The following is a 57,671-nucleotide window of genomic DNA, read 5'->3' on the forward strand; positions in this document are numbered from 1 at the left end:
CGAATGCGGTCGCACATCTGACCGGCCAGCGCATTCGCAGCATGCCGCTTTCGCACTACAAATTTGACGCGTAGAAAAGACGCCATTATCGGATACCAACACGACATGAAATCAAGGTTCAGAAGAGTCGTCGTGATGCTGCTGGCCAGCCTCGCCGTGGCCGGCTGCGTGACGTGGTTTGTGACCCGAACTCCCCCATCCCCCTTCGATGGGGAACTCAGCCCGGAGGCGCCGTCTGCCGAACTGGTCCGTCGAGGCGAGTATGTGGCGCGGCTCAGTGACTGCGTTGCGTGCCACAGCACGCCGAGCGGAAAGCCATTTGCCGGCGGTCACGAGATGGGAACGCCGCTGGGATCGATTTTCGCCACGAACATCACTCCCGACAAGGAGACTGGCATCGGGGGCTATAGCCTGGCTGATTTCGACCGGGCTGTGCGGCATGGTGTCACGCCCGATGGCCGTCGTCTCTATCCGGCGATGCCTTATCCATCGTACGCCAAGCTCAGCAACGACGATGTGCGTGCGCTGTACGCGTATTTCCTGCACGACGTTCGCCCCGCCAAGCAGGAAAACAAGCCTGGCGAGATACCCTGGCCGATGAACACGCGCTGGCCGCTGGCAATTTGGAACAGTCTCTTCACGGAGACTGCGGCTTACGAGGACAAGGCACCGGCCGGTGTCGATGCCAAACTCTGGAATCGCGGTGCGTACATCGTCCAAGGCGCTGGTCACTGCGGCAGCTGCCATACGCCACGCGGCTTCGCGATGAACGAAAAGGCACTCGATGAAAGTCATCCGCTCTTTCTCTCCGGCGCGCTTCTGGATGGTTGGTATGCCCCGAGTCTGCGCGCCGGTGGCAGTACCGGGATTGGCCGCTGGAGTGAAGAAGAGGTCGTTCAGTTTCTTAAGTCAGGTCGAAACAAGCATGCTGTTGTCTTCGGCACCATGACTGAAGTGGTCAATAACTCGACACAGTTCATGACGGACCATGATCTGAAGGCGGTTGCACACTACCTCAAATCGTTGCCAGGAGATCCCAAACGTGACGGAGATCCGTGGCAGTATCAGGCAAGCTCCAACGAGCACCTCGGACTTGAGCAGCGATTGGGAGTGCCTGGCGCGCAAACCTTTGTGGCCAAGTGCAGCGCCTGTCATGCGCTGGATGGTCGTGGGCAAGGTCAATGGATTCCCCCGCTGGCAGGCGCTACCTCTTCCACGGTGAAGGAAGCGGCTTCCTCGATCAACGTGACACTGAATGGGTCGGGGCGGGTCGTTGCCGGCGGCGTGCCCGATGCTTACCGCATGCCGCCGTTCCGCAATCAGCTCTCTGATAAGGAGATTGCAGACGTGCTGACTTTTGTCCGGACCTCCTGGGGGAACAAAGGTGGCGCGGTCAGGGAAGAAGACGTCAGGGAACTACGCGATCGAACCAACCCGGCAAGCAGCAACGTTATCATTCTCCAGATGCGTTGAGGGCGCCGACCAAAACACCACTGATGGCGCCATGCTCGGCGTATTCCTCTCGTCTGCACGGCAGCCGTCAGTGGCTTGGCCGCCCTCGGTACAAGAGTCAGGGCACATTAACGCGAACGGACAAGACTTATGAGCTGGTCTGACGGCTACTTTACTGGCCTGGCCTACACGTACGGCTACTATTCCCAGCTGAACCCGCTCCAGATACGGATGGCCTGTCTATCGGGAGGGTTCGAGCCGCCCGTGGTCGGCGAGGGGTTTCACTATCTCGAACTTGGATATGGTCAGGGCCTATCGATCAATCTCCACGCGTCAGCAAGCGAAGGTAGCTTCTGGGGTACCGATTTCAATCCAGCGCATGCCGCGGGTGCGCGTGCGATGGCTGACGCTTCGGGTGCGAAAGTGAGTCTGCACGATGACTCTTTCCAAGATTTCCTGGCTCGCCCGGAGCTTCCCGAGTTTGATGTGGTCTCGCTGCATGGAATTTGGAGCTGGGTCTCGGAAGAAAACCGGGAGATCATCCTCAAGCTGCTGCGCACCAAGCTGAAAGTCGGTGGAGCCGTGCTCGTTAGCTACAATTGCCTCCCTGGCTGGGCGCCCCTATTACCCATACGCGAATTGCTCTCCCTCTGCGCAGAGCGTCATGAGCGCGGGGCGGGCCAGGAGCAAGCGATCGTTCGCTGTATCGAGTTTGCCCGCAACATTCTCGAGGCGCAGCCTGTCTATCTGGCCGACAACCCTGTGGCCTCGCAGTACCTCGATAAGCTCAAGAACGGTGAGTTCAGTCCGAACTACATTGCCCATGAGTTCCTGAATCAAGATTGGAAGCTTGCAGGCTTTGCGGACGTCGCTACAGCGATGGGACGGGCGAAGCTCGAATTTGCCGCCTCCGCACGCTTGCTTAGCAATATTGACGCATTTCGGTTCACGGACACTGGCTTGAGGACGCTGGAAGCTATTGGCGACCCTATCCTCAGAGAGTCAGCGCGGGACCACATGGTCAACGAGCGGTTCAGAAGTGACATCTTCGTCAAGGGCCCCCGACGTATTCCGATGCCCGAACTCCGTGAACGGTGGCGCAATGAAAGATTCGTCATGACCACGCCGCGCGAGGACCTGCCCAAGGAAGTAAAGATTCCACTCGGGCATGTGTCGCTTCAGGACACCGTCCCGAGCACCATCGCCGATCTCCTCTGCCAGGACGATTATCGACCAAAGATGGTTTCGGAAATGCTCGCGAGCCCGATATTGGCGGGCGTTGCATTCGACGACGTTGTCAGAGCCATCATTGTTCTGGTTGGCGCGGGGTTTGTGAGCCCTGCTCAAATGCCAACAGCGCAAACGGTGGAGCAGTCAAGGCATCTCAATCGGTATGTGCTTCGTCGCGCCCTCGTCACCACGGAGCTGGAATACTTGGCCTCGCCGGTCACCGGAGGCGGCATTCACGTACCTCACATCTGCCAGCTTTTCATTCTGGCACTGGAGAAGGGCCTGCGATCAGCCAGCGACATCGCTGCATTCGTATGGGAGACGCTTGAAAGGATCGGGGAAAAACTCAAGAAAGATGGGCGCCGTCTCGACACACGGGACGAAAGTATCGCTTGCATTGAGCCGCTGGCTGAAGTCTTCACGCGTAAGCATCTGCCGGTTTTTATGGCACTGATCGCGCTATGACCTTCAATGGCACCGCTACTTGTTGGGAAAGCGTATCGCCGTGCGAAGCGCGTTATTCCCGATTCCGGGGCGGGCATCACAAAACCTGAAGAACTACGCACGTGGATGACCTCAACGAGGATCGCCCTGCGGCCATTGCGCTCGCCGCGTTGCTGCCATTTTGAACGCACCAGCCGGAGCTAGATACAACTTCATGGACAGCGGCATGAGGCTTACCGATGGCAGCATGTCTGTCCGCATGAGCTATTCGGCAATGCGCCGCCTCGGCGCGTTGATGCGCCGAATGCTGCTGCAGGATGCATCGGTCCAACTCGGCGTTCCCGTCGATACGCTCACCACCGCGCCGGGTAGGGTAATCCATGAAGCTTCCGGACGGTCGCTGAGTCGCGAGCAGCTCGCGCCGCAGGTCACGGGCCTGCCGGTACCCGAGCCCGCCATCGTGAAATTCAGGGACCGCCGGAGCGGCAAGCCGACTCGGCGCCTGGATGTGTACGAGAATTCGACGCGAAAGGTCATCTATGGGGCCAACAGCCGCGTCGAGGGTATGCTACAGGCTGCGGTTCAGTATGCGCCGCGGCTAGGCATGACACTCGGTGCCATCCGCAATGAAGACCAGGTCAGGAAGATGAGGAGCGTGCACTCGGTCCATCGCCTGCCTGGCGCGGTTGCGGTTGTCGCTGAAGGCTGGCGGGACGCCAAGGGCGGAGCCGAAGCCGTCCAGATTGATTGGATGGATCCGGGCTCCGACGCCAACGCGCGCTACATGCCCGCCGATGTCTTCGCAACGGCGTTGGGCGCCCAGCTTCCTAACGCGGACGGGGATATCCATGCGAAGTCGTTGGCAGCGTGATAGATGCGTTGCCGAAGGCCCATGTGGTTGCCAGTGCAACCGACCTGAATCAGGGGCAGTCCTTCTCCTACGCACAGCTGGAGCCGCCTTCGGTGCTTGCCCGATTCAATCCGGACGGCACGCTTGAGCTATGGGTACCGAACCAGGCGCCGGAAAGGTGCCAGGCCGCTATTGCTAAGCAGGCCGGCATGCCCCCCGATAAGATTCTCATTCACTCGCCCTTGTTGGGTGGCTTCTACGGACGGCACTTTCTTTGTGAGACCGCTGTGGTCTCTCTACAAGCGATCCAATTGGCTAAGGAGATTGGGCGTCCCGTCAAGGTAGTCTGGAGTCGTAAGGACGAGTTCCTGCGCGATGCCTGGCGGTCCATGGCCGCCGTTCGATTTCGCGGAGGGCTCGACGACAAGGGGATTCCTATCGCTCTGGAGGCAGCCAGCGCAACGGAAGAGCCTACCGGCAATCAAGGATAAGCGGAGTGGATGGCACCATCGCTGGATCGCCAGCGATGGTGCATATCGTGAATCTATCTGACACGCTCCACACGTACCGTGACCGGACCAGGGCGGTCAAACATCGAAATGTCGCCTTCGACCTGACCAAGCACCACAATCCCGGGTTGCGGGACGCGGCCGCTTCGGTAATAGATAACGAAGTGGTCGGATCCCCAGAGTCCGAGCGTTCCCTTCGAAAAATCGCGCTGGCGAGGTACCTCTGGCAGGGGCGACGGCAAGTTTCCGGTTTTCTCTTGACGGAGGTGATCTCGCATTTCGATCGTGATCGGCAACATCTGCAGCAGCGAGCGGGTTGCCTCATTGCTGGCGAGGGTGGCGGTTGCATTCCCCCATGCAGAGGAAATCAGGATTCGTTCTTGAGCCATGGAATTTCCTGCCGGCATCAATATGAGGCTGGCAGAGAGCAGGGAAAGCAACCTCCGCATTTGATGTTCTCCTTGAATTCAACTAATGGCAAGAGCTGACGATGCGTGACGATCTTCACTGCTGGTTCCAATCGCGTATTCGTGCCGTTGCTTGGCCACCGCGACCTTCATCTCCCTGGGCAGCGCCACGCTATTCTTCACCGCGAGTATTTCGGCCATGACACTCACTGCGATCTCGGCAGGTGTCTTACTGCCGATGTAGAGACCAACGGGGCCGCGCAGCCGCTCCAGAGACTTTTCCGTTTCGCCAAAGTGAGCGATCAGCCGGTCGCGGCGGATTTGGTTGTTGCGCCGGGAGCCAATCGCTCCGACATAAAATGCCGGACTGCGCAACGCCTCGAGCAGGGCCAGGTCGTCGAGCTTCGGATCATGGCTGAGCGCGACAATGCAGCTGCGGCGGTCCGGACGAAAGGCCACCACAGCGTCGTCGGGCATTTGCGTCACTTTGCATACACCAGGCAATGACCAGGTTCCCATGTATTCGACTCGAGGGTCGCAGACCGTCACCGAAAAGCCGTTGAACACGGCCATCGTGGAGACGTATTCGGCGAGGGCACCTGCGCCAATCAACAGCATGCGATACTCGGGGCCGAGGGTATTGACCAGGCGCTCGCCATTGAACTGCGGCGCTTCAGGCTCGGCAGAACGCTCCAGGCGCACGATACCGTCGGCCAAGTTCAGCGTACGCCGGACAAGCTCCCCGTTTTCCAGTCTGCTGACGAGCTCGTCCAATGTGTCATGGGATGGCATGAACTCCAGCGTGAGTTCCAGCGTTCCTCCGCAAGGCAGGCCGAAGCGATGTGCTTCGTCCGCGGTCACGCCATAGCGCACGATCCCGGTTGGAACTTGCGGCATGCCGGGGCCGCCATAGGCGGTCGTGTAGCGGTGGATCAGGTCATCCTCGATACAGCCGCCGGAGACGCTGCCGACCGCCCGTCCGTCTTCTCGCAGCGCCATCATGGCGCCTACGGGTCGTGGGGACGATCCCCATGTCCTAACGACAGTCGTCAGCATCACGCGCTGCCCTGCCGCGAGCCACTCCCGCGCTGCACGCAGGACCATGACGTCGATGTTTTCCATGTCAATTCTTCCAAACAGGCATATTGCGTTTGCCGGATTCTCACTCTTTCGCCGCAGGCAGCGAATACGCGACCAGCTTTGTTCCTGGTTTCGTACCGTAGTGCGGCCGGCCCCCTTCGGCGACCACCACAAACTGGCGCCCGCTGGCTGGACTGCGATAAGTCATCGGTGTTGCATTAGCACTAGTCGCAAGACGGCTGCTCCACAGCTCCCTGCCAGAGGCGATGTCCAGGGCCCGAAAGGTGTGCTCGGCAGCGCCGCCGATGAACACCAGACCGCCCCGCGTTGTCACCGCGCCACCGGCCGTCGGTGTGCCGATGGTGATCGGTATCATGGTTGGCAATCCCAATGGTCCGATGTCACGCGGCTTGCCAAGTGGCTTCGACCAGAGAAGCTTCCCGCTATTGAGATCGACCGCGCCGATCAGGCCCCACGGTGGCGCAGTACACGGAACCCCGAGCGGCGACAGAAAGTTCGTCCGGTATGCGCCATACGGCGTGCCCAGCATCGGCTGCTCGGCCTGGCCGCCGGCGTCCAGGCCGGGGGCGATCTTGAAGTTGCGGCGTGTTGCCTCATTTCGCGTGACCAGTTCGATCCGATCGGATACCTGCGTCCAGTTGACGATCATGATGCCCCGATCGACGTCGAGGGACACGCCGTTCCAGTTGACTCCGCCCATGGAGCCGGGGTCGATCAGGATGGTCTTGCCAAGGGTGACCGGCGTGAACATGCCTTCATAGCGGGAGCGCCTGAACATGATCCGGCAGAGCATCTGGTCGATGGGCGTCATGCCCCACATGTCCTTCTCGCGCAACTGGGGGCCGCGGAACGCCGGAAGATCGACGGATGCCGGCTGGGTCGGGGCCAGCCGCTCGCCCGGGGCAATGCCTTGTTGGGGCGCTGGCAGTTCCTGCACCGTCCTGATCGGCTCGCCGGTCTCGCGGTCGAGCACGAAGACCTCGCCGCGCTTGGTCGGCAGGATCAACGCGCGCCGCACGCCCTGTGGGGTTGGAAGGTCGGCCAGGGTAGGCTGCGAGGCGACATCGTAGTCCCAGATGTCGTGGTGCGTGGTCTGGAATCGCCAGCGCAGCCGGCCGGTTTCGGCGTCGAGCGCAATGACGGCACTGGAGATCTCTTCGTCGAACGGGCGTCGCTGCCCACCGAAGGCGTCCGGCGTCGAGTTACCCATCGGCAGGTAGACCAGGCCTAGTGTCTCGTCGGCGCTGATCGGTGCCCAACTGTTGGGCGAGGAGGGCGTGTAGACCTGCCCCGGCGGCGGCGCACCGGTCCGCTCCGGCACACCGGCGTCGTAGGCCCAGGCCAGTTCGCCGGTCACTGCGTCGAAAGCGCGGATGACGCCAGAAGGGCCGCCCCAGTACTGACCGTCCGGGATGCCACCGCCGACCACGATTTTGCCGCGGATCACCTGCGGGGCGGAGCTGACGTAAAACAGTCCGTGCGGATAGGGTGCGATTCCCGCCTGCAGGTTCACCAGGCCATTCTTGCCGAAGCCCGGACAAGGCTCGCCGGTCTTTGCGTCCAGCGCGGCCAGCGTCGGGTTGTGGCTTGGCGCGAAGATACGCTCGGCGCAGAGACCACTGGCGTCGGGAACCTTGTAGTACGCCACGCCGCGACAGGGTTTGCCGGAGGGCGGCTGGCCGTCGGAGACGTTACGCCGCCAGCGTACGCGCCCGGTCTCGGCGTCGAATGCGTGAACGCCGTTGTTGCCATCGCAGGCGTACAGCGTGTCGACGATCATGATGGGCGTTACCTGCAGGGCGTTCATGGGGCCGGGCACGGTTGGCACCATCTCGGCTTCCCAGACCTTGGTCAAGCGAGAGACGTTGGACGTGTTGATCTGGGTGAGGGGGCTGAATCGCGTGCCACCCTGGTCGTTGCCGTATGCCTGCCAGTCGTCGCGATCTATCCGCGCCAGCGGTTGGGGCAGGCGGGTCGGTAGCTGTGCCTGCAAGCCGCGCCGCATCGCCGGAATTTCGGGGACGCCAGGGCCAAGGGCATGGCTGGCGACTCCGAGCGCGACCGCCAGGGCCAGGCCGCCGCTGAAGACCAGCCAGCCCCGCGCGCGCCATGGTGCAGGCGTGCGCGGCGCGAGCCGTCTGACGGAAGGCAGGCATAGCAATGCGGCGAGGACAGAGGGCGCGATCAGCCGCGGCGCGAGTTGCCAGCCGATAAGGCCGACTTCCCATAGGCTCCAGGCCACCGTGCAAACCAGCATCGCGCCATAGATCCACACGCCGCGCCCATCGCCGCGCCAGAGCAGTAGTCCGCTGGCGACGAAAGCCAGGCCTGTCAGCACGTAGTAGACGGATCCTCCGCTTGCCACCAGTACTGCGCCGCCACCAGCGAGCGCAAGGCCAAAGGTAAGCAGGATCGCCGCAACGATCCGCCGTGGCCACGCACGCGGCGCTGTTGGCGGAGGGTTCAGCATCCGATGTCCGCCGGCCGACGCGCCGTCTCGCTGGTTGACGTCATAGGAGCTTGTCTGGCGTGATCGGCAAGTCGCGGATGCGCCGGCCGGTTGCGTGGTATACAGCGTTGGCGATGGCCGCCGGGATGCCTACCATGCCTAGCTCGCCCATGCCTTTCACACCCAGCGGATTGACGATGGTGTCGTCCTCCTCGACGAAAATGGTCTCGATGGTGTGGATATCGGCATTTACCGGCACGTGGTAGTGCTGCAGGCTCGCGTTCATAATGCGGCCGTAGCGGTGGTCGATCTCGGTCGCTTCCTCCAGCGCCATGCCGATGCCCCAAACCACGCCGCCGATTTCCTGACTATGCGAGGCCAGCGGGTTGAGGATCTTGCCGCAGGCGGTGATCTCTATCACGCGAGTGACTTTGACAGTGCCAAGGTCCGGATCGACCTTCACCTCGACAAACTGGGCTCCGTGGGCGAGCGAAGCGAACTTCTCGCGCTCGGGCGAGGGCTTCGAGTCATAGACCGCGGTGATTTCGTTCGTGGCGGCGCGTCGCATGAGACCGGCGATATCAACCGAGCGCGACGGATCGCTCTTCAGGCGCAACCGGCCATCGAGCATCTCGACATCCGCAGCTTGCACGTTTCGCATTGGCGAGCCCGCATCCTGCTGCGCCAGGTCCAGAAGTCGTGCGGCGATGGTCAACGCCGCACCGCGCACCGCGGAGCCCACGCTGGAGGTCGTCCACGAGCCTCCCTGTGCCGGCGCCCGGGGGTGCCGGGTGTCGCCGAGTTCGAATTTCACCTGGTTCATGTCAAGGCCCAGGAACTCTGCCGCGATCATGGTCATTACGGTATAGGTGCCTGGTCCGATGTCGCTGGTCGCGCTGGCCACGCTGGCGGTGCCATCGGCACGATAGGTGACGCGCGCGCTCGCGGGCTGCTGGAACGCGCCCCAGACGCTCGACGCCATACCCCAACCGACCAGCAGGCGTCCGTCGCGCATCGAGCGCGGCTCAGGATTGCGGTGCTTCCAGCCGAATTTCTCGGCACCGAGGCGGTAGCATTCGCGCAGGGCCTTGCTGGAGAACGGCTTGCTGCTTTCCGGGTCCACCTCGGCGTAGTTGATCAGGCGCAGTTCAAGCGGGTCGATTTTCAGCGCATAGGCCAGTTCGTCCATTGCGCTCTCCAGGGCGAACATGCCGCTGACCGCACCGGGCGCGCGCATCCACGTGGGCGTGGCGAGATCGGTCGCTGCAACCTTCAGCGGCGCATGGAGATTGGGGCAGGCATACACCTGCCTGATAAAGCCTGTGGTGTTGTCGGAGAACGATTCGAACGAAGATGTACTGTGGACGGCCTCATGGATCATGGCGGACAGTTTGCCGCGCCGGTCAGCGCCCAGGGCCACTTTTTGGAACGTGTAGGGCCGGTAGCCGTGCCCGGTGAACATCTGGGCGCGCGTGTAGACTACCTTGACCGGGCGCCTGAGCTCGCGCGCCGCCAGGGCCGTCAGCGACGGATAATAGTTGGGCTTTAGCGATGCGCCAAAGGCGCCACCGACAAATGGGGAGACCACGCGGATATGGTCGGCCGGGATGCCCAGGCCATCGGCCAGGTGCTGCCGGACACCGTAGACGTTCTGGGTCTTGTCGAATATCGTGAGCTGGTCGCCCTCCCAGAAGGCGATGGCCGCATGCGGCTCGATCGGGTTGTGGTGTTCGATCGGGATGCGGTACTCCGCCTCGACCTTGACCGCCGCGGTCTTCATCGCGGCGGTCGGGTTGCCCCGCGGGGGCTTCCCGCCGTCCTTGGGTTCGATACGCGCATGGTTCAGCACCGCTTCCAGGTCGGTGACGTGCCGCTCTGCCTGGTAGGAGACTTTGACCAGTCGTGCGGCATGGCGGGCTTGCTCGTAGGTCTCGGCGACGACCAGTGCAATCGGCTGGCCGTTGAAGAAGACCCGATCCGATTGCAGCGGCCAGGACCATTGCGGCGGCTCGCCGGCCGCAGGCGCTTTGCCCAGCCGGCCGGCGTTGAGATGGGTGAGGACGCGGATGACCCCCGCGGCCTGCTCGGCTGCGCGGGTATCGATCGCGGTGATCCGGCCCTTGGCCACCGTGCTCAGCACGAGAAAGCCGTAGGCGACATGCGGGACCTGGAATTCGGCCGTGTACTTGGCCTTGCCGGTGACCTTAGCGACCCCGTCGACGCGAGGCGTTTCTTTACCCAGATAGCGTGCCATGCGATTTTCCTTGTGTTCAGGCCATCCGTGCGGCACGCATCAGCGCACGCACGATGGAGCGCTGGCCCAGTTCCACCTTGTAGGCGTTGTGCGCCAGCGGGCGCGCGTCGCGCAGCGCGGCTTCAGCGGCCCGCCTGAAGGTGTCCTCGCCGGTGCGCCGCCCGACCAGCGCGGCTTCGCCCTCGGCGCTGCGCCAGGGCTTGTGCGCGACGCTGCCCAGCACGACGCGTGCCTGCCGGATGGTGTTGCCGTCGAGCTGGAGGGCGGCAGCGACCGCGACCATCGCGAAGGCGTAGGAGGTCCGGTCCCGCACCTTCAGGTAGTGCGAGTTGCGCGCGAAGTCTGCCGCCGATACCGGAAGCTCGATGGCGAGGATTAGCTCGCCATGTTCGAGATTGCTATCCCGCTGTGGCGTATTGCCCGGCAGCCGATGAAATTCGGCGATGGGGATCAGCCGCTCGCGGCCGTCCGGCGTACGTATGCGAACGCTGGCGTCGAGCGCGTACAACGCGTTGGCCATGTCGCCGGGATAGGTGGCCACACAGGCGTCGCTCCAGCCCAGAATGGCGTGGATCTTGTTCAGGCCCTCGCGCGCGCCGCAGCCGCTGCCGGCCTCGCGCTTGTTGCACGGCGTCGCCGTGTCGTAGAAGTAGTTGCAGCGGGTGCGCTGCAGCAAATTGCCGCCATTGGTGGCCATATTGCGCAACTGCCCGGAGGCACCGGCGACGATGGCTTGTGTCAGCAGGGGGTAGTTCTCACGGATCAGGGGGTGGTTGGCGGTGTCGGTATTGGTCGCCAGGGCGCCGACGGACAAGCCTGAGCGCGTGCGCTGGATCTGCCGCAGCGGCAGTTGCGTGATGTCGACCAGGCGCGTGGGCCGCTCGACATCTTCCTTCATCAGATCAACCAGATTGGTGCCGCCGGCGAGGAACTTCGCTTCCGCGACGGCCGCGACGGCAGCGACGCTGGAGGCGGCATCGGCCGCCCGCACATACTCAAACGGTCTCATGGCCGCGCTCCTTTCTGACCGACGCGAGTTGCGTCTCGGTCGCGAATTCCCAGGTCTGGGCAGTCTGACGCCCCGAGTGCGCCTCCTGGACGGCGGCGACGATGCCGGGATAAGCACCGCAACGGCAGATGTTGCCGCTCATGCGTTCTCGGATCTCGTCGTCCGTCAGCCGGGTCGTGGTCTTGCCGACGTCCGCGGTGACATGGCTGACATGCCCGCGCCGGGCTTCGTCCAGCAGGCCGACCGCCGAGCAGATCTGTCCAGGCGTGCAGTAGCCGCACTGGAAGGCGTCATGCCTGATGAAGGCCGACTGGACCGGGTGCAGTTGGTCGCCCCGCGCCAGCCCCTCGATGGTGGTGACCTCGCGCCCTTCGAGGGTCGCAGTGAGGGTCAGGCAGGACAGGACGCGCTTGCCATCCACCAGCACGGTACAGGCGCCGCACTGGCCCTGGTCGCAGCCTTTCTTGGAACCGGTCAGCCCCAGGCGTTCGCGCAAGGCGTCGAGCAGCACGACGCGCGAGTCGAGTTCGAGCGTCTGTGGCGCGCCGTTGACCTGCAGCGTCACCTTGACGACGTTCTGCGCCTTGATCGGGGCCGTCGCCGCGTCCGTGGCGAGCGGCATCTGTGCCAGCGCCGACTCTTGGGCGAGGAGGTTGGCCGCGAACAAGCCGATGCCGCCGGCGGCGGAGTGGATCATGAACTCGCGCCGCGACTGGCCGACGCCGACGAGTGCGGGCATTTCGTTCAGGAGCGCTGCTTCGTCGGCGTTCATCTCCTCCGACGGGTCGATCTCGAATGGATGTGACATGGCAAGGTCCTTTCTGGAACGCCGGGGGCTTTTGACGGATGTGCTCTCCCAAAACCGGCAGGCTGCTGCTTGCAATGGGAGATCTCAGAATCTTCGGCTTTGCGAACGAAGTACTGAACGCTCAAGCACTGCAGCGAGGGTGGGACTGTCGAAGATTATTGTCCGAATCTTTCATTAGTACCTCTTATAGGCGTAATCAGCCTGGGTTAACGAATGAGACCGGGCTCTTACCCGCGCACGCAGATAAAATGGCTGGCGGTGGCAAGGACCAGGCTGTTTGCTGGCACTGCCTGCGCTGCTCCTACTGCAAGCGATCCGCTTGTCAGAAGTGGTGGTGCTGGTCCCCGACATAGCGCCGGTGCACCGGGGGCCGTTCGTCGATGTGAAACGCCAGTCGGCGCTCGCGCAGTTCGGCGTCCGCGGCGGTATATCGCTCAAGTCTGCGCTGGTGCTCGAGCCAGTTCTCATGCAGGAAATACTCGAGATAGCATCCGTGGCTCGCGGTGTCCCGGAAAAGCCCCCAGGAGAGCGCGCCGCGGCGCAGCCGAGCTGCGCGGGTGAGTTGCATCACTTCAACGAATGCGGCGGCATGGGCTGGGTTGATCCGGTATTCGACCGTCACCATCACCGGGCCCTCGTCAGGGTGGACGCCGGACACCGGCTCGAGCACCTCATTGGTCGGGACGGGGTCAAGGTTGACATCCTTGCCGCCCACCGACCAGCGCCGCACAAACGGGATCAGCAGCGTACCGGCGGCCGACGCGGAGACGATAGCGGCCTGCACCCCAAAGCTGGCGGCGATATTGCCGAACAGCATCGCGCCAAGGGCGGTGCCGCCCATCAGCGCCATCTGATAGACCGACATGCCACGCGCGCGTACCCAGTTCGGCAGCGCCAACTGTGCCGCTGTCGACAGCGTGTTCGCCGTAGAAATCCATGCCATGCCGACCGTAAAGATGGCCGGAAGGGCGATCCACGCTGAAGGTGCAAGCGCTACACCGGCACTCGCCGCGGCGTGTATTAGGGAACCCCACACGACGATCTGATCCCGGTCGAGCCTTGCCCGCCATCGGGGCAGCAGCATTGCGGCGACGATGGCGCCCGTCCCCATTGCCGCCAGCAGCAGCGTGAACATGCCCGGGCCCGCGCCGCTCAGCCGGCGCGCCACCAGGGGCAGCAGCGCAACGAGGGCGCTCATCTGCAACGAGAAGAGGAAAACTCTCAAGGTGACCGCCCGCATCCGCGGCGATTCCCGCACATGCTGCAATCCGATGCGGACCGCACCGAGAAATCTCTCTCCCGGCAGCGTTGTCGGACGCTTGACGGAACGCCAGCGCAGGATCACGACGAGCGCCCCAGCGGCAACAAAGGCGTTGAGCACGAACACCCAGGCGGTGCCGGCGCCGGCCAGCAACGCGCCGGCGACGGTCGGACCGACGACGCGGGACAGATTCATCGAGATCCCGTTCAAGGCCAGTGCAGCCGGAAGCTGTTCCCTGTTTACCACCTCCGGCACGATCGCGGCAAAGACCGGCCAGCGCATGGCCAGTCCGATGCCATTAAGGAAGGTCAGGATCAGCAACAGTTCTGCGGTCAGCGCGCCGGCAAACGCAAGCGCAGCAGTGATCAGGGCCATCACCGCGACCCATAGCTGGGTCGAAGCCAGATACAGGCGCCGGTCTGTGATGTCAGCCAACGCTCCGCTGGGAAGGCCGAGCAGGAATACCGGCAGGGTGCTCGCGCTCTGGACCAGCGCGACCATTACCGCGCTGTCGGTCAGCGTTGTCATCAGCCAGGCCGAGGCAACGTCGTTCATCCACATTGTCATGTTTGCCGCCAGCCAGGCAAACCAGAGGCTCCGGAATACGGGGCCTTCGAGCGGCATCAATGCGGCAGGTAGTCTCATCTGTGTTGCCCTGGCAAGCAGTCGGTGCGGATATGGGCGAATACCCTATGACCCGGCGATACGGCCTATGGTACCATGGTTCCAAATAGCAAACCACGTTCCAATTACTGGAACTGTGAAAAAACAGGAGACCCGCCCCCGGGGGGCGGCAGTTCGTCAAGAACTTCTACGCCGGAGAGGTCGCGATTGTGACCTGTACATCATGGAGAGTGTTCGCGGTATCAATACCTTCATCCGGATCGTGCAGACTGGCAACTTCAGCCGTGCGGCCCGGGAACTGGGGATTACGCCGCAGGCCGCCAGCATTCATGTCAAGCTGATCGAGGACTGGGTCGGGCTTCGGCTTCTCAACCGGAGTACCAGGAAGATCAGCCTGACCGAAGAGGGCGCCAGCTTCTACCGCACCTGTGTCGACGCCTTTCGCTCGATCGACGATGAGGTGGAGCGCATGCGTGACGCTTCTGAAGAAGTCTTCGGCACGGTCAAGCTTGCTGCACCGGTCGGCATGGCTTCGCGCTTCATCGCGCCCGCGCTGGGGCGGTTTCTGGAGAAGTACCCGCGCGTGTCGGTTGACCTGATCGTCCAGAACAGGATTCCCGATGTTGTCGCCGAAGGCATCGACGTCGGCGTCTTGCCTCACCCGCTGCCCGATACCACGCTGATCGCGCGCCGTGTGGTGACATCACCATTTGTCCTCTGTGCTTCCCCGGCGTACCTGCAGCGCCACGGAAGGCCCATGACAATCGAGGATCTGGCGCGCCATCGCCGGATCGACCTCCGCAGCTGGGTGACGAACGCGGTACGGCCATGGCGGCTGCGGCGCGGAGACGAGATCGTTACCAGCCAGGCACGGGCGTGCCTGGTCACCAACGATGGCGACAGCCTCATCGAGGCCATGCTAAGTGGCGCTGGCATCGGGTTGCTCACGCGCTACCGCGTCATGCCATACCTGCGCTCCGGGCGGCTCGAAACGGTGCTGGATGGACAGGTCGACGGAGAACTCAGCTATTCCATCTACATGCAGCAGCGTAACCAGATACCCAGGAAAATCCGCGTGATGGCGGATTTCCTGTATCAGGTGCTTAGCCTGCATCCCGACCTGAGGCAAGAATGAGCTGTCTCGGCGCAACGGTGATCGAGCACTGCAGCAGCGGTGCGTGGCCTTTTTCCGGATTTCTTCGCGAAGCCCTATGCGCATAGCCCGGAGCTTGCGCGGAGCGATTTCGGCACTCAGCTCCAGGAAAATCTGACCTCTACTATCAACCTGCAGTTGAAGGTACTTAAAGACTGGGTCGCGATTCTGATGGGACCACAACCCTAGAATGGGCTCGTCACCTGCTGCTGCCTGACGACAGGCCGGCCAGTGTGGGCACCACCTTCAACTGGGGAGTTTGCATGAATTCCATCCATACCGATGTCGCCGTAGTCGGCGCCGGGATCGCGGGCCTGACGACGGCGCTGCGCTTGTCGGAACAGGGGGTCAGCACGCTGGTGCTGGAACGAGGGGAGTCGGACAAGTACATGTGCAACACGCGCATGGCTGGTGGCGCGTTCCATGTTGCCCACCAAGACGTGGCCGACGATGCGCAGGTCATCCTGGGCGCCATCACAAGCCGCACCGGCGACTCCGCAAGCACCGAACTGGTCGAAGCGCTGGCGAACGATATCGGAGAGGCCACGCAATGGCTTAAACGGCAAGGCGTTCGCTTTATCAAGGTAGGGCACGAGTCATATCGCAAACATACGCTGGCACCGCCCATTGCTACGCGTGGCCGTGAGTACTGGGTCGGCCGCGGTGGCGATGTACTGCTTCGCACCCTGGCCGGCGGTGTCGCCAGGCACGGCGGCAAGATTCTGCAAGGCGTTCGCGCCACCGCATTGACCATGCGTGACGGCGCCTGTGTGGGTCTGCATGCGCAGAGCACCACGGGCCCTGTCGCCATCGAGGCAAGGGCGGTCGTGATTTGCGACGGCGGATTCCATTCGGACATGGACTTGCTGCGCGAATTTATCAGTCCCGCGCCAGAGAAGCTCAAGCAGCGGAACGCGCAGACCGGCCGCGGCGACGGGCTGCGCATGGCGCGGGACGCCGGAGCCAAGCTAGTGGGACTAAGCCGCTTCTATGGCCATGTGCTGGCGCAGGATGCCATGCACAACGATGACCTGTGGCCCTTCCCGATGATGGATTTCGTCTGTTCGGCGGGGATCGTCGTCGACATGACCGGCCGGCGGTTCATGAACGAGGGTCTGGGCGGCGTGACCATGGCTAATACGATCGCGGCGCAGGCGGATCCGCTGGGCGCAACCGTGATCTTCGATGCGGACATCTGGAACGGGCCGGGACGTGAGTATCTGATTCCAGCCAATCCGACACTGGTGTCGAGCGGTGGCACGCTTTACTCCGCTACCGACCTCGGCAGCCTCGCAAGCCAGGTCGGGTTGCCCACAGACGCCCTGCAGCAGACGGTGGCGCAGTACAACGCCGCCGTAAACAGCGGCGCGACCGACAGCCTGGTGCCGACGCGCAGCACCGGAAGTTACGAGGCCTGGCCGATCCGCAAGGCCCCGTTCTACGCGGTGAAGCTCTGTGCCGGCATCACCTACACCATGGGCGGGATCGCGATAGATGCTGACGGGCGAGTGCTCGACACTGTCAACCGGCCGATTGCGAATTTGTATGCGGCCGGCTGTGCCACAGGCGGCATCGAAGGTGGCGGCGAGCGCGAGCAAGTCGCGTACATCGGCGGGCTCAGCCGTTCCACGGTCTTTGCCTTGCGTGCGGCGAATGCGATCGCGTCGACGCTGGTGCCGGCGTGAATCGCCGCCGCACCTTATCTGATGTCATCAAATGCCGTGACAAATTCTCGTCACAGCGCCGAACTTCCTCTCGATAGCGGAGTACCACATATGCAGGCTCACACCGACCAAGCGGCCCCGACATTCCCGGCGCTGCATTTCCTCGTCAACCACGGCAACGTACTCGCTCTACTACTTGCCTTGTGCCCACCGTGCGGTGCCTTGCTGTTCTGGGCCAACGGTGGCTCGTCTGCCTTCCTCATTGCCGGCGCACTAGGCGGAATGTTCCTCTACCTGATCATGCGCAGCTATGTCGATCTGGTGCGGGTCATCGTTGACATGCTGCTGCCAAAGTGAGTCGTGTGGCGCAACGCATGGCGCCAAGTCAACTGACACGCAAGACTTTTCATTGGGGTGGCCACGAATGATGGGATGCTTCTCTTCGGCCAGCGCCAGCGGTGCGCGGCTTCGTGTAGTGGTTCGGCGGCTGATGACGGCGGCCTTCGCCTGCATCCTGGCGATGACGGCGACGGCCGGTGCGGCGCAGTCCTATCCGGACCGGCCCATCCGCTGGATCGTCCCGTGGCCGCCGGGTGGGGGCGCTGACCTGCTCGCGCGGATACTGCATGCTCGCCTGGCCGAGATCCTCGGCCAGCCCGTCGTGATCGACAACCGAGGGGGTGCCGCGGGCAACATTGGAGCTGCAGCGGGGGCTAAAGCGGCTCCGGACGGGTACACGCTGACGTTCGCATACTCGGCGACGCATTCGATCAATCCGCTTGTGTTCCCGAAAATGCCTTTTAAGGAAGATGACTTCGCGCCGGTAATCTTCCTGACGCTGGTCCCGCAGGTGCTGGTGGTCAACGCCAACCTGCCGGTTCGCAATGTGCAGGAACTCGTTGAACTTTCGAAGAGGCGACAGGTGACCTACGCCTCCTCAGCGCCAGGATCCATTGGCCACCTTGGTGGTGAGCTGCTTGCTTCGATGACCGGCGCCAACATGCTGCACGTGCCCTATCGAGGCGGCGGGCCCGCCTTGACCGCGCTGCTCTCGGGGGAAATCGATGCCCTGATCGGCGTACCGGTCGTCCTCGGGCCGCAAATCAAGTCCGGGAAGTTGCGTGCGATCGGCATCACGACGTCAAAGCGGACCAGTGTTCTGCCAGATGTACCGACGATAGCCGAATCTGGTGTGCCGAACTTCGACGTGAGCTCATGGAATGGCGTTCTGGTCCCCACGGGAACCCCGCCCGAGATGATCGCCCGGCTCAATGCGGCATTCAACAAGACGTTGGCGGATCCGAAGGTGCGTGCGCAGCTTGCCGAAGCCGGCTACGAGATCGTCGGGGGCGATCCCGGGAAGCTGTCCCGCTTTATCACGAGCGAACTGGCGAAATGGAGGCCAGTGGTGAAGAAGGTAAACCTCCAAGTGGAATGAGGCGATGTGCGCGGTCAACCCTTACGTCCGCTCGCCCCCTCTCAACATCGATACTCGACTCAATACCATGACCGAAACGCTGCTGGATACCGACAACGACGACACCATTCGAATGAGCGTAGGCGAAGCAAGCGCGCTCGGCATGAACGCGCTGGTCAGGCTCGGTTACACGCCGGAAGAGGCTGCGGTGATCGCAGCGCATTTGGTTGACGCTGCCACGTGGGGTTATGAATTCGCGGGTTTGCCCCGGATTCTCGTGATTGCTGAAAGGCCTGAGTTGAAGAAGCCGCGTACGCCGGTATCGGTCGTACGGGAGACGCCGGTATCGGCCTTGCTCGATGGCGGAAACAATGTGGGTTACATCTCCCTCAATCGTGCCGTCGAGGTCGTTATCGAGAAGGTACGGCAATCCGGCATTGCCATCGTCGGCCTGCGCAATAGCTGGTTTGCCGGGCGCAATGCCTATTATCTGGAGAAGATCGCCAGGGAGGGGTTTGCCACGCTTTACTTTGGCAGCAGTAGTCCCACCGTGGTGCCACCCGGGGCCGTTCGCAAGGCGCTGGGCACTAATCCGCTCGCGATTGCACTGCCAGGCAAGGTCGATCCGTTCATCTTTGATATGGGTACCGCCTCGGTCATGTCGGGCGAGCTCCTCATGAAGGCATTTCTCGGCGAGGCGTTTCATGAGGTCGTCGGTATCGACAAGCACGGCGAACCGACGCGCGTAGCGAGCGAATTGCTGGAGGGCGGTGTGCTGCCCTTCGGCGGGCACAAGGGGTATGGCCTGTCCATCGCCGTCCAGGCGCTCGGACTGATGGCGGGAGCCCGGATGCGAAACGGCGACGTCAGCGATTTTGGCTACCTCTTCGTGGCATTCAATCCGGAACTCCTGATGCCCGCTGAACAGTTCAGGTCGGAAATGGAGGAACTCCTTGCCAGGATCAGGGGACTTCCGCGGCAAGCCGGTGTAGCGGAAATCCGCATTCCGTCCGAGCGAGGCTTTCGCGAGCGGGAGCTCCGGCGCAGACAAGGCATTCTCGTCAACAAGCGCGTCGTAGAACGCTTGCAGCAGTTGACTTTGACCAACTGACATCCGGCAGGAGACAGGCATGAGCCAGCATTTTTCACGCAGAAGGTGGTTGAACACGGCACTGGCATTGACGCTCGCTTCGGCAGCCGGCGGCGTCTGGGCGCAACGCCCGTATCCCAACCGGCCTGTGAAGATCCTGGTCGGATTCGCGCCGGGAGGTTTTACCGACGTCGCGGCACGTCTGATTGCACAAAAATTGTCCGCTGCACTGGGCCAGCCCGTGGTGGTGGAAAACCGACCTGGCGCTAACGGATTGATCGCGAGCGATGCCATCGCGAGTTCGCCACCAGACGGCTATACATTGATGCTGTCTTCGATCGGGCTCACGACAAATCCACTGCTGACGAAGCGGGTGCACTACGACCCGGTCAAGGGCTTCACCCCGATCTCCCTGCTTGCCATTGTCCCCAATGTTCTGGTCACCTATCCTGGTGTGCCGGCGAAGAACCTTGGCGAACTGCTGGCACTGGCGCGCACACGCTCTTCCCCGTTGACGCAGGCTTCCGCGGGCAATGGGTCTCCGGGACACCTTTCTGGCGCGTTGTTGCAGGTGATGGCCGGCATCCGATTGGATCACGTTCCATACAAGGGCTCGGGGCCGGCAATCAACGACCTGGTCGGCGGTCACGTCGATCTCTCGTTTCCGACGATTCCGACCGCCTTGCCGCTGGTCAAGGCTGGCAAGGTCCGGGCGCTGGCGGTCACGGGCGGCAAGCGCTCGCCGTTGATGCCAGATGTACCGACCATTGCGGAGGCGGGTGTGCCGGGCTACGACACTGGCGGGTGGTATGGCCTGGTGGGGCCGGCCGGCATGCCGAAGGACGTTGCCGCACTGCTCAGCCACGAGGTCGAAAAGATCATGAAGATGCCCGATGTCAGGAAGCGCTTCGTCGCCGAAGGCGCCGAACCGGTCGGGTCAAACGGCGCGGACATGAACGCATTCCTCGTCAAGGACGTTGAGCGTTGGACTGGAGTCGTGAAGGCGGCGCATATCGAAGCCAGGTAAGGCAAGGCGGGTGCGCGCAGCCGTTTCTTTCGATCATTTGGAACCCGATCACAATGACACCCATCACTGAGACGCCACATCAGCCGCAAGGCCACGCACGCAGGCTCATCGAATTCCTGCACGGGCTTGGCAGCGAAACCCCGCGCGCGCCCATGGAGAAAGCACGTTGGTGCCTGCTCGATGCCTTGGGCTGCGCATTGCTCGGAGCACGTCAGCCCTGGAGCGAGATCATGGCCGCTGAGGTGCTGGGGGACGGCACGCACGGTCCTTGTACCATCATAGGCAGGGTCGGTAAGGTCGCACCCAGTCATGCGGCACTGTGCAACGGAACGGCGATACATGGGTTCGAGCTGGACGACTTGCTATCCGAGGCCCTTATTCACCCGGGGGCGGTCATTGTGCCCGCCGTGCTCGCTGCAGCTGAAGCCGTGGAGGCCTCAGGTGTGCAGGTGCTGCGGGCCCTCGTGGCAGGATACGAGGCAACTGCGCGCATCAGCATGGCGCTGGGCATGGACCCTTCACAGCGCGGCTTTCACAAGACCAGCGTGGTCGGCCCCGTCGCCGGGACGATTGCAGCGGGCGTGGCGATGCGGCTGCCGCTGGACCAATTGCTCAACGCGGTGGGGCTGGCGTGTTCCTGCGCATCCGGGGTCAAGAATTTCGCGGTCGGCTCCGCAGGCATGGTCAAGCGCATGCATGCCGGCCGCGCTGCCGAAGCCGCGGTTCGCATGGCGATGCTTGCGCGCCGCGGCTTTACCGCGCCGCCCACCGCCATCGATGGCAAGTTTGGATTGCTCGAGGCATTCAGCGGCGACACGGCACAGCCGGTGCTGCTGGATGCAGACCTGGGTAGCAAATGGGCCATCGATGACCTCTGGGTGAAGGTGTATCCCATCTGTGGCTGGATCCAGGGGGTGGTGCAGTTGCTTCTCGGGATGCGGGAGCAGGGCGGAATCGAAGTGCACAAGGTCGCCAGGATCGTCGTCGCGACAAGCGCCTTTGCCGTACGGTACAACGGCAATACGGAGGTGGCCGACACAATGGATGCGCAATACAGCATCCCTTACTGTGCAGCGGTCGCACTTACCGGCGATCCGGGAGACCCGAAGGCATTCAGCATGGCGGCCATTCACGACCCGGTCCGGGCGGAGCTGGCGAAGCGGGTCGAACTGCTGGTGGATCCGGTCGCGGATGAAGTCTATCCCAAACAGTTCGCGTGTCGCGTGGAAGTCCACCTGATGAACGGAGAAGTTCGGCATGCCGAGACGCGCGACGCGCATGGCACGCCTGGAAGCCCGTGCGATATCGAAGAGCAGATCGGAAAGTTCAATCGGTTGGCCGATCTGTCTGGGCTTCCTGTTCCTGCTCAGGAAGTTGTCGCTGCAGTGCAGAGACTGGAATCGCTGAATTCGGTGACAACCTTGATGAGACTGCTTTGCCCGTAGCGATGGACCCATAGCGAAGGACTGTGTGGCAGGCGACGGCAGACAGTCGACCAGCCCCCATGATGACGCGCGACCCGCCTCCGAGCGGGTCGGTTTTTTGATGGGTCCCTTTTGGGCGGTCAGGCGGCGGCGTCAGCCACCTGCGGATGGAAACGCCCCTTCTTCAGCCGGCGGATGTTCACCGATTCGAACACGCCCGCAGTGTGAAACGTTTCGCCTTCGATGAAGCGCTGCGCCTCCCCCCGGCTCGGTACGTCGATAATAAAAAAACTTCCCACAAATACCGAGCCATCGTCGCTTTGTTGCGGGCCGGAGAAAAAGATCTTTTCGTTCCAGCCATCCAGATAAGCGCGATGTGTGGCCAGGTATTTTTCGCGCAGGGCAGCGGAGTTCGGCTTGTCAGTGCAGTTGATCATCCACAGCATTTCTTCATCTCCTAGTGGTATTCCAGCATCGAGTTCCGGCCTTGCCAGCCGGCCCGTGATTGGCATCATAGGGCGCTGCATGTCCGGCCTTTGCAGCGTGATATTGAAGGACTTGCAATGCAGTGTTGAAGATGAACGGCTCATTACCGCAACTTTGCCACCTACAATTTTTTCAGTTTGCTCAAGGAGAATGAAGATGCGACTGAAAGAGAGGGTGGCGATCGTCACGGGCGGGGCCTCCGGCCTCGGCAAGGCCATTGCCTTGCGCTTTGCCAGCGAAGGGGCCATTGTCATCATCGTCGACGTGAACGAAGCGGCGATGGTGGAGACCGCGGAACAGATTCAGGGCCTGGGAGGCAAGGCACGTGCGTACAAGGTCGACGTGACGCAGCAGCAGGAATTGCGAAACTTCATGGAAGACGTGGTTGCTGCCGAAGGGCGAGTGGACATCCTCGTCAACAACGCGGGCGTTACCTGCTACCGGCCGTTTGGCAGTATGGGCGATGCGGACTGGAACGCGGTGCTCGATCTCGACCTGAAGGGCGTGTTTTTTTGCGCGCAGGCAGCGGCGCCATACATGGAACGGCAGCAGTACGGCAAGATCGTCAATATCTCGTCGAGCCTGGGTACCGGGACCACGCCGCACATCGGCGACCTGACCGCCGGCGCCAGCGCGCCTTATGCGTCTGCCAAAGCTGCGGTGATCCAGTTGACCAAGACGCTGGCGCGAGAACTTGGCCCGAGTGGTGTCAACGTCAATTGTGTGGCGCCGGGTTTCTTCCTGACACCGCTCACGGGCGCCACGCGGAGCCCGGATGAGGTGGCTGAGCATATCCGTGTTCGCACGAGCATGGCTGTCCTCAATCGGCCAGGGCGCCTGGAGGAGCTTGCCGCATCGGTACTGTTCTTCGCCAGCGACGATTCCAGTTTTGTTACCGGCCACACGCTCTATGTGGACGGTGGGCGAACCGACCGGATGTAAGCGGAAACCGAGCAAGATTTGACCACTGTGCCGAAATGATTCGGCACGTGGCCTGTCAGGACAGACGCCGCAGAAAGCGGCGCGCGCAATCCCATCCCACCCTTGAGGAAAGAGTCATGGAGACAATGGTTCCATTGCAGTCGAAGCGCATCCGTCGTTTGCTGATGTCACTGCCTTTGCTCGCTGCCAGCGCGGCATTGATGCAGCCGCGCGCGGCCTATGCGGGCTATCCTGACAAGCCGATCAAGTTGCTGATCGGCTTTGCGCCGGGCGGCTCGACCGACCTGATCGGGCGGCTGGTCGGGGAAAGGCTGTACAAGGCATTGGGTCAGCCAGTCGTCATCGAAAACCAAGGCGGCGCCAATGGCATGCTCGCGGCCAATGCGGTTGCAGCCGCGGCTCCTGATGGCTACACACTGTTGCTGACTTCAATGGGAATGACGACCAATCCCTACCTGTACACGAAGTCGGCGCGTGACCCGATCAAGGATTTCACTCCAATTTCGTTGCTGGCCAACGTTCCTAACGTGATTGTGGTCAACCCGAAGCTACCGGTGCGCAATCTGGATGAGTTGCTACGTCTGGCACGTTCGAGCAAGACGCCGCTGACGTCGGGTACGACCGGACAGGCGGCGCCTGGTCATCTGGCGACGGAGCTGCTGCAGCGGGCGGCCAACGTCAAGTTCTCGTTCGTCCCTTACAAGGGATCGGCCCCGGCATTGAACGATGTCATGGCCGGCTACGTCGACATGTCGTTTCCCACCATCGTCGCCGCATTGCCGTTGATCCGGTCCGGCAAGGTGCGAGCCATTGGCGTCACCGGGGCCGGCCGGTCCAGCCTGCTGCCGGATGTCCCCACTTTAGCGGAAGCGGGCTTGAAAGACCTTGGCGGCAGCTCAGGCTGGTACGGCCTGGTCGGCCCGGCAAAGATGCCGCGCGAGGTGGTCGAACGACTCAGCCAGGCTGTCGTCAAAATTATGAATAGCAGCGACGTACGGGAACGCTTCCAGGCCAATGGAGCGGATCCTGTCGGATCCAATAGTGATGAGATGGGCGCCTTCGTTGCGCAGGATTACCGGCGATGGGGCGAACTGATCCGGGCCGCCAACATCAAGGCCGAGGGGCAATAGCACGAAAGGGTAGGTGGCGCACGTTCACGGCCAAGGCCGGCTGATGGTGCGCGGCTTGGCACGCAACCCGGCCGGTGCTAACATCAGTTCTTAGGAGTGACATCGATTCCGACTAATGGAACCAAATGGCGTTGTGAGGAGAGAGTTATGTCTGGCAGTGTGACGGTATTGATCGGTGGCGATTGTGGCCCTGCCCACGGGCCGCGGGATGGATTCCCGATAGAGGGCTACACAGAGTTGGTGCGTCCGGTGCTCGAGCAGGCGGACATGCGGTTTGTGAACTGCATGCGAACCTATTCGGGCCGGAGCATCCGGGCGGAGCACGCCCCACAGGTAGCGCAGCCGGTCGAGATGGCGGAGATCTACACCAATGGCATGTTCGACGCCGTCACCATGTCGAACAACCACACCTGCGATGCCGGGCCCGATGCCATGCTGGATACGCGCGAATTGCTGAACTCGCGCGGCATCCAGGTGACGGGTGCGGGTCGGAACCTCAAGGAAGCCCGTCGCGCCGCGATCGTGGAAAAGAACGGGGTGAAAGTGGCCTACCTTGGCTATACGTCGGTCGCCGCGGCCGGCAGCGAAGCCGGGCCCGACAAGCCAGGCGTCACGTCAATCCGGATCAGGACGTCCTATGAGACCCGTGGCCCGCACCAACCCGTCGGCATTCGGACGGAGCCCGATCCCGAGGACCTGGCCATGCTTCTGGAGGACATCCGTGCGCTGCGTAAGGAAGCGGACATTGTCATTCTCGCTTTTCACTCCGGCATCATTCGATTGCCACGGGTTATTGCTGACTACCAGGTGGCCGTTTCGCACGCCGCCATCGATGCGGGCGCCGACCTCGTCGTTGCACATGCGCCGCACATTCCGAAAGCAGTGGAAGTCTACAAGGGCAAGACAATCTTCTACAGCCTGGGCGTGTTCGCCATGACGAAGGGCTTTCCGGCGCCATCCTGGGCGGAGCCGGCATGGGCACATGGCGCGGTCCGGAATCACACGGATCTCGATCCCGAGTTCCCGCTCATGCCATACGGCAAGGCTTGTACCCTGAGCCTGCTGGCGAAAGCGGTGGTGTCGAAGGAGGGGGTTCTGCGCGTCGGATTCTTGCCCATGGCAATGGACCAGCGGTACCGGCCGGAAGTCCTGCGTCGCGGGCATCCGAAGTTCGACGAGGTTCTCAACTATATGGAATGGGCATCCGTGGATATGCCGCATACCTTCCATGTGGAAGGGGACGAAGTGATCGTCACCGCCTGAGGTAGGCCGCGCCAAAACGTACCGACCAGTCGCGTCGGCGCCCCTGCATGGCGCTGCGCGGCTGGCGAACGGCTCGGCTGCAGGTATTGCCGTTCCGTCAAGCCACAGTCATTCCCGCCGGTGCGGGGAGGACAGTGGCTTTTTCGCTTTTTCCAGCGGACGAAAAAATTCCCGCGTACGCGGGAAAAGCCTTCGGAGCAATGTCCGTCCCCAAAGGTGAGACACCTTGATAGGGGGGGGCGTGCGCCCCCCGGCAATCACCAACCCGCCCGATCCTCCCGCGGATATTGCAGCACCATCGCCTCCAGGCCTTTCGCGCCGGCACGGATCTCGAACATTTCTTCATTCGGCTCCACGACCACCATGGACCACTGCGGCAGTTCCTCGTCGCCATGAACCAGGCTGCCGTTGCCGACAAAGATGTAGTAGCCACCAGCTGCACGGGGATCAGGGCCCTGGACCGTCATACCCTCCCCGAGCCGTACCACTTGCGCGCACATGCCATCGGATTCGTCCGCGAACAAGGTCTCCCATGCCACCTCCGTGCGGGACTTGAGAACCGGTTCGGTGGAAAAGCGCACCGGTTCCGACGTCAGGTGCCGGCGTTTGCTTTGCTCCAGCCTCTCGCGGTATCCCGGCTTGTCGAGATAGATCGGCTCGGAATTGCCGGTGTACATGCGCATCGCCACGAATGACAGGCCCTGCGGGCCAGAAACGATCGGGCCGTACGCAGTGTGGTGATCCTTGAACTGAATGGTCAGGGGCTGGAGCACTTGGCCGCGGTTGCCGATGGTGCCCGACCCGGCGATGAAAAGTTGAAACATCGTCACCCCGTGAAAATGGGGGACGATCGTTTCGTTGGCATCCAACTCCGACATCGTGGCCTGAGGACCCGGCTGCCGCTCGTTTGAAGACCGCGGGCCGAAGTAAACCGTTCCCCAATGCTTATTGCCGGTCCCTGGGGAGACCACAACATTCCGTTTTGCCAGGGCGTCGGCGCCACTTCGCGTGTAAATCATAGTCATTTCTCCTTTGCGTCTGCCGCAGGTCGCGAAAGATTTCCGCGCTGGTTTGCGGGTTGCTCAGAGCAGGCGGGCAACCCATGGACAAATCGTAGCAGAAGTTTTGATGAATAGCATCAGTTTCGATCAACGGAACCACAAACAATCTGGCTCACCGGTTTTGAACAATGGAACCGATTCCAAAAACGTTGACTGGCAGGACGGCTCGGACTAAAGTCGGGAGTTATCGGAGCCGGCACAGCGCCTGGCCCGCAGGGGGCTGCTCGTCGCAGACGTTGTCGCGCATCAATGCGCAGTTTTGTCCCGATGTTCTCGGGAAGGGATCAACTAGGTATGAACAAATTCAGTCATCTATTCGAGCCTCGCTCAATTGCCGTGGTGGGTGTCTCTGACGACGTCGCGCGCCCGGGTTCGCAGGTCGTGCGGGCACTGCTGAAGAACGGCTACAGCGGCAAGATCTTCCCGGTGAATCCGAAGTACGAGCAGTTCGACGGCATGAAGTGCTACGGATCCGTTGCCGAGATTGAGGAGGACGTGGATCTCGTCGTCATCGGTGTTCCGGCCAAGGGTGTGCTGCCGGTGGTGGAAATGGCAGCGGAGAAGCGGGTGCCGTTTGCGCTGATCCTCAGCGGTGGCTTCCGGGAAAGCGGTCCTGAAGGCGTGGAGCGCGAGCGAAAGATGCTGGAGATCGCGCGTGGATCCGGCATGCGCATCGTGGGGCCGAATTGCCTGGGCTTTGCAAACATTCACGCCAATGTCTATGCCGCCTTTGGCAGCATCACCCGCGAGCCGAAGCTCAAACCGGGTTCCGTCTCGCTTGTGACGCAAAGCGGCGGTTTCGGCTACAGCATCGCGCTGGCATGCGAGGCGGCCGGCATCGGCTTCCGGCACGTGATCGCTACCGGCAATGAAAGTGATATCGACGCCGTCCAGCTCATCGATGCCCTGATCGATGACGACGAGACAAAGATCATCCTTGCCTATATCGAAGGCACCCGGGACGGTCGGGCGCTGCTCGACGTTGGCCAACGTGCCATGGCCCGTGGCAAGCCGCTGCTGCTGTGGAAGGCAGGCGTGACCGAGCAGGGCGCGCGCGCTGCGGCGTCGCATACCGCAAGCATGACCAGCAGCTATGACTACTACTCGGCGGCCTTCAAGCAAAGCGGTATCGTGGAGATCCGGGAGATCGACCAGGCGGTTGACTACCTGAAGGCACTAGAAGGCGGCAAGTATCCGTCGGGCGGCGGGGTGGCGGTGATGGGCGTTTCCGGCGGCTCCGCGATCGTCTTTGCCGACGCCGGTGAACCGGCGGGCCTGTCTCTGTGCGAACTGACCGAAAAGACCCAGGCAAGCCTGCAGGCGGTCATTCCGAACATCGGGGCAGTCCACAATCCCATTGATCTGACCGCAGGCTACTTCTCTGCCGGCAATCGGGCCAATCTGGAAACCGCAGTACGGGCCACGCTGGAGGATCCCAATGTGCACGCGGTATGCGTGAATATCGCGACAACCGGCAAGGCGGGGAGCGTGGTGGCTGCCGAGGTGCTGGGCGAAATCGCCGGGTCGAGCGAAAAGCCGATTGTGGTCTTCTCCTCGGCGCCAGCCGGCCAGATCGGAGAGGCGCTGGCGGTATTCGCGCGGTCAAACATACCTGTGCTGCCTTCGCCTTCGCGCGCGGCCGGTGCGCTGGCAATGCTGGCCAACTACCGGCAGGCGCGTGCGCGCGTCGAACGCGCCACAGCTTCCTCCGCTTCGCGACAGGCTGCGGCACCGAGCGAGGTGTTCCCGCGCAACGCGCAGGGTGCGTCGCTATCCGAGGCCGATGCGAAAGCCATACTCGCGGCAGCGGGTATTCCCGTGTCAAACGATGTGATCGTCAGTGGTGTCGAGGAGGCTGTCGTCTTCGACAGGATGACCGCACCGCTGGTGGTCAAGATCGTTTCGCCTGACATCGCACACAAGACGGAAGTGGGGGGTGTCAAGGTCGGTATCCGCACGCGCGCTGAACTGGAGGCAGCGATCGCCGAGGTTCTTGAGAATGCGCGCCAAAAGGCGCCGGCCGCCCGCATCTCTGGCGTGCTGGTGACGGAAATGATCCAGGGTGGCTTCGAATTGATTGCGGGCGTGGTCAACGACGAGGTCTTCGGTCCGGTAGTGGCGGTGGGTGCGGGTGGGATTTATGCCGAACTCCTTGGCGACACGACCTGCAGGCTGGCGCCGTTTGATGAAGTGACCGCGCGGGAGATGCTCGACGAACTGAAATGCCGTCGGATCCTGGACGGTGTCCGCGGCAAGCCGGCGCTGGATGTCGAAGCGGCAACGCGCGCGCTGGCTGCGCTGTCGCAGTTTGCCTGGGAATCCCGCCATCAGGTGGGCGAGGTCGACATCAACCCGCTGTTTGTGCTGCCTAATGGCGTGGTGGCCGCCGACGCTGTCATCATTCCCCGTGGCAACACCACGTCACAGCCGGTCTCCGGGGATCCGTCATGAACGAGACCGTGATGGAACCAGTGACGCACCCGGTCACGTTCGAGCCTGTCGGCCACACGCTGGCCGTGGGCGAGGGCGATACGATCCTTTCCGCCGCGCTGAGCCACAATTTTCCGCTGCCGCATGGCTGCCGCACCGGCACGTGTGGCACCTGCAAGGCCAAGGTACTGGAAGGCGATGTGGATCACGGCGACGCCGACAGCTGTGTATTGTCGGAGGCGGAGCGTGAGCAAGGCTATGCGCTGCTTTGTCAGGCCAGGCCGCGCTCCGCGCTGGCGATCGCAAGCAGCGTGGTCCGTGAAAACATGGACATCCCCATTGTGCGGCTGCCTTGCCGCGTACATCAGCTGGAACGGCTGGCGCATGACGTCATGCGCATCCGCCTGCGCTTGCCTGCCAGGCAACGGCTGAAGTTTCTGCCTGGCCAGTACATCAATATCGTGATGCCAGGTGGTATTCGCCGCAGCCTGTCAATGGCCAATTCGCCGGAGGACGAGGATTTGGTCGAACTGCATCTGCGCAACTACGGCGGCCCGTTCAGTACCCACGTCTTCAACGTCATGAAGGAGAATGACCTGCTGCGGATCGAGGGCCCGGTAGGTGCGTTCTTTGTGCGCGAGCAGAGCCCAAAGCCGATCATCTTCGTGGCCAGCGGCACGGGATTCGCGCCGATCAAGGCCATGATCGAGCACGAGGCAAGCAAGGGAGGCGGCCGTCCGATGACCTTGTACTGGGGTGGCCGCCGTCCTGCCGATCTCTACCTCGACGCGCTCGCGCATACATGGCAAGAGAAATATGGCGTCCGGTACGTGCCGGTGGTGTCCGAGGCCCGCGAGGAAGATGCCTGGGAAGGGCGCACGGGCTTCGTTCATCTGGCCGTGATGGAAGACTACCCGGACCTGTCCGGCCATCAGGTCTACGCGTGTGGCGCGCCGATCGTCGTTCAGTCCGCCCGCGATGACTTCATCAACGTTTGTCGCCTGCCGGATAGCGAGTTCTTCGCCGACATCTTCGTGTCTGGCGGCGGCAAGAGCCGGGCGGCTGCATAGCAAAAAATGACTGGAGACAGGTTTTATGGATAGCAGGCAAGAGAATCTGATAGTCGAGCGTTCCGACGATTTTCTGTGGATCACGATCAATCGTGCCGAGAAAGCGAACGCAATGACAGTCGCCATCATGGAGGGCATTACCGCTGCGATCAGGGCAGGCGCGAGCGACCCCGCTGTCAAGGCCGTGCTGCTGACGGCGGCAGGCGGGCGCGTATTCAGTGGCGGCGCGGACATACGAGAGCAGCCGGAAGACGGCGACGTGGCGCGTCAGCGCGAGCGCCGGTCCCATGCACTGGCAGCATTGCAGGATGCCGTGATGGACAACCCGGTCCCCGTCATTGCCGTACTGAACGGCATCGCCAGCGGCGGCGGGGCCATGCTGGCATTGCTTTCGGACGCCTGTGTCGCGGCGGAGACGGCCTCGCTGTCTTTGCCCGAAATCGACCTGGGCATTCCCACATTCTCCGGGGCCAACATTCTTGAGGTCATCGGCGGACGCGCGCTCGCGCTGGACTTGATTCAGACCGGCAGGCGCATGCCCGCACGCGAGGCGTTGACGCGGGGATTGGTCGCGGCCGTGGTACCTGCCGACGAACTGAAACATGCGGCGACGGTGCTTGCGGGAACGTTGGGTGCCAAGGAGCGGCGCGTGTTTGCGGACAACAAGCAATGGATCAACCGGCAGCTGAAGGCGGCGCTGCTGGAAGCGCGTGCGCAGCATGCCCGGCACCGCAAGGCGGTCGCGACTGCCGAATCCGGGGTTCGTTAACAATCAGGAGGAGAAAGTGGCAGATCTGGAAATTGAAACGGTTGGCCGTGTGATGGTTGCGCGCCTGAATCGACCAGAAAAGAAGAATGCGTTGAGCGAGGAAATGCTCGAGCTTCTGCGTACGGCACTGAAAACGGCGAACGACGACCCTGCCATCGGCAGCTTTGTCATCACTGGAAGCGGCGATGCATTTTGTTCGGGCGGCGATCTCGGACGACGTGGCTCGGAAGCCGAACCGACACCACTGGAACGCAAGCAGCGGCTCCAGAACGTCACACATCAGGTTGCGCTCGCGGTGGAAGAGTTCGAAAAACCGCTGATCGCCGCCGTAAACGGTGCGGCCGTTGGGGCAGGAATGGACCTTTCGCTGATGTGCGACCTGCGCTTTGCAGCGAGCACGGCGAGATTTGCGGAGGCATACATCCGTGTCGGCCTACTGCCAGGCAACGGCGGTTGCTATTTCCTGCCGCGTCTGGTGGGACCAGCCAAGGCCTTGGAGCTACTTTGGACTGGCGACTTCGTCCCGGCAGACGAAGCGCTGCGGATCGGCCTGGTCAATCGGGTTTGCAGCGCGGATGACTTGATGCAAGAGACGATTGCTTTCGCTGCTCGCCTGGCCGATGGCCCGCCGATCCAGACACGCGATATAAAGAAGCTGATGTATCAATCGCTTCGCACTGACCTGCGCACGAGTCTTGAAACGGTGGCATCGCATATGGCTGTGGTGCAGTCGACCCGCGACTACAAGGAAGCAATCCTGGCTTACAAGGAGAAGCGCAAGCCCGTATTCGAGGGCCGCTAAAACATGCTCTTTTCTGTACAAAAAGTGCCTAATACAGCGCTTTTTAGGGCTGCTGTAGGAGCCCGCCCGGTGGGCTGCCTACGGCGGTGGCGGATGATAGGAGGCGTCGTGGGCGTGGCACCAACCCTACTGCCCGTGATGTACCATACAGGGTTTGAAAATATGGATGGAACACCTCCAAATGATGCGCTCGGTGCAACGTATTCTTGCTGTATTCGAAAGCTTCACCGCCGAACGGAGCAGCCTGACGCTACAGGAGATTGCTGACCGCATCGAGCTGCCGAAGTCTACGACGTTCCGCATTGTCCAGAGTCTGGACCAGGCCGGCTATCTGGTTCGCCTGGAAGACCAGCAATACTGCCTTTCATTCCGCTTCACGCGACTGGCCGGCCTGGTCAAGAGTACGCTCGGCATCCGCGAGATCGCCCGCCCGATCCTGGTCGAGCTGGCGGAGAAAACCAAGGAGACAATCTCGCTCCATACGGTCAGTGGCCAGAATCGCATCTGCATTGACGCGGTGTCGACAGACGCATCGCCGCTGCGTGCCGTGGTCCAGGCGGGCGAGCAGATTCCGCTGCTCATGGGCTCCGGTTCCAAGGTGCTGATGGCATATATGCCCAAGGACGAGGCGGCGCCTCTCGTCACCGCGGTCGCCAAGGCGACCAAGCGAACCAAGGCCGATGTGCTCGCGGAGTTCGAGAAGGTGCGCGAGCAGGGATATTCGGTCTCGCACGGGGAACGCCTGCTAGGCATCTCGGCGATCTCGGCTCCCATCAAGGACGTGCATGAGGAAGTGCACTATTGCATTTCACTCGGTGCGCCGACGGTGCGTTTGCAGACGCGGGAAAAGGAACTCGTCAAGCAAGTGGTCAGCGCCGCCGCCAATATTTCGCTGCAGTTCGGCGGCAAGCTGGACTAGACGGTCCAATGGGGTAGGCACGCTGCACGCGGCCTACCACCCTTCACCCCCGCTCGCCGGACGCTTGGGCGTCAGAGCAGTGACCCCACCATCCCGCCTTCCACCGGAATCGTCGCGCCGTTGACGAATCCTGCCTGCATCGAAGCCAGGAACGTTACCACGCCGGTTGTCTCCTGCTGGGTACCGAGTCGGCCCAGCGGCGTCAGTTTCTTGCGGGCGGCCGTTTGTTCCGCAGAATAGGCGGCACCGCCGCTGCGGTGTGAAGTGTCGATCAGCGCGGGCGCAACACAGTTCACCGTGATGCCACTGGCGCCGACCTCATTCGCCAGGTGCTTCATATAAGCCGTAACGCCGGCCCGAAACACCGTTGACAGGCTGTGATGCGGCATCGGCTGCTTGACTGATGCCGACGTGATGGCAATGACCCGGCCCCAGTTGCGGTCGAGCATCAGCGGAAGGACGTGGGTAACCACCTGGATGGTGCCCCACAACTGGTTCTGGTACGCCTCCTTCCAGCGCTCCTCGTCGGTTTCTTCGAGTGTGGCGCGGATCGGGTTGGGGGGGCGTGAGGTATTCAGGACGACAATGTCGGGTCCACCGCCGTGCTGCCGGAGCGAGGAAGCCAGGCGTTCCACGTCGGCGCGAACCAGCATATTGCCAGGGACCGCGACGGCCTTCACGCCGTGCTGCTGTTCGATCTCATCCGCAACGGCTTGCAGCTTGTCAGCGGAGCGGGCGAACAGCACCACATTGACGCCCTCTGCAGCCAAGGCGTGCGCAATGTTCCTGCCCATGCCGCCGCTGGAGGCGGTGATTAGCGCAGTCTTTCCTTTGATTCCGAGATCCATGTTTTTTGCTCACTAAGGTGGGGCGGATAAACATTCGTCGACAATTTGCCGGCCACTAGTCAAGGCCAACCATACCCATCCAGTACTGGAGTTGGCTGCCTGAGGTCTCTACATCGTACTTTCGGCAGAACTCCAGACGGCCATCGGCCTGGATGCGAAAGACCGAGAGCGCCGCCGGCACGTGCCGGATACGGTCGCCATCGCGCTCGTGCAGGGCCTTGATGCTTGCCGTAACCAGCAGGCGCCCACCCGGATCGCAGGCAAAGGTGCGGATGTGGAAGGCTTGTGTGTCGACGTGCTGGAGAAGTTTCGGTTCGCCCGTTTCCGGGTCGATCCCATAAACCGCGATATTGTTTTCGCCGCCTGCGAATACCTTGTGCTCGCCGTCGGCGACGGTGTGGTCGGCCCGATTGGCAACGTAGACACAATGACCGGCCGGATGGACATGAATCGGTCCGCCGATTTGCCGCGGGCGCACCAGTTCCGGCTGGCGCAGCGTTGGACAGGCGAAGGCAGGCGCCGCTTCAATGCCGCGTTCGCTGTAGCGGAACATATAAAGCCGGTTGGTGCGTTCGTCCGATGCGTAGAGCCAGGGTTTTGACGGATGGAACGCGATGTGGCGCGGGCCGAATCCATATCCCCCCTGCGGGGCTACCACGCCGCCCGCCGAGAGTTGACCATCCTCGAAGCCGAAGGTCCGCAACGCCCCCGGCTCTTCCGGCTTGTCGCCCTGCGCCTTGTTGCCGCGATCGACGATCACCGCGGTGCGGCCCGACGGCGTGACCATGACCTGATGCGGATAAATACCGTAATCCAGGGCGGTGGCCTGCACGACGCGATCGCCGATTTCGCCATTGGCCTGTACGCGATGCACTGTGACCCCGCTCGACGGATAGTTGTGGCCATTCAGGACATAGCGCCCCGAGGGATCCACGCACATATGTACGGCGCGACGCGGCAATGGCTGGCTTTCCCCATGGGGAAGCAATGCGCCATCCGCACCGATGGCGAATGCGCTGACGTGGTTGTAGTCCGATTCGACCCGCGGGCCGCCGTTGCTGGTGGAAACATACAAGCACGGTTTGGCAGGATGCCGCCAGGCATATTGCACCTTGGCGGGAACCCGGACGGTTTCCTTCCTGACAAGCGTAGCGGAATCGACGTCCACCGCGTAATGGGTGAGCATGTCGTCAACGGCGCTATATAAAGCGATGGATCTGGCCATCGAATTCTCCGGTGGGTATTCGGATCAGGGCCTGTTGTCGGTAACTGGCGTGAACATCGGAATCGATGTGCCGCCTTCCGACGTCTTGAAGACCACTTTGACGCGCTGGCCGATCCGGACCGTGTCCAAATCCGTGTCCACGATATTTGTCAGGATGGTGGGGCCCTCATCCAAAGACACGTATGCGATGCAGTATGGCGTGCCGGCGCCGCGGCGCGTGACACTGTAGGTGTAGATCACCCCGGTCCCTTGGCTGTCGGCCCATCGCACATCGCTGCTCCAGCAAAAAGGACACAAGGCACGCGGATAGTGATGCGATTGCTCGCAGTCGCGGCAAACCTTGAGCAGCAGCTTTCCCTGGGCAGCGGCGGCGAAATAGGGCTCGTCACCCGGATTCAGGGCGGGGTCGCTGATCTTGCGGGCTTCGGAAAACGTTGGCATGTCATTTACTCCCTTTCCATGATGAGCGTGGCGGCGCCGTGGCGGTGGCCAATGGCTCCGCCGATGCCGGTGGCCAGGGCAAGTGTGCAATCTGGCACTTGCACGCTCGGGTGGGCTTCGCCGCGCAACTGGCGCACCGCTTCGATGATCTTTGTGATGCCGCCGCGATTTGCCGGATGGTTATTGCACAGGCCGCCACCGTCGGTATTGAACGGAAGCTTGCCCACGCCGGAGATCAGGTTGCCATCAGCAACGAATCGGCCGCCTTCGCCTTTCTTGCAGAAGCCGAGGTCTTCCAGCTGCAGGATCACGGTGATGGTGAAGCTGTCGTAGATCGACGCATACCGAATATCGGCAGGGGTAACGCCCGCTTCCTCGAATGCCCGCGGGCCCGTCCAAGCCGCGCCGGTGTAAGTGAGGTCGACCTTGCCGGCCATCTGATGCTTAGTCGATTCGCCTGCGCCCAGCAGTTTGATGCGCGGGCGTGCCAGGGTCCTGGCAATCTCCGGGCGCGCCACGAGCACTGCGCCACCACCGTCGCTTACGACGCATGAATCCAGGCGATGCAGCGGATCCGCGATCATCGGCGAGGCCAGTACGTCGTCCACCGAGACGACGTTGCGCAGCATTGCGTTTTCGTTGTATTGCGCATGGTGCGAAGCGGCAACCTTTACCCAGGCCAGCTGGTCGCTGGTCGTGCCAAACTCATGCATATGCCGCATGGCGCACATGGCGTACAGGTTCAGCGTGACCGGGCTGTAGGGCATTTCATAGGGCGCCTCCGGCATATTGACGCCGCGGACGCGGACCTGGGTGCCGGAGATGCCCTCCGAATTTGGCCGTCCGGCAAGAGTGATGAGTGCCACGTTGCACTTTCCCGCCGCAATTGCCTCGGCCGCGTGGGCCACGTGCGCCAGGTAGGAGCATCCGCCCATATCCGTGGAATCGACATGCCGGAGCCGGTTCAGGTTGAGGTAGTTCGCCATCGACCAGACATTGGCCCCCGGTGCGTCGCCGGCGCAAAAGAAGCCGTCAATGTCGTCCCGCGACAGACCCGCGTCTTCGATCGCACCTTTGGCGACTTCCGCATGGAGCTGCGCCACGGAGTGCTCCGGCGCTTTGCGCAGGGGGTGTTCATACGCCCCGATGATGTAGGCCTTGCCTTTGATTGTCATGCCGAGTCTCCTTGCAGTCGGTTACTGGACAACTGCCGTTCGGTTTCATACACTGGAATCGATGCTAATGATCAGAACCCATGATACCATCGTGTCCAAGGTTGTGGGAAACCTGAAAAACATCGGGACAGGGCCGGCATGGCTCGTTTTAGTGATTCAAGAGGGGGCTCTGTCCGCAGGCAGGTCCCCCAGCGCCGAGCCCGCAAGGGGCAGGTATGACGAAAGGAGTAGGGCCATGGAGAACCAGCTATGCGCGAGCGGTGACCACTCGGGTGCGAGTGCCGTCCTTGCCGAATTCAAGGTTTGGCAGTGCGTACTGTGCGGCTTCGTGTACGACGAAGCGATGGGAATGCCGGAGGAGGGCATTGCGCCGGGTACGCGCTGGAATGACATTCCGGACGACTGGATGTGTCCGGAGTGCTCGGTGGGCAAGAGCGACTTCGAGATGGTCGAGGTGTAAGACAGGTAAAGCCGGCGCGGTGCGAGGCCGGATCGCCAGGGAGGATGAAATGGGAATCGGTGCAATGTCCCTGCGCGGGCTGATGCAGAAGTGGCTCGGGCCAGATGCGGTGGAGAGGGCAAGGATCACCCGCATGCGCGACGACGCGAGCCCTCGCGGCTATGTGCAGGTCGAGGTTGAGCGGCCTTCGGGCGCGCTGTGCTTGATGTTCTTCCGCCACGCCGACGGTTCCTGGTGCGTGTTCCCGCCTTGCTGCCGAGATGCCAGGCAGGCGTGACAGTCAGATCCTGGCGGCCGCGCGCGGCGCCATGATGGAGAATTGGATGATCGATGTACTAGTGATAGGAGGCGGCAATGCCGCGCTCTGCGCCGCGCTGATGGCGCGCGAAGCCGGGGCTTCGGTACTGCTGCTGGAGTCGGCGCCACGCGCGTGGCGCGGTGGCAACTCGCAACACACCCGCAACCTGCGCTGCATGCATGACGTGCCGCAGGACGTGTTGGTCGACGCCTATCCGGAAGAGGAGTACTGGCAGGACCTGCTCAAGGTGACGGGCGGCATCACGGACGAACACCTGGCGCGGCTGGTGATCCGCGCGTCATCGACGTGCCGGCCGTGGATGCGCAGGCATGGCGTGCGTTTCCAGCCGCCACTTTCGGGCGCGCTGCACGTGGCCCGCACCAACGCCTTCTTCATGGGCGGCGGCAAGGCCCTGGTCAACGCGTACTACCGCAGCGCCGAAGCGATGGGCGTGCAGATCCGTTATGACACCCCGGTCGACAGCGTTGAGCTGGATGGGGACCGCTTCGTCGCCGCACGCAGCGGCGACATGCGCTTTACTGCGAGCACCTGCGTGCTGGCCGCGGGCGGCTTTGAGTCCAACCGCGAATGGCTACGCGAAGCCTGGGGCCAGAACGAACGCGGCGAATGGCCCGCGGACAACTTCCTGATCCGCGGCACGCGCTTCAACCAGGGCGTGCTGCTGCGGCACATGATCGAATCCGGCGCTGACGCCATCGGCGACCCATCGCAATCGCACTGCGTCGCCATCGACGCGCGCGCGCCGCTGTACGACGGCGGCATCTGCACGCGCATCGATTGCGTGTCGCTGGGCGTGGTGGTCAACCGCGACGCCGAACGTTTCTACGACGAAGGCGAGGACTTCTGGCCCAAGCGCTATGCGATCTGGGGCCGGCTGGTGGCGCAGCAGCCCGGGCAGATCGGCTATTCGATCATCGACAGCCAAGCCATCGGCCGCTTCATGCCGCCGGTGTTTCCTGGCGAGAAGGCGGACACGCTACCTGAGCTCGCGCGCAAGCTTGAGCTGCCGGAGGCGCAGTTCGTACGCACCGTGCAGGACTACAACGCAGCGTGTCGCGTCGGCACCTTCGACCATACCGCGCTGGACGATTGCCATACCGAAGGGCTCGTACCGGCCAAGACGCATTGGGCACGCCCGCTGGACCAGGCGCCGTTCTATGGCTACGCGCTGCGGCCGGGCATCACCTTCACTTACCTGGGGCTCAAGGTCAACGATCGGGCCCAGGTGCACTTCGGCGGAAAGCCGAGTGGGAATCTGTTCGTGGCGGGAGAAATGATGGCGGGCAACGTGCTCGGAAAGGGATATACGGCCGGGGTCGGCATGTCGATCGGCACGGCTTTTGGGCGCATCGCCGGCACGCAGGCTGCATTGGCGGCAGGCATCAACACGGGAGCCGTCCATGCAGAAGCTTGAAGCCCTGGCGCGGGAAGCCGCGCAACTGGCCGGGAACGAAGAAGGCGCGATCGTCGCGCCCGGCACTGGACGCGTGATCCGCGTGCTGCCGCTGACCGACAATGAAGCCGAAGTTGCGCGGCAGATGCAGATCTGCAATGCGTGCCGTTACTGCGAAGGATTCTGCGCGGTGTTCCCGGCGATGACGCGCCGGCTTGAGTTCGGCAAGGCCGATGTCAATTACCTAGCGAACTTGTGCCATAACTGCGGGGCGTGCTATCACGCATGCCAATATGCGCCGCCGCATGACTTCGGTGTCAATGTGCCGCAGGCGATGGCGAAGGTGCGGCTGGAGACGTATAGCGAATATGCGTGGCCGGCGCCGCTGGGCAAGCTGTACAAGCGCAACGGCCTGACGGTGTCGGTCGCGCTGGCGATCGGGTTGGCGTTGTTCCTGGCCCTGGCCGTGACTATGGGTGGCTCGCTGTGGCAGCGGCATACCAGTGGAAATTTCTATGCGGTGTTCCCGCACAACACGCTGGCGGCGATGTTTGGTGCAGTGTTTGGGTTCTCGGTGCTGGCGCTCGGTGTTAGCGTGCGGCGGTTCTGGCGCGATGTCTCCGCCGGTACGGCGGCGTCAGCGCCTGCGGTGGCCGAGGCGACGAAGAATGTGCTGGCGTTGACCTACCTCGATGGAGGGCATGGTGATGGGTGCAATGAGGCGAGCGATCGCTTTACGCTGGCGCGGAGGCGATTCCACCATTTCACGTTCTATGGCTTCATGCTGTGCTTTGCTTCGACAACGGTGGCGACGGCTTACCACTATCTGTTGGGGTGGCATGCGCCGTATCCGGTGTTCAGCCTGCCGGTGCTGTTGGGGACCGCCGGCGGTATCGGGCTGTTGATCGGGCCTGCTGGCTTGCTGTGGCTGAACCTGCGACGGCATCCGATGCACGGGGATGCGAAACAGCGGCCGATGGACCGGGGATTTATCGCGTTGCTGTTGTTGACCAGTGCGACGGGCCTGGGCTTGCTGGCCGCACGTGAGACGGCGGCGATGCCGTTGCTGCTGGCGGTACACCTTGGTGTGGTGATGGCATTGTTTGCGACGCTGCCGTACGGGAAGTTTGCGCACGGCATCTTCCGCACCGCAGCGCTGTTGAAGTCCAACATTGAAAAGCGCAGGCCGAGCGAACTGCATCTCGGCGACGACTGATGGTGGCCTCCTACGCCTGCCAAGGTTCCAGGCGTAGGGATCGAGCTGGATCGGAGAGATTCAATCTGCTGGCGCAGTCCGGGGCGTGAAGCTTCGGCGCGCCAGCTTTTTTTTGCGTTGCCCGGCAGCGTCGCCACGGCCGATCGGCTCCAGTGGCGGCTCGCTGGCTTCGGCAGGGGACTGACTGCATGAATTGCTACGACTACATCATCATTGGCGCCGGCTCGGCAGGGTGCGTCCTGGCGCGTCGACTGAGCGAGGATCCAGGCACGCGTGTGCTGCTGGTGGAGGCGGGCCCACCCGCTGACGATTTCTGGATCCGCACGCCCGCCGGCATGGGCAAGCTCTTTAAGTCTGAGCGCTACAACTGGTGTTTCCAGACGGAGCCGGTGCCGAGCCTGCGCAATCGCCAGATATACTGGCCGCGCGGCAAGACGCTGGGCGGAAGCAGTGCCATCAATGGCATGGTGTATGTGCGCGGCAACCGGCGCGACTTCGATCATTGGCGGGATCTTGGCAACCCCGGTTGGGGCTGGGACGACGTGTTGCCGTACTTCAGGCGCTCGGTGTGCGATGCCGCTGACACCGAACCCGCCAGCGGGCCGCACGGACTGCTGACCGTGAGCGATCCGTCGGTCCTGCACCCTGCGGCGCTGGCGTTCCTGGCGTCGGCGCAACAGACTGGCCTGGCACGCCTGGATGACTTCAACGAAGGCGATCAGGAGGGCGTAGGGCTGCTGCGCGCCACGATTCGCAACGGTGTGCGGCAGTCCACCTATGACGCATTCCTGGCCCCCGTTGCCGGGCGCCGGCCGAATCTCGAGATCCGTACTGGTGCGCATGTACGCCGCGTGCTCTTCAGTGGCCTGGCTGCTACGGGAATCGAGGTCTTGCTGGAGGGACGGACCCAGCGGTTCGAAGCCGCGCGCGAGGTCATACTGTGCGCGGGTGCACTGAGTTCGCCGCATCTGCTGATGCTGTCCGGCATCGGCGACGGCCAGCAGCTGCGGCAACATGGCATCGCGACCGTTGCGCACGTGCCGGGCGTCGGCAAAAACCTGCAGGACCATTTCGCGGTGCGCGTGCAGGCGCAGACCACGCCTGGCGGCTCCTACAACCAGCATCTCGGCGGATGGCGAAAGTACGCTGAGGGCGCGCGCTATCTGATCACCAAGGGTGGCTACCTTGCACTCGGCTCATCGATTGCAGCCGCCTTCGTGCGCAGCGGGCCAGATGTCGAGTATGCGGACATGGAGCTCAGTTTCCGGCCCATGACATTCTCCTACGATGGGTCCAGTGAAGCGGTAGTCGACAGTTTCCCCGCCATCAGCGCGTCCGTTTATCGCGTGCGCCCGGCCTCGCGCGGTGAGGTGGCACTGCGTAGCAGCGATCCCATGCAGTCGCCTGCCTTTGTGCCGAACTACCTGCAGGATCCTGAAGATGTCCGCGCGATGCTGGCGGGGTTGCGGCGCTTGCGCGAGATATTTGCCATGGAGCCGCTCTCTGCGCTGATCCTCCGCGAACTTGTGCCGGGCGACCCGGTACGCACCGACGCGCAATGGATCGACTATATGGAGCGCGAAGGCCAGTGCGCGTTCCATCCCGCGGGCACATGCAAGATGGGCAAGGACAGCATGGCAGTGGTTGACGCACGCCTGCGTGTGCGCGGCGTCGAGCGCTTGCGCGTTGTCGATGCGTCGATCATGCCTGTCGTGACCTCCGGCAACACCAATGCGCCGACCATCATGATCGGAGAGAAGGGGGCCGACATGATCCTCGCCGATCGAACCGCGTCAAGCCGGACGGCGTAGCGGCTGCGAAGCCGATCTCCGCAATAACAAAAGCCGCGCTTGCTCAGCGCGGCCTTTCGATAACCACTTTGCGCGGGATCGTCAGAACCTGTGACGCAGGCCGATGGCGGTACCGAACTGGTTGGCGCCCGCCTGCACCGTCCCAAAGCCGTAGCCGCCGCCGCCAAGGCCGAGGTTGGACCCGTTCCGGTTCTTCGTGTAGCCGACCGAGATATAGGCGTCGGTGCGCTTGGAGAAGGAGTAGTCGGCGTTCACGGCAAACATCCAGGGATCCGCCTTCGTATCCGCAAAGTCCTGGTAGTAGACCGCGGCAGAGATCTGCAGCGGCTGCGTGACCTCCCAGCGCACGCCGGTCCACCAGAGATTGGAGCGTTGGTTGCCGGCCACCGGAGCCCCAGGCAGCAGCGCACCATCGTAAGCCTTGGCCCAGCGATAGCCCACGTACACCTTTGCCTTCTGGAAAGCATAGGTGCTGGCCACTGTCGCGCGACGTGCCGTGGCGTCCGGATTGACAGTTGTCGTGCCCGTGTTCAGCTCGTCATATGCGGCGGCAATGGAAAAGGGGCCCGTGGTGTACGTGAAGTTGCCGCCAAACTCGCGACCGAGCTTGCTGTTGCCGGGGACCTCGCTGCCGTTTGCCGTCCCGCTTTCCGCGCCAAAGCTGTACATGGCACTCGCCTGCAAGCCCCCAAACTTGCCCACATACTTGACGGTGTTGTCCGCGCGTCCGACGAAAGCGCCGTCGTTGGCCAGCAACGAGTATCGGCCCATGATCCCCATGGGGTCGATATCACCGGCGATGCCATAAAGCGCGTTGGTCTGGCGACCCAGCAGCAGCGAGCCCCACTGCCCCTGCAAGCCCACATAGGCGGAACGTCCGAACAGGCGCCCGCCTTGCGATGATCTGCCGGTATCGGACTCAAAGCCGCTTTCGAGGACGAACACGCCTTTCAGGTTGCTACCGAGATCTTCCACGCCGCGAATCCCCCAGCGCGATCCGGCCATGTTGCCTGGCGTCATGCGGAAGACGGAATGATCGCCCGGCGTCAGATGGTTGATGTACTCGAAGCCGGTATCGACCAACCCGTACAGCGTCACGCTGGATTGCGCCACGGCGGACGTGGAACAAGCGCCAGCGATGGCTGCAAGCAGGACGTTAGCTCTCAACTTCATGGGGTCTCCTCAATTTGGTTGTAGTGGTGAAGCAAGCAAGACTGCAGGGAACGATGAACGCAGCGCTCATCGCAATCCGGAACACCGATTGGTAGAGGGTTTGCCGGCCATGATGCGTCGCCGGTGACTCGCAGCCGGGACTTGGCATCAAATGCCAAGGAGCCTTTTCGTAACAACGGAAGGCATCCTTGGTGCAGATCTGCGACTTGCAGATGACAGGAACGCTGGCAACTCTAGCCGACACGAATTCCCCCGTCAACAAAACGAAATCGGTTTTGGTGATTGAAACCACTAAGGGTTTTCGATACTACGGGTGCGCGCGAAATCGCTCACGAGGCATGTATGAGTGCGCCCGATCACCTTCTTTCCCATCTGCACGCAGTTCCACTGATAGAAACCTATACCTTTCATTGAAACTCGTGCTACTATGACTTCGAACATGCAACCACATCGGACATGCCCGCTTCACGTGTAGCGGCTGGAAGGAAACCTGATGAATCAAGCCCAGACTGTCACTTATGCCGTTGAGAACGGCGTCGCATTGATTGCCGTGAACAATCCTCCGGTCAATGCACTGGCCGCCGGTGTGCGAGAAGGCATCATGGATGGCATTGCGCGTGCCAATGCGGACGCCGGTATCGAAGCCATCGTATTACTGGGAGAAGGCAAGAACTTCATCGCTGGCGCGGACATCCGCCGGTTCGGCAGCGCCCGCCCGGTTTCCACCCGCACCAGCGCCGCGGCGATCGAAGCGAGCGAGAAGCCGGTGGTGGCGGCCATGCACGGTTATGCGCTAGGCGGTGGACTCGAGCATGCGCTGGCGTGCCACTATCGGGTTGCGAGCCCGGACGCAAGGCTCGGCTTGCCGGAGGTCAATCTTGGCCTCATCCCCGCGGGCGGTGGTACGCAGCGGCTGACTCGTATCGCCGGCCCGACTGCGGCCCTGGACGTCATCCTCAGCGGCCGTCATGTCAGCGCCGGGGAGGCGCAGCGATTCGGCATCGTCGATGCCATCGTCGAGGGTATTGATCTGAAAACGGCAGCCATTCGCTTCGCCAAGGACGTCGCTTCACAGCGGCCGTTGCCCCGTGCGCGCGATATGGTGCAGCGCGTCGCGACGGATGCGGCCATGGCTTCACTCGACGCCGCGCGCAAGTCCATTGCCAAGAAGTCTCGGCATGTCAAGGCGCCGGCTTATGCGCTCGAATGCGTGCAGGCCGCGCTCACGATGCCGTTTGACGAGGGCGTAGCGCTGGAGGCGGAACGCTTCGTTGAGCTGGAAAGTTCCGATGAGGCAAAAGCACTTCGCTACGCGTTCTTCGCCGAGCGCGAAGCCGCCAAGGTTCCCGGCGCTGCGCCCGCTGCCAAGACGCAGCGCATCGGATCCGCTGCCGTGATTGGTGCGGGCACGATGGGCAGTGGCATTGCCATGTCCTACGCGGATGCGGGCATTCCCGTCAAAGTGTTGGAGGTTTCCCGCGAGGCGCTCGATCGCGGCATGCAACGCATCCAGGACACCTATGCGGTCCGTGTCAAGCGAGGCAGCTTGTCGCAAGGCGACATGGATGCACGGATGGCGCTGATCGATGGGGTGCAGAGCTACGAAGCCATCGCAGACTGCGATGCCGTCGTTGAGGCAGTGTTTGAGCGTATTGACATCAAGCAGGAGATCTTCGGCCGACTCGATACCGTGATGAAACCCGGTGCATTGCTGCTGACAAACTCGTCGGCCATTGATATCGACATCATGGCGGACGCCACCGCGCGTCCGCAGGACGTCGCCGGTGCCCACTTCTTTGCGCCGGCGAACGTCATGAAGCTCTGCGAGGTGGTGCGCGGCAGCAAGACCTCGGCGGAGACGGTGGCGAATGCCATGAAGATGGCGCGCGACATGGGCAAGGTATGTGCCGTCGCCGGCTCGTGCGATGGCTTTGCCGCAAACCGAAGCCGTGCCCCGATGATGACCGAGATGATGCTGATGCTCGAGGAAGGCGCCACGCCGGAGCAGATCGACAAAGTCATGGTCGACTTCGGCTACCCGATGGGCCCATTTGCCGTCAACGACATTTCTGGTCTCGATGTCAGCTATGAAGGACGCAAGCGCCGGGCGGCGGCGAATCCGGAGTACCGCAAGCTGCATGTTCCCGACCGGTTGGTGGAAATGGGCCGCAAAGGCCAGAAGACCGGCGCCGGCTGGTACGCCTATCGTGATGGCGACCGCACCCCGCATCCCGACGACGTGGTGAAGCAGGTCATCGCACAGGTGGCGGCGGAACTCGGCATTCCGCAGCGCACCTTCACCGACCAGGAGATCCTCCACCGGCTGCTGTTCGCTTCGGTCAATGAGGCCTGCAAGATCCTGGACGAGGGCAAGGCGAACCGCGCGAGCGACATCGACGTCATGTGGTTGTACGGCTTCGGCTTCCCCCGTCACCGGGGCGGGCTGATGTTCTGGGCGGATACCGTTGGGGCGCAGGCCGTCTGGCAACAAGTGTCCGAATGGCACGAGCGCTATGGCAAGCGCTGGCAGCCGAGCAGGTTGCTCGCCGAGATCGCCGCGGCAGGCGGCGCGCTGCGCGAGGCCAAAGGTGCATCACTCTGATGGCGAATCGATGAAAGCATGGTGGAGGAGTCGTCAGATATGACGGAGCGTGAAGCAACGAGCAAGGCAGCCAGCGAACCATCCGGTTTGGAAGTGCCATTCAAGATCTGGCAGTGCGTCCTGTGCGGATACGTCTATGACGAGGAGGCGGGATGTCCGGAAGACGGTATTCCCCCAGGCACGCGCTGGCACGACGTGCCAGACGACTGGATGTGTCCTGAGTGCTCGGCCGCGAAGGCGGACTTCGAGATGATGGAGATCTGAAGATACGGCTCAGTCCGGTGAATTCGCCTTAACTACATATTGAAAAGCGCTTTTTCCCGGCCCTGCGGTAGCGCTGCCCGCAGCCGGGATCACGGTGAGGAGACTGACTTGAAGATTGGATATATCGGCCTGGGCGCACTGGGGCGGGAACTCGCGCGGCGTTTCCTGCCGGCACATGACCTGTGCGTGTGGGATCTGAATCCGGCTGCATGCGAATACTTGTCGTCGCTTGGCGCCAGCGTGGCATCGTCCGCCGCAGAAGTGGGCCGGCAATGCGACGTTGTCCTGGTGTGCCTGCCCCGCAGCGCCGATGTACACCGGCTTGTCTTCGGACCTGACGGTTTGGCAGCCGGATTGTCGCAGGGCAAACTCGTGATCGACCAGACCAGTGGCCTGCCCGGCGAGACGCGGCAGATCGCTGAGGCGTTGGCGCGGCAAGGGGTGGACATGATGGATGCGGCGGTATCTGCCAGTCCGCATGTCGTCGCCGAGGGCGGCGCTACGCTGATGGCTTCCGGCCCGGATGCGGTGTACGAAAAGGCGTTGCCAATCCTGCGCGCGATCAGCGAGACAATCGTCCGCTGCGGCCAGCGTGTCGGCGATGGCCAGGCGATGAAGACGGTCAACAACGCCATGAACGCATGTGCCCGTCTCGGTACTCTCGAGATGGCCGCGCTGGGCGCAAAGGCCGGCTTGCCGCTGGCGGCGATGAGCGACTATCTGAATCGGGGGAAGGCACGGAATCAAACCACCGACAAGATGCTTCCCGCGCTGGTGCAGGGCAAGTCCTCGACGAACTTCGCGTTGGCATTGATGGTGAAGGACGTGGCCCAGGCGGTCTCGCTGGGTGCCCAGACTGGCGTGCCGATGCCAATCACCAGCGCGACCTTGGGGCTGCTGCAAGCCGGTGCCAATATCCTGGGCTCGAGCGCAAAGCTGGAGGATATGGTCGGGGTCATGGCGTCGCTCGCAGGAACGCAACTCGCATCGGCGCCTACAAGTGAGGGTGCCGGCAGCGCGAACCTCGACGCGCAGCAGGTCCTGAGCCTGCTTGAGGAGGGCGTGTCGACGCTGTGCCGCCTTGTCACCTACGAGTGCACCGCCGTCGGTCTGCGCTATGGCCTTGGCCTTGCCGACATCGCGACCGTCATCAACCGAAGCTCCGGCTGGAGTGAGGCTTCGCGCAGCATATTGCCCGCCCTGGTGTCTGGCCAGGTGACGGGGGAAACCAGCCTGCGGTCTGTGATGGATGGACTCCGGTCCGCCTGCGCCCTGGCGGTCTCGGCAGGTGCCCCCGTGATGCTTCTGCAGGTCGTCCGAAGCCTGATCGAGCAGGGAGGCAACCAACTGCCCGAAGCGGCGGATGTTTCGCAGATGAGCAGCGTGTATGAATCGATGGCGGGTATTCGCTACGGAAACTGAGCACGCAACAGCGCGATCCAAAACCCAATTACAAATAGTACGGGAGACAAAGCATGAAGCAATCTATCCGGCAACTGTTCGCCATCTTGCCCGTTGCAATGGCAAGCGTAGCCCCCGCGCTCGCAGCGGATGCCTATCCGAGCCGTCCGATTCGCATCGTGGTCAACACCGGCCCGGGCGGGCTGGTCGATTTCACGACGCGCCTGGTGGCACAGGAACTGGGTACGCGACTGAAGCAGCAGGTCGTCGTTGAAAACCGTGCTGGTGGGGACGGCATGATCGGCATCAACGCCGTCAAGGCGGCCCCGGCTGACGGTTACACGCTGCTAGCCTCGGCGGGGACCATGACCTACCAGCAAGTGCTGAAGAAAGATGCCGGCTATGACGTGACCAAGGACTTTACCGGCATCGGCTTCCTCGGCAAGTCGCCGCTTCTGCTCGTCGTGGCGCCGGACAGCCCCAACAAGACCGCCGCGGACTTCATCAAGCAGGCCAAGGCGACTCCGAACAAGCTGAGCTACGCTTCGGCGGGCGTTGGCACGGGCACGCACATCGGTGCAGCGCTGTACCTGCAGCGGGCTGGCCTGCAACTGCTGCACGTCCCATACAAGGGCAACGGCCCGGCCATGCCGGATGTGATGAGCGGACGTGTCAGCATGATTTTCGAAGCATACGGCAGCGGCAAGGGCTATCTGGCCGGCGGCAAGCTGAGGGCGCTGGGTGTTTCGTCGGCGACCCGCATCAGCACGGCGCCCGATATCCCGACGCTCGCCGAACAAGGCGTTCCCGGCTATAGCTTCTATACCTGGATGGGCCTGGTGGCGCCGGCAGGCACCCCCAAGGACGTGGTGCAGAAGCTGTCCGAAGCGCTGCATGCCGTGTATTCCAACAAGGCCCTGAAGGAGCGATTCCTGGCAGAAGGCATCGAGTACAACTTCATGTCGCCGGGCGAATTCAATGCCTTTATGGCCAAGGAAGTCGAGGACGTGGCCAAGCTGTCAAAGGAAATCAAGCTCGAAAAGCAGTAGGGGCAGCGATGCACCCCACAGACGGGGGGTGCAGACCCAACAGCACGAAAGCATTCAGGAGATCAACGCATGTCATCTTTCTCATCGAACGTAGAACCTGTTAACGCGGGCCATCGCAAGGCATTGGAGTGGCTTGCCAGCGGCCCGAAGCGCCTATTGATCGGCGGCGAGTGGGTCAATGCCGCCTCCGGCAAGACGTTTGCCACCATTGATCCGTCCACCGAACAGGGTCTGGTGGAGGTGGCCGAGGCGGACCGCGAGGATATTGATGCAGCAGTTCGCGCCGCAAGGCAGGCCTTCGAGGCGCCTTCGTGGGCCGGGATTTCTCCGCACGACCGCGCCCGCTACCTGCTGAAGATTGCCGATGCCATCGAACAGCACGCCGAGGAACTGGCGGTGCTCGAGACCCTCGATATGGGCGCACCATTGGCATTCACGGTCGGCCGTGTCGCATCGGCGGCCGAACTGTTCCGGTACTACGCCGGCTGGGCAACGAAGATCCACGGCACGACCAACCCGACGGACGCGTCCCGCTTCATCTATACGTTGCGCGAGCCCATGGGGGTGTGCGCGCTGATCAATGCCTGGAACGTCCCGCTCGTCATGGCTGCGACCAAACTGGCGCCGGCGCTGGTCTGCGGCAATACCGCTGTGCTGAAGCCGGCGGAACAGTCGCCGCTGACGACGCTTCGGTTGGCCGAGCTGATTCAGGACCTCGACTTGCCGCCCGGCGTGGTAAACGTCGTGCCTGGATATGGGGCGACAGCGGGCGCGGCCATGGCGGCCCATCCCGATATCGACAAGATTGCCTTCACCGGTTCAACGGGCGTTGGCAGGCAGATTCTCCAGGCGTCGGCAGGCAACATGAAGAAGGTGACGCTGGAGCTGGGCGGTAAGTCGCCGAATATTATCTTCCCGGATGCCGATCTTGACCGTGCCATCGAGACCGCCGTGGTGGCGTTCTGCAGGAACTCCGGACAGATTTGTTCCGCGGGCACGCGGCTGTTCGTTCATGAGAGCTTGCATGACGAAATCGCCCAGCGCGTATCGGAGGTCGCAGCAACGTACCGGGTCGGCTCGCCTCTGGCACCGGACACCCAAATGGGCCCCATTATTTCCGAGCGACAGATGCATCGCGTCCTGTCCTATGTGGACGCTGGGCGTGAAGATGGTGCCCGTCTTGTGCTGGGTGGCTCGCGCGTTGGTGACATCGGATACTTCGTTGAGCCGACCGTATTCTGCGAAGTCTCCAATGCGATGCGGATCGCGCGGGAAGAAATCTTCGGTCCTGTGCTGTCCATCATCCCATTCAAGGACGAGGCGGACGTTGTCGCGATGGGCAACGATACGGAGTATGGACTTGCCGCAGCGGTCTGGACACGGGATGTCAGTCGTGCGCACCGGGTCGCCCGCGCGCTGAAATCCGGGCGGGTTTGGATCAACACCTATGCCGAAACCGATCCCGTCATGGCCATTGGCGGATACAAACAATCCGGGTATGGCCGGGAAATGGGGGCAGAGTCGATCGACGCATATAGCCAGACCAAGTCTGTGCTGATGCGGCTATGAGGCTGGAGCCACGTTTGAAGTCCGGCCCCCCCGAGGGCCGGGAGTCGCCAGCGGTATGTTTGTATGTGTAGGAGACAATTCATGGCTAGCAGTCCTGTCACGCGCTTCTTTTCCATTGGCATGGCAGCAATGTTCAGCATGGGGGCGCACGCCGAGGAGTACCCGGTCCGTCCGATTCGCATCCTGGTGGGGTTTGCCGCAGGCGGGAGTACCGACGCAATTGCCAGGTTTTATGCCCAGAAGTTGGCCGTCGAGTTGAAGACTCCAGTTGTCGTGGAGAACAAGCCCGGTGCGGGGCAGATCGTTGCGATCAAGGCGCTGATGGGCGCGCCGGCGGACGGTTACACGCTTTACATGGGCACGGGCAGCGCGCTTTCCCAGACGCCAGGGGTTCAGCGCGGCACCTTGTCCTATGAGCCGCTGAGGGACTTCAGCATGGTCGGGCTGGTCGCTACGGCGCCGGGCGTGATCTTGGTCAATCGTGATCTGGCCGCGCGCTCGTTGCGCGAACTTGCTGCCTACTCCAAGGCGAACCCGACCACGCTGAATTTCGGTTCCTCGGGCATCGGTTCGGCCAGTCATTTGGCTGGCGCTTACCTGAGCAAGGTGGCCGGCATCACCATGACCCATATTCCCTATAAGGCGGATGCGGATATCGTGCAGGCGATGTCCACCGGGTCTGTGCATATCGGAATTGCGCCGGCCCAGGGCGCGGTGGGGGCCATTAGCAATGGCAAGGTCCGGGCGCTGGCAGTGACGGGCACGCACCGGGTGAAGGCGCTACCAGAAGTGCCAAGCCTGGCGGAAGCCGGCATCAGCGGATTGGAGGGCCTCGATCCTTATACCTACTACGGCCTCGTGGGGCCGAAAGGCTTGCCAGCCGCAGTCGCCACGAAACTGAATGTGGCCATTAACCGCGTATCGCGCGAGCCGGTGTCCGCAGCGCAAGTCCGGGAAAAGTACCACGCGGAGCCACGATCCGGCAGTCCCGACGACCTGCGCAAGATCATTCAGGAAGATACCGACAAATGGGCCCGCTTCAGCAAACACGTGAATGTCGCGGGCTGAAACTGAACAAGCTGCAAGAAAGAATAGGAGGCAAATGCAATGAGTACATCGGAACGCAAAGAGGGTTGGACGCCAGCAAAAAGGCTGGAAGGCAAGGTCGCCGTAGTCATTGGGGCAGGCCAGAGTCCCGGGGAGGGAGTTGGCAATGGACGCGCAGCTGCGATTCGGTTTGCGCGCGAGGGCGCCCGGGTACTGGCTGTCGACCGGCGTCTCGAATCGGCCGAGGAGACAGCAGAAATCATCCGCGCGGAAGGCTTCGAATGCGTCAGCTTTGCCGCGGATGTTACCCGCGAAGAGGACCTGGCGCGCGCGATGGCCGAGGCCAATCAGAAATGGGGCTCGCTTGACGTGCTGCACAACAACGTCGGCGTAAGCATCGCTGGCGGGGATGCCGACCTGCTCGATATCACCGAGGAAAACTTCGACAACGTCTGCCGCATCAATCTGCGCGGCACCGTATTTGCATGCAAGCACGCAGTGGCGATCATGCGCAAGCAAGGCGGCGGGGCGATCGTCAACGTTTCTTCGGCTGCCGCGGTTGGCAAGTATCCGTACGTCGCCTATAAGGCGGCCAAGGCGGGCGTTGTCGCGTTCACCGAGCAACTCGCGCTGCAGAATGCCCAATATGGTATCCGCGCCAACTGCGTGCTGCCGGGTTTGATCGCAACACCCATGGCAGTGGACACGCGCGTGCGCGAATGGAATCAGTCTCGCGAACAGGTGTCGGCGGAGCGTAACGCCAAGGTTCCCCTCGGCCGCCAGGGCACTGGCTGGGACGTCGCCAATGCGGCGCTGTTCCTCGCTTCCGATGAGGCAAATTTCATCACGGGTGTATCGGTGCTGGTCGATGGTGGCCGCATCCTGAACCGTATCTGACGCATTCCCCTGATTCGCTGTCCCTGTGCCGGATAAGTAGATTTATCCGGCAGGGCTGGTTGCGCCCAATTTCTTGGTGACCTCCACGCCCAAGGTGCAGTCTGTTTGTTGTGCAAGTACATATCGAATACCGGAGACAGCACATGAACTGCGTGACGACAGGGAAGGTCGTATTCTTCCTGATGGCCTCGATCGCCGCTCTGAGCCCCATTTCTGCCGTGTCGGCAGAGCCTTATCCGTCAAAACCCATCCGCATCGTCGTCGGAACGGCTCCCGGCGGCGCTACCGATATCACGACACGCCTGGTCGCACAGAAGATGAGCGAGCGGCTGGGGCAGCCGATCGTTGTCGAGAACAGGCCGGGCGGCGATACCATGGTGGCCACCCGATACGTGCGCGACCAGCCGGCCGACGGCTATACCATCCTGGCGCAGTCGTTGGGCTTCCTGACGCTTCCTTACACCAAGAAGGATCCCGGTTACAGCATCAAGGACTTCAGCGGGATCGGTCCGATGACTCGGGCCCCGTTTCTGATGCTGGTCGGTGCTGGCGGACCACGTTCGCTGAAGGAGTATGTGACCCAAGCCAGCGCTGGAAATCTGAGCTATGGGCATGGCGGCGTGGCCAACGCCCCGCATATTGCGGCCGAAGCGGTGCTGCGTGCTTACCGGCTGAATGTGCTGCCTGTCCCCTATAAGGGGAACGGTGCTGTGATGCCAGACGTCATTGCCGGTCGCGTATCGATGTTCTTTGACGCGTATATCAGCAGTTCTGCCCATGTGAAGAGTGGAAAAATGCGGGCGCTGGGTGTCACCTCGGCAGAGCGTTTGCCCGCCGCACCGGATATCCCAACCTTCAGGGAACAAGGGGTCGACTACACCTTCAGTGTCTGGCTCGGCCTGTTGGCGAAGGCCGGTACACCCAAGGATGTCATGAACCGCCTTTCAGACGCACTCAAGTACGCATTGACCGACAAGGCGTTAGTGCAACGCTTCCAGGCCGATGGGGCCGAGGCCTACATGCTTTCGCCCGCGGCCTTCGACGAACGGCTCGCCACGGAGTTTGCCAGTCTGGAAAAGATCGCCGCCGACCTGAAAATCGTCAAAGAGTGACAGCACGCTCGCACGCGGCGCCCCAGGGTGATTGCCGCGTCCCTGATATACGCAATGAAAGTCGCGATTGCAATGCAGACATTTGACTATATTATTGTCGGCGCTGGTTCGGCGGGATGCGTGCTCGCGCGCCGCCTTAGCGAAGACCCGAAGGTGCGGGTCCTGCTGATTGAAGCCGGGCCCCCGACCGACCGCTTTTGGGTGAATACGCCGGCCGGCATGGCCAAGATGTTCTTCCACAAGCAGCTCAACTGGAACTACTTCACCGAGCCCATGCCGCAGCTGCACGACCGGCGCATGTACTGGCCGCGGGGCCGTGGACTCGGCGGTTCCAGCGCGATCAATGGGATGGTCTACATTCGAGGCCATCAGCAGGACTTTGACGACTGGCGCAAGGATGGCAACGCTGGCTGGGGCTACGATGACGTCCTGCCGTATTTCAAGCGCATGGAGCACAACGCGCGCGGGGAAGATGCCTATCGCGGCGTCGGCGGTCCGCTATACATTAGTGATCCGGCGGTATTGCACCCGAGTTCCGCGGACTTCATTGAAGCCGCGGTTCGCCAGGGTATTGCGAGAAGCTCGGATCTCAACGGGGCGGTCCACGACGGTGTTGGTTACATCCAGCACAATATCCGGCGTGGCCGGCGTCATTCCGCCTACAGCGCCTATGTGGCACCGGTGCGCCATCGACCAAATCTTGTAGTGCAATCGGACTGCCTGGTCACGCGTATCCTGCTCCAAGAGCGACAAGCCTGCGGTGTCGAGGTAATACGGAACGGTCAACGGACCGCATTCATGTCCTCGCGCGAAGTGATTGTGAGCGCAGGCGCGTTGAATTCGCCGCAGTTGCTCATGCTGTCGGGGATCGGGCCCAGCAAGGAGCTGCAGCGGCACGGAATACCAGTGCATTGCGATCTGCCAGGCGTTGGTCAGAACCTGCAGGACCATTTCTATATCCACTGCAGCTTTCAGACGGCCGAAGACAGCTCCTATAACCGTCATATCAGCGGGTTGCGCAAGTACTGGGAGGGAATGCGCTATCTCGCGACGGGCGGTGGCTACCTCGCACTCGGTTCGTCCCAGGTGGCGGCATTTGTCAAAAGCGGGGAGGCGCAACCCTACGCTGACCTGCAGATCAGCTTCCGCCCGATGACGTTCACCTATCACGAGGGTGGCAGGATCGAGGTTGACCCCGCGCCAGCCGTTGCCGCCTCGGTGTATCGCGTCCGGCCTGCCGCAAGCGGCAGCGTCACCCTTCGGTCAGCGGACCCCTCACAGGCCCCGGTACTAACCCCTAACTTCCTGACACATCAGGAAGACATTGACGCCATGCTCAGTGGCATCCGGAGAATACGCGCCATCATGGCCACCGAGCCGATGGCGTCGCGAATCCGCCAGGAGACGCTGCCCGGGCCGGGGGTGAAAACGGATGACGACCTGATGGCCTTCATGCAGCAGCACGGGAACTCGGCCTTTCATCCCGCAGGGACTTGCAAGATGGGAACGGACGGCCTAGCAGTCGTGGACGAGCGGCTCCGGGTGCGGGGCGTGGACCGCTTGCGTGTTGCCGATGCATCGATCATGCCACGGGTGACATCCGGCAACACCAATGCGCCGTCCATGATGATCGGGGAAAAAGCCGCCGATATGATTGCCGCGGATGCCATACCACTGCGGCCGGTCTGATGCGGCCGTTCTGTGAAGCCTGGTGGTGTCTGTCCTGGCCGACCGTGGTCTGGTTATGGACTACCCGGGTGGATTTGAAGGATCGGGGCGCTTCCTCCTCCATAGGTCTCTCCATTGGCTCCCCGCGGAGCCTGTCTGCCGGCCTGGCCTTCGGGTTGAACGACAGGCTCCGGCCTTCCTTTTTTTCTGAGTGGGCAACGGCCAGTAGGAAAGCGTCTCCGCGCTTGCTTCCACAGGTACAACCGGCAACGCACTTAGGCTCGTCTGGACCATTTATCGCCCACAGCCAATACGGCCTGCTTTTACTCTGATTGAATGGCGGGCTGACCTTCCTTCAACTGTTGGCATCCACGGTTTCCGACCGGCGTCACTTGTACCGGAAGTCGGTACGATTGACCGCCAGCAACCTGAACGGCCTCGGAGGTGCCGTATGGAAATTCGGCAGATGCGCTACTTTGTCAAGGTGGTCGAAGCCGGCAGTATCGGCCGAGCCGCCAAGGAAATGGGGCTCGTCTCGTCAGGGTTGAGCCAGCAACTCACGCGCCTGGAGAGCGAGCTGAGCACGCGGCTGCTGCATCGCACCGCCACCGGCGTGAAGCCGACGGATGCCGGATTGGGCTTCTACAAGCACGCCCAGCTCGCCCTGCGGCACGTGGAGGCGGCGGCGCAAGCTGCACAGCAAGCTCGGCTCGCTGGACAGGTGAGCGTGGGAATTTCCTCCTCCGCGGCGGCCGTGATGGCACTGCCGTTTGTCGAAATGATGAAGTTGCGTTACCCGGACATTCGCGTCCGGCTCGTCGGAAGCCTCTCGCTCAACCTTGTGGCAATGCTCAACGCGCGCCAGTTGGACATGGCTGTGCTTTTCGAGACGGGGCTGCCTTTCCCTGGCGGAACACTGCCCCTACTGGAGGAGCGAATGTTCCTGATCGGCGACCGCGATATTCCGGAACTCTGCTCCTTCCAGGACCGCACCATTGCCTTGGAGGACCTCGGGCAAGTGCCGCTGGTCATGGGGTCGCACATCGTACGCTCGGTCGCGGAGGATGCGTTTGGGCGAATCGGCGTTCAACCGAACATCGTGCTGGAGGTGGACAGCCTAGAGATCCTGATGACAATCGTCTCGGCCGGATTCGCCGCGACGATCCAACCGGGTGCGATCACAGCCCGGCTGCTATCGGAACGGATTAGGTACTGGGAAATCGCCAGTCCGTTCATGCGGCGCCAGACGGTCATCTCGAGCATCAGCGAACCGGAGATGTCACCAGCGGCGCTTGCAGTCAGGGTCGTGCTTCGCGACGTGGCAAGGGATCTAGTCACGCAAGGGAGATGGCCTGGTGCCATATTCACTGAACGGGGGGGCAGGGTAAACCTCAGCCCTCACCAGGGATGATGGGCTCATCAAGGAATGCCGGGTAGTCCGCGCCCAGCCCTGTTCTTACACTGCACGCATCAAGTAAAGGAGGCTGCTATGCGTGCATTAACATTCCCCGGCGGACGGGAGGTTGAATATCTGAAGTTCCCCGACCCGACCCCGGGTCCAGGCGAAATCGTCTTGGAGATCAAGGCGTCCGGTTTCTGTGGAAGCGACCTGCACTACTATCGTCGCCCCAAGGGGACGCCCACGAGCGCCCGCCATCAATACCAGAACGGCCCAGTGATCGGAGGCCACGAACCTTGCGGGACCATCGCGGCCATTGGTGCAGATGTTCCGGAGTCCGCCGGGCGCGTGGGTGATCGCGTGATGGTTCATCACTACGCCGGGTGCGCCTCCTGCAGCTTTTGCCGCAGCGGCTGGCAGCAGTTGTGCCAGGAAATTCCTATCCGCTCCTTCGGAAACAACGACCATGGCGCTCATGCGCAATACATGAAGGTGCCAGCGGCAACGGTGCTGCCTCTGCCGGACAAGCTCTCTTTCGCGGCCGGGGCCGCCATCTCCTGCGGAACGGGCACAGCCTACGGCGCCATGCTTCGCCTGAACCTGCTCGGCAACCAGGCGATAGCGATCTTCGGGCAGGGCCCTGTGGGCCTGGCGGCGACCCAGCTGGCCAAGGCCATGGGCGCCGAAGTCATCGCGGTGGACATCAATTCGCAACGGCTGGCACTGGCCAAGAAGTTTGGAGCCGATGCTGTAGTTGACGCATCTGAAATCGACCCCGTGGTGGCCGTGAAGGAGTTGACCCGCGGCCGCGGCGCGGATGCGTCCCTGGATGCCTCGGGATCGCAGGCCGGCCGCGTGTCCGCGATCAAGTGCCTGAAGGTCTGGGGGAAGGTCTGCTTCGTCGGCGAAGGCGGGGAGCTGAAGACGGACGTGTCATCCGACCTGATCCGCAAGCAGATCACGATCATGGGGTCGTGGACCTTCTCCTCGATCATCCAGTCCGAATGCGCCCGGTTCGTGGCCGACCGCAAAGTCGACGTCGACGCCATCTTCACCCACCAATGGAAATTCGACCAGGGGCAGGAGGCCTATCGGCTGTTCGATCAACAGGCCACCGGCAAGGCCGTTTTCCTGATGTAAGCGCCATGAATGCGAATGTGAACTCGAACAAGGCAAGCTACCCCTCCATCGCCCTCTTCATCGATGGGGAATGGATCCTTGACCGCGCGCTCTGCGGCGAAGTGAAGAACCCGAGCAACGAACGCGTGCTCGCGCTGGTGCCCCGGGCTACCGAGGAGGACCTCGCGCGCGCCCTGCGCGCGGCGACGGAGGGATTCCGCCTGTGGCGTGACACGCCGCCCGACAAGCGCGGTCGCATTCTCCTGGTCGCGGCCGGGCTGCTCCGCGAGCGTCGCGACCAGATCGCGAGCATCATCACCCTCGAGAACGGCAAGCCCTTCGCGCAGGCTTGTGCCGAGGTGGAGCGATCCGCGAGCTTTTTCGACTGGGACGCCGCGCAGGCGCTGCGCACCTACGGCACCATCGTTCCCGCCGGCC

The 57,671-nt window shown here is 62.4% G+C and carries 50 protein-coding genes (1 of these 50 only partly in view); 36 read left to right on the top strand and 14 right to left on the bottom strand.

Annotation, left to right across the window (positions count from 1 at the left end; all coding sequences use genetic code 11):
• The first annotated feature begins 135 nt into the window (after nt 1–135).
• The 4 genes from CF68_RS03015 to CF68_RS37620 all read left to right on the top strand — a co-directional run bounded on the left by CF68_RS03015 (nt 136) and on the right by CF68_RS37620 (nt 4,467).
• Complete coding sequence (locus CF68_RS03015) at nt 136–1,473, top strand: cytochrome c (protein WP_235205655.1); 1,338 nt, start codon at nt 136–138, stop codon at nt 1,471–1,473.
• Nucleotides 1,474–1,602: 129 nt separating this feature from the next.
• A complete protein-coding gene (locus tag CF68_RS03020) occupies nt 1,603–3,147 on the top strand; it encodes a class I SAM-dependent methyltransferase (RefSeq protein ID WP_035815937.1) in 1,545 nt (514 codons plus the stop codon).
• 193 nt (nt 3,148–3,340) lie between these two features.
• Complete coding sequence (locus tag CF68_RS37615) at nt 3,341–3,997, top strand: hypothetical protein (RefSeq protein ID WP_051591370.1); 657 nt, start codon at nt 3,341–3,343, stop codon at nt 3,995–3,997.
• An 8-nt stretch (nt 3,998–4,005) separates the two neighbouring features.
• The gene (locus CF68_RS37620) at nt 4,006–4,467 is read left to right on the top strand and encodes a molybdopterin cofactor-binding domain-containing protein (protein WP_200872517.1); all 462 of its coding nucleotides are present in this window, start codon (nt 4,006–4,008) and stop codon (nt 4,465–4,467) included.
• A 53-nt stretch (nt 4,468–4,520) separates the two neighbouring features.
• Here the strand turns inward: CF68_RS37620 and CF68_RS03030 are convergent, their stop codons facing one another.
• The 7 genes from CF68_RS03030 to CF68_RS03060 all read right to left on the bottom strand — a co-directional run bounded on the left by CF68_RS03030 (nt 4,521) and on the right by CF68_RS03060 (nt 14,419).
• Nucleotides 4,521–4,874, bottom strand: coding sequence for a cyclophilin-like fold protein (locus CF68_RS03030; protein WP_084187044.1), 354 nt, complete (start codon nt 4,872–4,874; stop codon nt 4,521–4,523).
• 78 nt (nt 4,875–4,952) lie between these two features.
• On the bottom strand, nt 4,953–6,014 hold the full coding sequence (locus CF68_RS03035) for an XdhC family protein (protein ID WP_051591372.1): 1,062 nt from the start codon (nt 6,012–6,014) through the stop codon (nt 4,953–4,955).
• A gap of 40 nt (nt 6,015–6,054) precedes the next feature.
• Nucleotides 6,055–8,463 carry a membrane-bound PQQ-dependent dehydrogenase, glucose/quinate/shikimate family gene (locus tag CF68_RS03040; protein WP_051591373.1) on the bottom strand — a complete coding sequence of 803 codons (2,409 nt, stop codon included), beginning with the start codon at nt 8,461–8,463 and terminating at the stop codon, nt 6,055–6,057.
• 40 nt (nt 8,464–8,503) lie between these two features.
• Entirely contained in the window at nt 8,504–10,696 is a 2,193-nt protein-coding gene (locus tag CF68_RS03045) for a xanthine dehydrogenase family protein molybdopterin-binding subunit (protein WP_035815941.1), read from the bottom strand.
• Between the two features lie 16 nt (nt 10,697–10,712).
• Nucleotides 10,713–11,705: a xanthine dehydrogenase family protein subunit M gene (locus tag CF68_RS03050; RefSeq protein ID WP_035815942.1), complete on the bottom strand. Its 993-nt coding sequence runs from the start codon at nt 11,703–11,705 to the stop codon at nt 10,713–10,715.
• The gene (locus tag CF68_RS03055; protein ID WP_035815943.1) at nt 11,692–12,513 is read right to left on the bottom strand and encodes a 2Fe-2S iron-sulfur cluster-binding protein; all 822 of its coding nucleotides are present in this window, start codon (nt 12,511–12,513) and stop codon (nt 11,692–11,694) included. Before CF68_RS03055 ends, CF68_RS03050 begins: the two co-directional genes overlap by 14 nt.
• Before the next feature lie 322 nt (nt 12,514–12,835).
• Complete coding sequence (locus tag CF68_RS03060) at nt 12,836–14,419, bottom strand: MFS transporter (protein WP_035815944.1); 1,584 nt, start codon at nt 14,417–14,419, stop codon at nt 12,836–12,838.
• Nucleotides 14,420–14,621: 202 nt separating this feature from the next.
• Between CF68_RS03060 and CF68_RS03065 the strand changes: the two genes are divergently transcribed.
• The 7 genes from CF68_RS03065 (at nt 14,622) to CF68_RS03095 (ending at nt 22,194) form a co-directional block, all read left to right on the top strand.
• Nucleotides 14,622–15,533, top strand: coding sequence for a LysR family transcriptional regulator (locus tag CF68_RS03065; protein WP_035815945.1), 912 nt, complete (start codon nt 14,622–14,624; stop codon nt 15,531–15,533).
• A gap of 281 nt (nt 15,534–15,814) precedes the next feature.
• Nucleotides 15,815–17,236 carry an FAD-dependent oxidoreductase gene (locus CF68_RS03070; protein ID WP_035815947.1) on the top strand — a complete coding sequence of 474 codons (1,422 nt, stop codon included), beginning with the start codon at nt 15,815–15,817 and terminating at the stop codon, nt 17,234–17,236.
• Between the two features lie 90 nt (nt 17,237–17,326).
• Nucleotides 17,327–17,572 (top strand): hypothetical protein, encoded by a 246-nt coding sequence (locus CF68_RS03075; protein WP_035815949.1) that lies wholly within the window; start codon nt 17,327–17,329, stop codon nt 17,570–17,572.
• A gap of 133 nt (nt 17,573–17,705) precedes the next feature.
• The gene (locus tag CF68_RS03080; protein ID WP_063832548.1) at nt 17,706–18,653 is read left to right on the top strand and encodes a tripartite tricarboxylate transporter substrate binding protein; all 948 of its coding nucleotides are present in this window, start codon (nt 17,706–17,708) and stop codon (nt 18,651–18,653) included.
• Between the two features lie 67 nt (nt 18,654–18,720).
• Nucleotides 18,721–19,743, top strand: coding sequence for an Ldh family oxidoreductase (locus CF68_RS03085; RefSeq protein ID WP_035816001.1), 1,023 nt, complete (start codon nt 18,721–18,723; stop codon nt 19,741–19,743).
• 19 nt (nt 19,744–19,762) lie between these two features.
• Complete coding sequence (locus tag CF68_RS03090; RefSeq protein WP_035815950.1) at nt 19,763–20,749, top strand: tripartite tricarboxylate transporter substrate binding protein; 987 nt, start codon at nt 19,763–19,765, stop codon at nt 20,747–20,749.
• A gap of 53 nt (nt 20,750–20,802) precedes the next feature.
• Nucleotides 20,803–22,194, top strand: a complete 1,392-nt coding sequence (locus tag CF68_RS03095; protein WP_051591375.1) for an MmgE/PrpD family protein — start codon at nt 20,803–20,805, stop codon at nt 22,192–22,194.
• Between the two features lie 119 nt (nt 22,195–22,313).
• Here CF68_RS03095 and CF68_RS37970 read toward each other — a convergent pair whose 3' ends face one another.
• On the bottom strand, nt 22,314–22,847 hold the full coding sequence (locus CF68_RS37970) for a YciI family protein (RefSeq protein ID WP_235205652.1): 534 nt from the start codon (nt 22,845–22,847) through the stop codon (nt 22,314–22,316).
• On the opposite strand from CF68_RS37970, the gene CF68_RS03105 reads away from it, so the two are divergent.
• From CF68_RS03105 to CF68_RS03115, 3 genes are all read left to right on the top strand, one after another.
• Nucleotides 22,816–23,601, top strand: coding sequence for an SDR family NAD(P)-dependent oxidoreductase (locus CF68_RS03105; RefSeq protein ID WP_035816003.1), 786 nt, complete (start codon nt 22,816–22,818; stop codon nt 23,599–23,601). The genes CF68_RS37970 and CF68_RS03105 overlap by 32 nt on opposite strands.
• 116 nt (nt 23,602–23,717) lie before the next feature.
• Nucleotides 23,718–24,731, top strand: a complete 1,014-nt coding sequence (locus CF68_RS03110) for a tripartite tricarboxylate transporter substrate binding protein (protein WP_051591376.1) — start codon at nt 23,718–23,720, stop codon at nt 24,729–24,731.
• A 147-nt stretch (nt 24,732–24,878) separates the two neighbouring features.
• A complete protein-coding gene (locus tag CF68_RS03115; RefSeq protein WP_035815952.1) occupies nt 24,879–25,994 on the top strand; it encodes a CapA family protein in 1,116 nt (371 codons plus the stop codon).
• 257 nt (nt 25,995–26,251) lie between these two features.
• On the opposite strand, the gene CF68_RS03120 is transcribed toward CF68_RS03115, so the two are convergent.
• Complete coding sequence (locus tag CF68_RS03120; RefSeq protein WP_235205653.1) at nt 26,252–27,013, bottom strand: hypothetical protein; 762 nt, start codon at nt 27,011–27,013, stop codon at nt 26,252–26,254.
• A 336-nt stretch (nt 27,014–27,349) separates the two neighbouring features.
• On the opposite strand from CF68_RS03120, the gene CF68_RS03125 reads away from it, so the two are divergent.
• The 5 genes from CF68_RS03125 (at nt 27,350) to CF68_RS03145 (ending at nt 33,045) form a co-directional block, all read left to right on the top strand.
• Nucleotides 27,350–29,506 (top strand): acetate--CoA ligase family protein, encoded by a 2,157-nt coding sequence (locus CF68_RS03125; RefSeq protein WP_051591377.1) that lies wholly within the window; start codon nt 27,350–27,352, stop codon nt 29,504–29,506.
• Nucleotides 29,503–30,555 carry a CDP-6-deoxy-delta-3,4-glucoseen reductase gene (locus tag CF68_RS03130; RefSeq protein ID WP_084187030.1) on the top strand — a complete coding sequence of 351 codons (1,053 nt, stop codon included), beginning with the start codon at nt 29,503–29,505 and terminating at the stop codon, nt 30,553–30,555. Before CF68_RS03125 ends, CF68_RS03130 begins: the two co-directional genes overlap by 4 nt.
• 25 nt (nt 30,556–30,580) lie before the next feature.
• On the top strand, nt 30,581–31,324 hold the full coding sequence (locus tag CF68_RS03135) for an enoyl-CoA hydratase/isomerase family protein (RefSeq protein WP_035815958.1): 744 nt from the start codon (nt 30,581–30,583) through the stop codon (nt 31,322–31,324).
• Between the two features lie 16 nt (nt 31,325–31,340).
• Nucleotides 31,341–32,126, top strand: coding sequence for an enoyl-CoA hydratase/isomerase family protein (locus tag CF68_RS03140; protein ID WP_035815959.1), 786 nt, complete (start codon nt 31,341–31,343; stop codon nt 32,124–32,126).
• Between the two features lie 166 nt (nt 32,127–32,292).
• Nucleotides 32,293–33,045, top strand: coding sequence for an IclR family transcriptional regulator (locus CF68_RS03145; RefSeq protein ID WP_013959054.1), 753 nt, complete (start codon nt 32,293–32,295; stop codon nt 33,043–33,045).
• Nucleotides 33,046–33,116: 71 nt separating this feature from the next.
• Here the strand turns inward: CF68_RS03145 and CF68_RS03150 are convergent, their stop codons facing one another.
• Genes CF68_RS03150 through CF68_RS03165 form a run of 4 tightly spaced genes read right to left on the bottom strand, consistent with a single transcriptional unit; the run spans nt 33,117 to nt 36,734 of the window.
• Entirely contained in the window at nt 33,117–33,893 is a 777-nt protein-coding gene (locus CF68_RS03150) for an SDR family oxidoreductase (RefSeq protein ID WP_035815960.1), read from the bottom strand.
• Between the two features lie 55 nt (nt 33,894–33,948).
• Entirely contained in the window at nt 33,949–35,118 is a 1,170-nt protein-coding gene (locus tag CF68_RS03155) for a beta-propeller fold lactonase family protein (RefSeq protein ID WP_035815961.1), read from the bottom strand.
• Nucleotides 35,119–35,142: 24 nt separating this feature from the next.
• On the bottom strand, nt 35,143–35,559 hold the full coding sequence (locus CF68_RS03160) for a Zn-ribbon domain-containing OB-fold protein (RefSeq protein WP_035815962.1): 417 nt from the start codon (nt 35,557–35,559) through the stop codon (nt 35,143–35,145).
• A gap of 5 nt (nt 35,560–35,564) precedes the next feature.
• Nucleotides 35,565–36,734: a thiolase domain-containing protein gene (locus CF68_RS03165; RefSeq protein WP_035815964.1), complete on the bottom strand. Its 1,170-nt coding sequence runs from the start codon at nt 36,732–36,734 to the stop codon at nt 35,565–35,567.
• 235 nt (nt 36,735–36,969) lie between these two features.
• On the opposite strand from CF68_RS03165, the gene CF68_RS39045 reads away from it, so the two are divergent.
• The 5 genes from CF68_RS39045 (at nt 36,970) to CF68_RS03190 (ending at nt 41,933) form a co-directional block, all read left to right on the top strand.
• Nucleotides 36,970–37,194: a rubredoxin gene (locus CF68_RS39045; protein ID WP_084187048.1), complete on the top strand. Its 225-nt coding sequence runs from the start codon at nt 36,970–36,972 to the stop codon at nt 37,192–37,194.
• A 133-nt stretch (nt 37,195–37,327) separates the two neighbouring features.
• Complete coding sequence (locus tag CF68_RS03175; protein ID WP_235205654.1) at nt 37,328–37,471, top strand: hypothetical protein; 144 nt, start codon at nt 37,328–37,330, stop codon at nt 37,469–37,471.
• 46 nt (nt 37,472–37,517) lie between these two features.
• The gene (tcuA, locus tag CF68_RS03180) at nt 37,518–38,927 is read left to right on the top strand and encodes an FAD-dependent tricarballylate dehydrogenase TcuA (RefSeq protein ID WP_035816010.1); all 1,410 of its coding nucleotides are present in this window, start codon (nt 37,518–37,520) and stop codon (nt 38,925–38,927) included.
• Nucleotides 38,914–40,122: a tricarballylate utilization 4Fe-4S protein TcuB gene (gene tcuB, locus CF68_RS03185; protein ID WP_035815969.1), complete on the top strand. Its 1,209-nt coding sequence runs from the start codon at nt 38,914–38,916 to the stop codon at nt 40,120–40,122. Before tcuA ends, tcuB begins: the two co-directional genes overlap by 14 nt.
• 188 nt (nt 40,123–40,310) lie before the next feature.
• On the top strand, nt 40,311–41,933 hold the full coding sequence (locus CF68_RS03190; protein ID WP_035815971.1) for a GMC family oxidoreductase: 1,623 nt from the start codon (nt 40,311–40,313) through the stop codon (nt 41,931–41,933).
• Nucleotides 41,934–42,014: 81 nt separating this feature from the next.
• Here CF68_RS03190 and CF68_RS03195 read toward each other — a convergent pair whose 3' ends face one another.
• On the bottom strand, nt 42,015–43,106 hold the full coding sequence (locus CF68_RS03195; protein WP_035815973.1) for a porin: 1,092 nt from the start codon (nt 43,104–43,106) through the stop codon (nt 42,015–42,017).
• Nucleotides 43,107–43,599: 493 nt separating this feature from the next.
• Between CF68_RS03195 and CF68_RS03200 the strand changes: the two genes are divergently transcribed.
• The 12 genes from CF68_RS03200 to CF68_RS03255 all read left to right on the top strand — a co-directional run.
• Nucleotides 43,600–45,708, top strand: coding sequence for a 3-hydroxyacyl-CoA dehydrogenase NAD-binding domain-containing protein (locus CF68_RS03200; protein ID WP_035815975.1), 2,109 nt, complete (start codon nt 43,600–43,602; stop codon nt 45,706–45,708).
• Nucleotides 45,709–45,747: 39 nt separating this feature from the next.
• Entirely contained in the window at nt 45,748–45,972 is a 225-nt protein-coding gene (locus tag CF68_RS03205) for a rubredoxin (protein ID WP_051591386.1), read from the top strand.
• A gap of 108 nt (nt 45,973–46,080) precedes the next feature.
• Entirely contained in the window at nt 46,081–47,394 is a 1,314-nt protein-coding gene (locus CF68_RS03210) for an NAD-binding protein (protein WP_035815977.1), read from the top strand.
• 53 nt (nt 47,395–47,447) lie between these two features.
• Nucleotides 47,448–48,422, top strand: a complete 975-nt coding sequence (locus CF68_RS03215) for a tripartite tricarboxylate transporter substrate binding protein (protein ID WP_051591380.1) — start codon at nt 47,448–47,450, stop codon at nt 48,420–48,422.
• A 69-nt stretch (nt 48,423–48,491) separates the two neighbouring features.
• Nucleotides 48,492–49,991 (top strand): aldehyde dehydrogenase family protein, encoded by a 1,500-nt coding sequence (locus CF68_RS03220; protein WP_035815979.1) that lies wholly within the window; start codon nt 48,492–48,494, stop codon nt 49,989–49,991.
• An 81-nt stretch (nt 49,992–50,072) separates the two neighbouring features.
• Nucleotides 50,073–51,059, top strand: coding sequence for a tripartite tricarboxylate transporter substrate binding protein (locus CF68_RS03225; RefSeq protein WP_035815980.1), 987 nt, complete (start codon nt 50,073–50,075; stop codon nt 51,057–51,059).
• Nucleotides 51,060–51,098: 39 nt separating this feature from the next.
• Entirely contained in the window at nt 51,099–51,935 is an 837-nt protein-coding gene (locus CF68_RS03230; RefSeq protein WP_051591381.1) for an SDR family NAD(P)-dependent oxidoreductase, read from the top strand.
• 143 nt (nt 51,936–52,078) lie between these two features.
• Nucleotides 52,079–53,047, top strand: a complete 969-nt coding sequence (locus CF68_RS03235) for a tripartite tricarboxylate transporter substrate binding protein (RefSeq protein ID WP_051591382.1) — start codon at nt 52,079–52,081, stop codon at nt 53,045–53,047.
• Nucleotides 53,048–53,119: 72 nt separating this feature from the next.
• Nucleotides 53,120–54,736: a GMC family oxidoreductase gene (locus tag CF68_RS03240; RefSeq protein WP_035815981.1), complete on the top strand. Its 1,617-nt coding sequence runs from the start codon at nt 53,120–53,122 to the stop codon at nt 54,734–54,736.
• 430 nt (nt 54,737–55,166) lie between these two features.
• A complete protein-coding gene (locus tag CF68_RS03245) occupies nt 55,167–56,126 on the top strand; it encodes a LysR family transcriptional regulator (protein ID WP_051591383.1) in 960 nt (319 codons plus the stop codon).
• 78 nt (nt 56,127–56,204) lie between these two features.
• The gene (locus CF68_RS03250) at nt 56,205–57,254 is read left to right on the top strand and encodes a zinc-binding dehydrogenase (protein WP_035815982.1); all 1,050 of its coding nucleotides are present in this window, start codon (nt 56,205–56,207) and stop codon (nt 57,252–57,254) included.
• Nucleotides 57,255–57,259: 5 nt separating this feature from the next.
• Nucleotides 57,260–57,671: the 5' end (the start) of an aldehyde dehydrogenase family protein gene (locus CF68_RS03255; RefSeq protein ID WP_255351076.1), read on the top strand. It continues 959 nt past the right edge of the window; the window shows 412 of its 1,371 coding nt (coding positions 1–412); its start codon is at nt 57,260–57,262; its stop codon lies off the right edge, out of view.

Source organism: Cupriavidus sp. SK-4, assembly GCF_000611125.1.
GTDB lineage: Bacteria > Pseudomonadota > Gammaproteobacteria > Burkholderiales > Burkholderiaceae > Cupriavidus > Cupriavidus necator.

Excerpts from the sequence above, each read along its gene's own strand:
- CF68_RS03110 (WP_051591376.1), top strand. The coding sequence starts at position 23,718 with ATGGAGACAATGGTTCCATTGCAGTCGAAGCGCATCCGTCGTTTGCTG.
- CF68_RS03030 (WP_084187044.1), bottom strand. The coding sequence starts at position 4,874 with ATGGCTCAAGAACGAATCCTGATTTCCTCTGCATGGGGGAATGCAACC.
- CF68_RS03045 (WP_035815941.1), bottom strand. The coding sequence starts at position 10,696 with ATGGCACGCTATCTGGGTAAAGAAACGCCTCGCGTCGACGGGGTCGCT.
- CF68_RS03250 (WP_035815982.1), top strand. The coding sequence starts at position 56,205 with ATGCGTGCATTAACATTCCCCGGCGGACGGGAGGTTGAATATCTGAAG.
- CF68_RS03035 (WP_051591372.1), bottom strand. The coding sequence starts at position 6,014 with ATGGAAAACATCGACGTCATGGTCCTGCGTGCAGCGCGGGAGTGGCTC.
- CF68_RS03175 (WP_235205654.1), top strand. The coding sequence starts at position 37,328 with ATGCGCGACGACGCGAGCCCTCGCGGCTATGTGCAGGTCGAGGTTGAG.
- CF68_RS03120 (WP_235205653.1), bottom strand. The coding sequence starts at position 27,013 with ATGATTTACACGCGAAGTGGCGCCGACGCCCTGGCAAAACGGAATGTT.
- CF68_RS03165 (WP_035815964.1), bottom strand. The coding sequence starts at position 36,734 with ATGACAATCAAAGGCAAGGCCTACATCATCGGGGCGTATGAACACCCC.
- CF68_RS39045 (WP_084187048.1), top strand. The coding sequence starts at position 36,970 with ATGGAGAACCAGCTATGCGCGAGCGGTGACCACTCGGGTGCGAGTGCC.
- CF68_RS03095 (WP_051591375.1), top strand. The coding sequence starts at position 20,803 with ATGACACCCATCACTGAGACGCCACATCAGCCGCAAGGCCACGCACGC.
- CF68_RS03090 (WP_035815950.1), top strand. The coding sequence starts at position 19,763 with ATGAGCCAGCATTTTTCACGCAGAAGGTGGTTGAACACGGCACTGGCA.
- tcuB (WP_035815969.1), top strand. The coding sequence starts at position 38,914 with ATGCAGAAGCTTGAAGCCCTGGCGCGGGAAGCCGCGCAACTGGCCGGG.
- CF68_RS03050 (WP_035815942.1), bottom strand. The coding sequence starts at position 11,705 with ATGAGACCGTTTGAGTATGTGCGGGCGGCCGATGCCGCCTCCAGCGTC.
- CF68_RS03150 (WP_035815960.1), bottom strand. The coding sequence starts at position 33,893 with ATGGATCTCGGAATCAAAGGAAAGACTGCGCTAATCACCGCCTCCAGC.
- CF68_RS03200 (WP_035815975.1), top strand. The coding sequence starts at position 43,600 with ATGAATCAAGCCCAGACTGTCACTTATGCCGTTGAGAACGGCGTCGCA.
- CF68_RS03115 (WP_035815952.1), top strand. The coding sequence starts at position 24,879 with ATGTCTGGCAGTGTGACGGTATTGATCGGTGGCGATTGTGGCCCTGCC.
- CF68_RS03065 (WP_035815945.1), top strand. The coding sequence starts at position 14,622 with ATGGAGAGTGTTCGCGGTATCAATACCTTCATCCGGATCGTGCAGACT.
- CF68_RS03015 (WP_235205655.1), top strand. The coding sequence starts at position 136 with ATGCTGCTGGCCAGCCTCGCCGTGGCCGGCTGCGTGACGTGGTTTGTG.
- CF68_RS03080 (WP_063832548.1), top strand. The coding sequence starts at position 17,706 with ATGACGGCGGCCTTCGCCTGCATCCTGGCGATGACGGCGACGGCCGGT.
- CF68_RS03125 (WP_051591377.1), top strand. The coding sequence starts at position 27,350 with ATGAACAAATTCAGTCATCTATTCGAGCCTCGCTCAATTGCCGTGGTG.
- tcuA (WP_035816010.1), top strand. The coding sequence starts at position 37,518 with ATGATCGATGTACTAGTGATAGGAGGCGGCAATGCCGCGCTCTGCGCC.
- CF68_RS03020 (WP_035815937.1), top strand. The coding sequence starts at position 1,603 with ATGAGCTGGTCTGACGGCTACTTTACTGGCCTGGCCTACACGTACGGC.
- CF68_RS03145 (WP_013959054.1), top strand. The coding sequence starts at position 32,293 with ATGGAACACCTCCAAATGATGCGCTCGGTGCAACGTATTCTTGCTGTA.
- CF68_RS03240 (WP_035815981.1), top strand. The coding sequence starts at position 53,120 with ATGCAGACATTTGACTATATTATTGTCGGCGCTGGTTCGGCGGGATGC.
- CF68_RS03230 (WP_051591381.1), top strand. The coding sequence starts at position 51,099 with ATGAGTACATCGGAACGCAAAGAGGGTTGGACGCCAGCAAAAAGGCTG.
- CF68_RS03205 (WP_051591386.1), top strand. The coding sequence starts at position 45,748 with ATGACGGAGCGTGAAGCAACGAGCAAGGCAGCCAGCGAACCATCCGGT.
- CF68_RS03225 (WP_035815980.1), top strand. The coding sequence starts at position 50,073 with ATGGCTAGCAGTCCTGTCACGCGCTTCTTTTCCATTGGCATGGCAGCA.
- CF68_RS03190 (WP_035815971.1), top strand. The coding sequence starts at position 40,311 with ATGAATTGCTACGACTACATCATCATTGGCGCCGGCTCGGCAGGGTGC.
- CF68_RS03130 (WP_084187030.1), top strand. The coding sequence starts at position 29,503 with ATGAACGAGACCGTGATGGAACCAGTGACGCACCCGGTCACGTTCGAG.
- CF68_RS03235 (WP_051591382.1), top strand. The coding sequence starts at position 52,079 with ATGAACTGCGTGACGACAGGGAAGGTCGTATTCTTCCTGATGGCCTCG.
- CF68_RS03245 (WP_051591383.1), top strand. The coding sequence starts at position 55,167 with ATGGAAATTCGGCAGATGCGCTACTTTGTCAAGGTGGTCGAAGCCGGC.
- CF68_RS03220 (WP_035815979.1), top strand. The coding sequence starts at position 48,492 with ATGTCATCTTTCTCATCGAACGTAGAACCTGTTAACGCGGGCCATCGC.
- CF68_RS03135 (WP_035815958.1), top strand. The coding sequence starts at position 30,581 with ATGGATAGCAGGCAAGAGAATCTGATAGTCGAGCGTTCCGACGATTTT.
- CF68_RS03075 (WP_035815949.1), top strand. The coding sequence starts at position 17,327 with ATGCAGGCTCACACCGACCAAGCGGCCCCGACATTCCCGGCGCTGCAT.
- CF68_RS03195 (WP_035815973.1), bottom strand. The coding sequence starts at position 43,106 with ATGAAGTTGAGAGCTAACGTCCTGCTTGCAGCCATCGCTGGCGCTTGT.
- CF68_RS03070 (WP_035815947.1), top strand. The coding sequence starts at position 15,815 with ATGAATTCCATCCATACCGATGTCGCCGTAGTCGGCGCCGGGATCGCG.
- CF68_RS03055 (WP_035815943.1), bottom strand. The coding sequence starts at position 12,513 with ATGTCACATCCATTCGAGATCGACCCGTCGGAGGAGATGAACGCCGAC.
- CF68_RS03155 (WP_035815961.1), bottom strand. The coding sequence starts at position 35,118 with ATGGCCAGATCCATCGCTTTATATAGCGCCGTTGACGACATGCTCACC.
- CF68_RS03105 (WP_035816003.1), top strand. The coding sequence starts at position 22,816 with ATGCGACTGAAAGAGAGGGTGGCGATCGTCACGGGCGGGGCCTCCGGC.
- CF68_RS03040 (WP_051591373.1), bottom strand. The coding sequence starts at position 8,463 with ATGCTGAACCCTCCGCCAACAGCGCCGCGTGCGTGGCCACGGCGGATC.
- CF68_RS37615 (WP_051591370.1), top strand. The coding sequence starts at position 3,341 with ATGGACAGCGGCATGAGGCTTACCGATGGCAGCATGTCTGTCCGCATG.
- CF68_RS03085 (WP_035816001.1), top strand. The coding sequence starts at position 18,721 with ATGACCGAAACGCTGCTGGATACCGACAACGACGACACCATTCGAATG.
- CF68_RS03060 (WP_035815944.1), bottom strand. The coding sequence starts at position 14,419 with ATGAGACTACCTGCCGCATTGATGCCGCTCGAAGGCCCCGTATTCCGG.
- CF68_RS03160 (WP_035815962.1), bottom strand. The coding sequence starts at position 35,559 with ATGCCAACGTTTTCCGAAGCCCGCAAGATCAGCGACCCCGCCCTGAAT.
- CF68_RS03215 (WP_051591380.1), top strand. The coding sequence starts at position 47,448 with ATGAAGCAATCTATCCGGCAACTGTTCGCCATCTTGCCCGTTGCAATG.